Source organism: Nostoc sp. TCL26-01, assembly GCF_013393945.1.
Classification (GTDB): domain Bacteria; phylum Cyanobacteriota; class Cyanobacteriia; order Cyanobacteriales; family Nostocaceae; genus Trichormus.
The window spans coordinates 57,672-114,354 of sequence record NZ_CP040298.1; the positions used below are offsets into that span (position 1 = coordinate 57,672).

Here is a 56,683-nt window from a genome sequence, read left to right on the forward strand (position 1 = left end):
CATTAGGAGCATGAAAACTGGGGCTAGTTTTAGAGAGTCCAGCAATTAAGGCTTTGAATTGTTCTTGAGTTAAGGATTTAGGGGGTCGGATTCTAGAGCCTGGTGTTGTTGCAATACTGTACTGCTGGATTAAATAATCTTTGCCATTATGCAGTAAACCCATAGGAATACTTTGAAAGAATTTATCAAGGGTAAAAAGTAGTGTACCAGAAGATGGAAGATATTCCTTGATAGGTGCAATAAGTTGCTGATAGAGAGTATTTTATTCAGGCTATTAGCGAAATTTAGGCGAGAGTAAATAGATTCACTAACTGATAGCTGCTCAAATAACTCTTTATTTGTTGATAATTGACTAAAAATACTTCTAATCTGATTCTCATATTGATGATTATTTGACCATTGTTGAAAATCTAAAATTAAATTCAAGTTCTGAAGTAGAGATTGTAGTTTGACATTAGTAGAAGTATGATAATGACTGTTAATCTGTTGATATATATCAATTGCTTCTAATGCTTTTTGTTGGATTAGATGAAATATTTTTTTTTGAAAAACTGGTTCTTCTATTTGAGAATATTTACTTTTTAAGAGTTTATAGAAGGTGAATTTAGTATTACCTAAGCTTAATAAAATTGAACTGTTATCAAAAGTGAATGTTTGTTGAGATAGCCGTAGAGTCGTCTGCAATACTTGTTCTGATTCCGAAAGTTTTCCTAGCCTACGTAAAACATTCCCTAAATTCTGCAATCCTAACAGATGCAAAGATGAAGGTGTTTGTTTTTCAATAATGGCTAGTAGTTGTACTTCTTCAGTAGCTTGTCTTGGGTATGTATCACAGATGCCAGGGTTTAATTTTAAAGCTTCTACCAAAATATTGCAGGCACGAGGAAATAAACCTAAAGATTGTAATGCAACACTTTGATTGATGAGACTGCCTGTAATTCCTTCATCATCTCTTAATTGACGATAAATTTTCGTTGCTTGTTCCCAACTTTGCAATGCCTCAGATACTTGACCTTGATTTAATTGTTCTTGTCCTGTTTGGATTAATATTTCCGCTTGTTGTAGTGGGTTAATAATAGCTTGCGCTAGTAAGACTAATGGTTGAGTGATAACTATCAAAAAACTAGTAATACCTATCAGCAGATATGTCCGTAGATATCGATTTCTAATCATTAACTTGTGGTGTTTGTGTCAGACTTGCAAGAACTAGCAGATTGAGTTGTATCAGGGTTAACTACATTAGCGTGGGCGGTGAGTGTGACTGAGCCATCAAGATTTTTGATCCATCCTTGAGCTTCTACAATTTCTGTAGTATTATCTGATATCGTTAATTGTGAAATTTTCTTGTTAGAGTTTCTTGTCCATATTGATTGAGGATCTGGTAAATCTTCTGGATTGGTTGCTAAACCACCAGTGCCAGTGATAAAGAATTCACTATTTCCACTCGCTCTTCCCAGACAGATTGAGGTAATTTTAGGTGTTTGTAGGACTACTTCTGGTTTAGCTGGAACTTCATTTAAATAAGTATCTGCATTTATTTCAACTGTCCCATCAATTCCTCTTTCTGAACTAGCTATAATTTGGCTGTCAGGTGATAGAAAAAGTCCCTTAGTGTTGATTTGAATATTGCCGCCACGTCCTTCAAAGGCGTTGGCAGTAATAGCACTATTTCCTTGAGCAATTAAATTATTTGTCTTGATATTGATATTGCCGCCATTGCCGTTATTCTCAGCAGTTGTGGTAATGATGCTGTTATTACGTAACAATATGTTTTGTGTATTTATAAGAATATTGCCGCCATTACCAGAGACGGTTGATGCTGTAATACGACTTCGATTATTTAGAATAATAGATTCTGCATTAATTTTCAGGGATTCTGCATCACCTAAACCATCATTTCTGACACTAATAATACTACCATTTGTAATACTTATTCTCTTAGTATGAACTATTAATTCTCCAGATTTTCCAGCCGCAGTTGGAGATATGTTAAATACTTGTCGAACAGGAGAAGTTGTAACGACTCCAGATGAGGATAAATTACTCGCAATAGACGAATTAGTTCCTTGTATCTCGCCACTTATTTGTATGGAATCAGAAGCACTAACAGAAAGATTTCCAGCGTTGCCTCTTCCTAAAGTGGAAGTATTGACAGAACCTCCATCCATAATTATTAGCTTCGAGGTACTAATTTTCAAACTACCTGCATTTCCATTAGAGAAAGTCGTATTGGATAAAGAGCTAGGAGACAATAATGGTGAAACTCCATGAACTTTGATAAAATCAGTTGCATTTATGTTTACGTTTCCTCCTTGTCCTACACCAAAAATTGCAACACCTAAAGTTGCTCCATTTTTAATAGTTAATTTACCAGTTGATAGTGAAAAATTACCTCCATTTCCAGAGCTAAAAGCTGTGCTGGAAATAGTGCTGATATTTCGAGGATTAATAGACGAAAAACCAGAAACCTCTACAGATTCAGAAGCTTTTATTGTTAAATCGCCTCCCTGTCCCTCACCAAGGGTAAATGTCCCTATTGATGCTCCTTCCTGAACACTTAAATGCCTAGTTTCTAAAATTAAATTACCACTGTTACCTTTAACTCCTGGATAGACGGTAGAAGCAATACCACTGCGAACTCGACCGTTTGCTGAAGTGCCGTTTAATCCTATAAAGTCTGTAGCGCTTACCTCTATTTTTCCTCCTGGCTCCACTCCCAAAGCACTAGCTTCAATTTGAGAACCATCTCGTACAGTTATTTGCCTTCCTCTAATTTGAATGTCTCCACTTTCTTCTCCACTAACATCTACTGTTGCTTGTTGAGATAATTGGATATTCCCAAGATTTTGTTTGACCGCATCATAATTCAAAGCAAAACCTTTAGCTGTAGGGACAAGCCTGACTAGAGTTTCTCCCATAACACTACCTAATTCTACACGTCCTCCATTAGTTTTGAGCGTTGCTCCTTGCAAGGTTATGTCGCCGCCTATTAATGCTAAGGTCTGATTTGGTTGCACCCGTAAAGCATTTGTTGTATCAATCAGTTCAGTTGTTTCCCTTGTTCCCTGCCCATCGCCGAAAGCTTGAATTGCACTAGGATTTTTTCCGTATTGCAAGCCCAGTGGTGAATTTATACTTAATACAGATGAAGGTTCAGGATTTTCAGCACTAAACTGTAGGTTATCCACAAACTTGAATGCACTAGCAGTACTTGCTAAAAAAGAACCACCAATATCTAGTCGAGCTTTAGAACCAAAAATAATACCATTAGGATTAATTATAAATAGATTAGCTGCTCCCTTAGCTTGAATTAATCCATTTATATCAGAAACATTGTTACCAGTAACTCTGCTAATAATGTTTTGAATATTTAAATTATTATTAAACAAAGCTATTGTATCAGTTAAAACTGAAAAATCTTTAAAGCTATGGAATAAATTATTTCCTGCTTGTGTTCCTCCATTAATAATATCAGTGTTTTTTTGAGTTGTAACAATAGAATTATTAGGGAGAGTAGAGTCAGGAATGATTTGTGCAACAACTGGAGTTGAAAATAATAGACAGTATAGACTAATGCCTTGAGTAATCCACAACCTATTTTTATACTGTTTTATTTTAAATTTCATTTTTATCAAAGAATTTTTATGAATATTTTATCCTCAAATAGTTCTTTCAATTACTTCTTTTAATCGTTTTAATGACTCTTTAGACTCTGATTTAATCCGACGATTTACTACTAGCCAATTAAGCAGCATTGATAAAAAATTGACAGTAAAGTAAGTAAATTCGCGCTCGAAAGTTGTTTCTTCATTTGAGTAAGGTATAAGTGTGTAGGTAATTGTTCCGCTACTCTTTGTTCCTACTCGACCATCAATTACCCATTTGTGGGGAGCCTTTCGCTCTTGTACTGTCCATGTGACACGTCCACGATATCCAGCTACTACAAAATCTTCTTCTACTTGCTCACCTACTTCTAACGAGTGGTCTGTTGCGCCACTAATACTAAGTGACGAGGGATGCCATTTTGTCCAATATTTTGGTGTAGTTACATAATCAAAAACTTGTTCAATTGGTTTGTGAATACGGATGGTATTACAGATGCGAGCCATAAGTTGTTGTAATAGTATTTAACAAAATTGGAGTAGTTTTTCTTTAGAAAAAAGGATGCCAAAAAAGGCATTTTTGAAAAATATTTGTATTTTATTGTCAGCGATTAGCCTTTAACAAAACTAACCATACTAGTAGCCAGTACAATCATTCAAAGTGAGCATTGCATTTGGAATACTAAATGAGTAATTAGGATCTCATATCAATAAGAATTTTACATTTAAATTGAGAAACACAAATGTTTTTCTTCTTTCTATATACTCTTTCACTATTACTTGGCAAAGAATATTGATAAACAATGGTAAAGATTATATCATTTTAAAAGCAATATCTAAAATTTGACATATTACGAAAAATTAATCAAGTGAAGATCATAATTTTAAGCCTGATTTTAAGAAAAAACGATGATTAATCAACATTTCCAGTACGTATCCAAAATATTGAAAATATTTCATCTACCAAAAGTTATACATATAAATAAGAAATATAAAGCTAAACAATAGATAAAAGTGAATGTATATAGTGAATTTTCTAGCACTCAATTTCATGTATTCATAATTATTTTTTTAGAGGATGTTTAAAAAGTTTTTAGTTGAGTAAAAAAGCTCTCAGGGCATAAGCTGTACATACGTATATACAGCAAGCTAGTGGAGTAGAGTTTGTTAATAAACAGAATTTTGTACGTAATTTTTGGACTACAGGTTTGTTCATCAAATGTAGGAGATGCTTAAACTCAGGGAAGCCTAAACAAGAGAGGTTGTATGGTGTCATACCGATTTTAATTTTGCCGAAGCTGTTGTAATCTACAGTCTCCTTGAAGACAATTGATGGGATGAGCAGGGCAAAAATCAAAGCAATGATAATAAAAGAACTGGCAATCAACTTAAACATTTAGGCGGAGTTTAATGTTGATTCCGATTGATTCTTTATTATCGGGCGAGTTACTCTGCCGAGAAATATATCCAAAGATAGATGTGATATATATGATCAGCAAGTCAGGCATTCTGCGATCGCATGAGTGCGATAATTCAATCACAGCAAGCATCAATACGCAATTCGCGCCAGATATCAGAAGGTTGCCAACCGGAGTTAGCAGCAGATTGCGTCATACCATAGTCTTGCAGTGGAGCATAGCTTGGAAGATATTCTGTGGCTTGGCTTTCTACATTTACAAATTGTTGTGGATTAACGATTGGTTCTGAAGCAATAATTTCCTCAATTTGTTCATGTTCTGGTTTAGGAACTGTGGCTTTTTTGAGAGTGAGAAGTTCAGGTTTTTTGGTAGGTTTCATGTTTGATTAAGCTTTTTAGGCTGCAAAATATAAAAAGCAATGAAAAACCCCAGCCTATCAAACAGGTTGGGGGAAGATTAAAAAACCATCTACCATCATGACACAAGTGAATACTGATTCAACCACCTTTGGACAGGAGGTGGCGCAATGAACAAACTCAACTCTCGCAAAAAGCCGAAACCAGCACTGGAGGCAGCAAAAGATAGCCAACAGGAGCATAATCCACTATCAATCACCATTGATGTGGCGGCTGTCGAAGTACCAGAGATGACCGAGGAGGAACAGCGCGATCGCCTGCACTTGGAGCGAAAAGTAGAGAGAGCGTTTTATGAGGCGGGGAAAGCGCTTATGGAATTGCGCGATCGCAAGTTGTACCGTTCGACGCACAAAACCTTTGAGGAGTATTGCCGCGATCGCTTTGGATATAGTCGTGATGCAGCGTACTTGAAAATTTCGGCGACTACTGTATATGAAAATCTGCAAAAATATTTGCCGACCAATGGTCGGCAAATTCCCATGCCGAGTAATGAACGTCAATTACGTCCTTTAGCTAAAGCCGAGTTAGAACCGAATGAGCAAGCCAGTGTTTGGGAGCAGGCAGTAGACAAAGTTGGTGGGAAAGTTCCTTCCGGTCGGGTAGTTAAGGACATTGTAGATAAAATCCGTGAGCGAACTAAAGTACCAAATCCCTACCATCTGGGAGAAATATGTATCATTCAGCCAAAGGACAATCCAGACTTAAGGGGTAAAAGCAGCTACTGGGGTGTAATTACTCACGTAGGGGAATACAGTTGTACCGTGCAGTGCTGGGATGGTGACTACACAGCAAAAGTAGAACACTTGAAGTCACTGGAACTGCTGGAGGAAGATTGTCAGTTCATGCAGCAGTTGTGTTTGAGATTGCGGCGCTTGCATGAAGTGTCCAGCCGTGATGAAGCAGTAGATTGGCTGTTGCAGGGATTGGGGAAGCAGACTAAACCGTATTTGTCAGCGTTGCAGGCGAAGCTGTTGGCGGCGATGGAGAGGGAGTACAAAATTGACCCGAAGGCGAAGAAATAGCGTAATATTTTCTACAGCGCGATCGCTCATGCTTTGCCAAAATTAGTGCAGCAACTGCTGGGTGAGCCAGATGGGTGCAACAGTGGCGATCGCTTAGTCTGGCTCACTCAACTTTTACCTTTGCTTTTGTAAGTAGATTCAGTTACTGTTGTCATTCTCATCGCTAAATTTAGAACAATACTTAGTTTTCAACCAATGCTTTGCGGGTGGCAGTGGCAATCGACAACAGTGATGTACCACTGAAGATCAAACTAATCCCAACATATAATCCAATGAGCCAAAACGAGTTATTCGGCCAACTATACAAAATAAAAATCCCTAAAATCAGGGTAATCATACCATCTACTAATACCAGCCAGGACAAATGACTACCAGTCCGAGCCTTAAAGCTGGCAATAATTTCCAAAATTCCTTCTAATATAAAAATACTGGCTAACACTAGTGTCAGAGTAACTGCTCCCGCTAAAAGATTACTTAGAAGAATTAAACCGGCAATGATATAAACAATCCCTACCAAAAGACCCAGCCAGAATCCACGAATCGGTTTGGATTGAAACGATTTCACCAGTCGGACAATACCTGCAACTAGAAAGATCCACCCAAAGACCGAAACAGAAACAATTGTGGCGACGATGGGTATGAGTATGGCGATAATTCCCAAAACAATCAGCACAATGCTCAGGGCAATAATCCAGCTTGTGCTTTTGCGAATGGTTGCCTGAGTTTCCGAGGAGGTATCGAGCATCATAAGCTTTCTTTCTCAAGGTTTAGCTGCGCCAATAATTTATGATGTTTGCAATCCCTTTGACTAAAAGCCTGTACCCAAAGACAGAACCAATTCCCGCGATCACTGCCGACAATCGCGCAACCTTGATGACATTTGCTTTTATAGGCAAATTACGCGGAGTAAAACTTTGTAAAACTTTATTGAAGCCAATTAGGGAAATCGATCCAATTTTGACGATAGCTAAAGAATTACTAGAATCGATAGAACTAGAGAATCACCGTATTAGGTTGTTAGGGATTTCACTGTCAAATCTGGATAATATCAAAGAATGCCAGGGGATTCAACTACCACTATTCCAAAGTATCGAGACTAGATTTTAGCAAAGTATGACCAAACTCATCTTAATTACAGGCGTAAGCAAAGGTTTAGGCTACGCGATGACTGAGCGTTTTATTCAACAGGGGCATACAGTGATTGGTTGCGCTCGTTCATCAAATACTATTGAGAAAATACGCCAGAAATTTAGTGCGCCCAACGATTTCACGGCTGTGGACGTAGCAAATGAACAGCAAGTAGAAACCTGGGCAGAACACGTACTGAACAAATATGAACCGCCAGATATAGTGATTAACAACGCAGCAATTATTAATTACCCAGCACCTTTGTGGGAAATACCATCCGCAGAATTTTCTCAGTTAATAGATGTCAATATCAAAGGAGTAGTTAATATCATTCGCCATTTCGTGCCAGCAATGGTGAAAAAAAGGCGTGGTATTATTGTCAACTTCGGTTCTGGCTGGGGACGCTCTACATCTGCTCATGTTGCACCATACTGTGCTTCTAAGTGGGCAATTGAGGGGCTAACTCGTTCTTTAGCACAGGAACTGCCTGCTGGCATGGCAGCTATTCCTCTGAATCCAGGAATTATTCATACTGATATGCTGTCTATTAGCTTTGGGGAAGAAGCAGTAAATTACACACCTGTGTCTGAGTGGGTATTGAATGCTGTGCCATTTATACTAGGATTGAAACCCACAGACAACGGTATTCCCTTAACTGTCCCGAATTAAAAGTTATTTTGAGCAAGAACAACACGCAGATACATATTTAGTGGATGTGCATATTTCAGGGTTCATAACACCAGCAAATGTCCCAAATCAAGATTGACCAAGTGCTTTGTATCAACCGCAGCACCCTAATAGTCTTTTACACACCTGGATAGTGCTGGCAGTTCCGCATCATCAGTCGTTCAGGTGGCATATTCGGAGAGCAAAAGGTTTACTATAGTGCGGCGGCGGGATTGCAGACGGGGCTGGAGTGGCTCAGGGATGAGGGGTGATGAGTGCGACGATACTCCGCTCTAGCTTTGTGCGATCGCTCTGGGAGTAAAATTAATCCTAGCAGCGATGACGACTGGACTAATAAAAAACTGGAATACTAGTTCTCATGTCACACAACGTTTTTACAATCTTTAACCACGGCACGGACTTTCATCGTGATGCCAATCCCGATGAATTAATTAATCAATTGAGTATGGTAATGGAGGGAAAGGAAGCGAGAATTATTCAGACGGGTGAGCGCACAGAAGAAAATCCCATGCCCTTTGCCCTGGAGTGTGACAACCCGACCTACCTCATCTGCGAAGGCCCTGGCTCTGTTGAAGTCTCAGCAGAGGACTCTTCAAGTGGAGTACACCATGCTTATCCGGGTAAATTCAATCCTATTTTCGGTATAGAAAAAGGTAAGGGAAAGTCTCAAAACCCTGGACTTACACTCAAAGGAACTAAACAATATTGGTTTTTTGGAGAAAAAGAAGCCGACGAATTTCAATTATCTTTCATGGGTAATACTGCCGAAGTTTGGAGACAAATGGGTAGAGCTTTGGGCGATGGGTGGGACGATAACGTCTATAAAGCTGTGTGGATGCTGACTCACCTTAAATTCGAGATGAGCCAACCCATTGATACAGTTAACATCATTGGTTGGAGCCGGGGGGCTGTTACCTGTTTAAAGATTGCCAACAAGCTTTTTGAAGTATTTGAAGATACTCTCAACGTTAATATATTTGCCGTTGACCCAGTACCAGGTGGCTACACTAAAAGAACCTTGGATATGCTAGCCATTCCTCCCAACGTCCGCAACTATTTAGCAGTTCTCGCCTTAGATGCAGACGGTGGTAACTTTCAACCGACTGACCGCACTGATATGAAACTTCTTGCGCCTAAAAGCCAACATGGTAAAGGTGGCAATCCAGATAGCCTTAATCCCGGACATATCAAACCACACGTCCATTTTTTACCCATACCCGGCAATCATTCCGATGTGGTTAATGCTAACCTCAGCCATCCACTGGTAAAAAACAGTGCGATTTTATGTCGGCATCTTGCATGGCAGTTTTTAAGCGCACATGGAACTCCCATAAAACAGGAATGGAAGCTATCTAATGATGAAATTAGCTCACTTTACAATCAAATGCTGCCCAAACTAAGTGAAATTGCCAAAGCAGCTTCAACAGGTGGATGGTTAAGCCCTATTGAGGGGTTTAAGACCGAAAGAGCAGTCCGTAAGCATCGCGGTGAATATGTTCATGAACCCGATAAATACATTAACGAACATCACCGTCTTTGTGTTCTTAAACAAGACTATCCCCCTATTCCAAACGCTGATGTTCAGTTTACTAAAAGCGACTGGACTCCATGGGAAGAAAACAAAACACTCAGCCTGCCACAAGAGCAAACCCATTTACAACTGATGGGAATAACTGTTTGATACTCAGTGTACATCCGATTTGAAACACCGACATGAGCTTTGCTAATAAAACTATTGTTATCACAGGTGCATCGGCAGGAATTGGTCAAACTTTGGCAATCACGTTAGCCCAGAAGGGCGCGAATTTAGTCTTGGCGGCACGTAATCAAGAAGCATTAGAGCAGACACTGATTGCTTGCACAAACTATCCAGCCAAAGTGATTGCAGTACCTACAGATGTAACTCAAGTAGAAGCTTGCCAGCAGTTGATAGAAACAGCGATCTCCACGTTTGGGCGGATTGATGTCTTAATTAACAATGCTGGCATTGGAATGCTGACACGGTTTGATGAAGTAACAGATATTTCCATTTTTGAGCAAGTAATGCAGGTGAACTATCTAGGAGCAGTGTACTGTACCCATTATGCCTTACCCTACCTGAAAGGCAGTCGAGGACTTTTAGTGGCGATTTCGTCAATTTGTGGAAAAACAGGTGTGCCAACTCGTACAGGTTACGTTGCTAGTAAACACGCTATGCAAGGCTTCTTTGATACCTTGCGGATTGAATTAGCTTCAACAGGAGTAGATGTATTGGTCGTCTCACCAGGGTTTGTGGCAACGGACATTCGGCAACGAGCATTGGGAGCCGATGGAAAAGCGTTAGGCAAAAGTCCGCGTGATGAGACTCAAGGCAATATGTCAGTGGACGAGTGTGTACGTCAAATTATCTGGGCAATGGAGCGGCGTAAACGAGAACACATTATGACATGGAAAGGAAAGATCATCCCTTGGGCAAAGCTAATTGTGCCAGGACTGGTTGATCGTATTACAGATGCAACTGTTCGCAAGACGACCTCCAGCCAGAAGTAATATTTTGAACTTTTCCTAAAAGTTTTTTGATAACTAGCTAAAAATCGTATTTAAGGTAAGGTTGGTTTTGATTTGCAAGCTGCGTTCTCCCGATTCCAGTTTGGTTGGGATTGCCCAAATCCTTTGCCAGACATGGTAGTTGATATCTTGAATAAAGGGATTTTAGCAGGGTTTGGGAGCGCAATTACGAAAAGGTCTACGTTGGTGGTAGGCGATGGTCGCTTTGCGAATCGGCGAAGCCATCGCATCTGGTGAGGATAGCCAATAAAATAAAAATTACTGTCAGGATAAAACAAGTGGCTATTGTATTTGTTTCAGTGAATATTCCACCAGAAAGAGTCAGAACTATTAGGCAGATTAATGACAAAGACTCTATAGCTTTGCAGGAAATTGAGATATCAAGAGTTCCTTCTGTGGGAGAGTTTATTAGATACAAAGGACATGATTACAAAGTAACAAAGGTAGTTCATAACCTAGATATTAATAGCCGCAACTCTTCAAATATAATCAAACCAGAAGCTTTTATTGATGTTTTATTATGTTAACAACAAGCATTATTCATCCCCTTCACTTTCAAATTATTCGTAGAGAAGGTACGACTTGGTATTTTAAAAATGGATGTGTTTTTTATAACCGCACTGGTGAACCCATTCCTGAAAGCGATTGAGAAAGGTTATTTGGCATAACTAAAAATAAAATAGTAATTGAATTGTTCCGCATCAATGGCGGTAATGCTGGTTATTATCTTGCCAATCTTCGAGATAAAAAATATTACTACTGTGGTGATAACTGGGAAGATGTCAAAACTAAATTAGAGGAATTAGGGATTGGCAAAGATGAGCCAAATAATCATTCTTAAGTACAAAATGACGGTGAATGCAAACCGTTGAATCATGGGCGAGCGCTTTGGCTTTTATCACCTGTCCAAAAATTGGTAGAGTTAGTAAATGCCCCATCTGCTGAGTTTGTATCGTAGGCAATGCCCATCTATAGAAAACGCTATGCGGACAATTGGGACGAAATAGCATTGGCTATCAAAGAAGCAGCCCTTTGGAGATGTCGGCACTGCGGACAAAAGTGTTTGCGTCCTGACGAAAAGCCCAAGGGATTGTCCCGGTCTGAATGGACAGTAATGACGCTCTCAGTACACCATGCTAATTTTACACCTGAAGATAACCGACCAGAAAACCTAATCCCGCTTTGCACCCCATGCCATATTTCACTGCATAGTCGGGCGCGAGGGCGGTCAAATACCTCACCTGGACAGCTAGAATTACCTCTTTACTAATGAATAACGACGTTGTGATTTTTCTTATCAGTGCTGGTCTGCTTGTTATGTATCTAGTATTCTCGGCATTGACTGAGATGGGAACAAAGCTGCCTTGGAAGAAGTAGGGGGTGGAGCGTTAGGAGTGCGATCGCAACTTGAGCCAGAATGCACAAACACTATCAAAATGAAGAGTTTATTTAATTTATTTTTTAAACAAACGCTGGTGGACGCTCAAGAGCTTTGCAGTGGTAAGCCTGAGCAAGTTGCCCAAGCTGGGCAATATGACTTGGTTGGAGCAAGTAAACAGAAGAATCTTGAAGAATCTGCTTTAATTCTGCCGCCCACTGACCATAATGAGAACGGCCAATAGTACCTCCAGATGACTGTATGTAGTTGACTAAAACTTGGGGGTGAAGCTTAAATGTACTATTTCCATATTCCTTGGTGCATTGAAGAAGAAATTCATAGTCAGCAAATATTTGGTACTTAGGATTCCATTTAGGAGTAGAGTTATGAACATGAGTGAATCCATTGCTATCAAAAATTTCTTGCTGAGAAATAAGATTATCAAGTGTACAGAAGGAGTTGCTAGGAGAAGTAAAAATTTTACTGGAACGTATAGTTTTATGTTGAAGAACAACATCACGACGACGCTTTTGTATAGCCATACTGTATTTAACAAAACCATGTTGTTGAAAAAAATGCTTAGTAGCACAAATAAATTCTCTCTCAAAGCTATTGTCATCATCTAAATAAGTAATCAAACTACCAGTGGCTAGATTTAATCCAGCATTCCGGGCATAGCATAAGCCAAAACCAGTAGATGAATGCTCTATTTCTACATAAGCTATGGGAAATGGAGCTTGAAGCGTAGCAATCATCTCTCTGGTTTGTTGGTTGCACCCATCGTTAATGACTACCCACTCAAAATTATGGTCGGTTTGGTTGAGTAAGCTATTAAATGCAACTGTGTAAAGTTGTTGAGGTCTATTATATGTAGCGGTAATAACTGAGATTGTCATATTTCAGGTTCTATAATTATTTGTTGTTCTCTTTGTGCAAGAAAATTCCCAATTTTCAACCAATTGGCCTTATCTTGCTGGGTTAAGCCCCTAGCTAGATATATCTGAGTATCACCGTAACCTAATTTTATCAGAGGCAAAGTATCCTGATTTCTTGTCAATGTCAATAATGAATCTGCCAAATTTAAAATAAGTTTATACTCGCCTACTTCTACTCCTAGTCTATCTTTGTCAATCCGTTGTAAATTCTGAGTATTAGTATCTCTATCACTAATAACTAAGCGGTCAAATAAATTTTTAATAACAGGTGCAATAACTCTGGCTATTTGTGTTTGTTGTTCTAATAACTCCTGGTAATTCCATTTGGGTAGCTCGATATTTAATTCCATTTTAATAAATCTTTCGGCAAGAATAGCCATTTCTATTGGGCCAACTCCACCAGGAACAGGAGTAATATTTTGAGGAATAGAATAAGCACTCTTATCTATATCACCTAAAGGAGCATTTACAGTAGGAGTAAACCCAGCATCAACAACTAGTCTGTGCTGAGGCAATATGTATTGTGTCATTGCCCCAGGTTCACCCGTTACAGTTACTACAATATCTGCTTGAGCAGTTAAGGATTTATCGTCATTAATTTCTAAAATAAAAGATTCTATCCCTCGTTGTGCGAGATATTGAATAACTCCATTACCGACGAAACCACCTCCTCCTATGACTGCTACTTTTGATTGAGAATCAGCATAAGACTCTACTAATCTAGCAATTCCTTCAGATGTAGCTGCTGCTAGAAACAGCATATTTGGTTGTTGCCTTACACAATCAATATCTTTAATAGGAGAGAGTAGTCTAATGGATTCTTGAAATTGGAAGGGGATTGGATATTGAACAATAGCTGTAGTTATTTTATCGTTGTCATTGATTGAGTAAATTATATTTTTAAAATCTTCAACAGGACTATTTTCAGGCAATATTATATAATTAGAGCTAACGCCAATAGCGTTAAATATCTTTACTTTTTGTTCAGCAGAAACTCTGGCTGCTTCATAACGAGCTTTTCTAGCTAGAGGAAGATTTTCTGAAGCTTCAAATCGGATGATTGTTATCTCTTTGCCTTGCAGTTGAGATTTATACTGCTGACATTCATTTTTGATATGTTCTTTAATTAAGTTCCCGTCTATTAATCCCATTATTAAAGAAATTAATTTATTTTCATACTAAAAAATATTTCAAAAAGAATATTTATTAATATATCCAAGTTCAATATCATTATTATATACATAGTTTTTCAAGTAATTACCATCAAATTCATAACCAGAAAAAACTAGATTTTTATCTGGATACTGGTGTTGAAACCACAAAATTGCTTCTTCTTCTGTGTGAAATGTTTGTAGCGCTACATCTTGTGAAGAAATACTCCAAGCATTACTATCTTTTGAACTACACACATATTTAACCATTTACTTACCTCATGAAATATGAAAGGAAACTTGTTTACCATTTTATTATCTTTGTATTTAGCCCCTCCAAATAGTTCACCGTCAGCCTGACACAGATGCAGCTAACGATCGCAGCAGTCGCTCCCGATAGAACTCATGCTGTAACCCCGACAGAACCCCCAGCACCCCCAACTCCGACCAGACTCCTAAATCCTCAGAGTGCAGAGACACTTGATAGTAGCCGCAAGAGAGGCGATAACACACCACGGGATAACCAGACGAGTGGCACTTTTCGATTAGCGACAATACCTGAGTTGGATAAGTGGTTTTCCCTCCTTGAACAAGAGTTAGCTGTGGGCGAGAAATACCAATTTCTCCACCCCAAAGCTCTGGTAGGTATTTTTGTACTACTTCCTCACTAATCTGATGACGATGGCAGAAATCCCCAGTCTTCTCAAAACAGCACAGCGTTGTATCCTCCGGGTTATCTTTTTGCTTGCCTACCCATAACTGAATCAGAGTAAGCCGAGAGTCTAGGATTTCGCGGAATTTTTGCTTGTATTGTTCTTGTGCGATGGCGTTCCGCCCAGCGTAGCTGATCGCATCTTTAGCTGAAGACTTCCACCAAGAGAGCAATTCAGGAGTGGGTGCGAACAGAGGAAGATGCTTGCCTTTCCAGTTTGGAGGCGGGTAGAGTGAAATAGAGACAGCTTCCCCCTTAACTTCACCTGCGTAGTACGAAGTATAAACTGTCATATTATACCCCCACCAAATCATAATCAGTAACCCAAGCAAGGCGGCTGTTCAGCTTGGGGTTGCTGGAGGATTGAGGCAGGATACAAATCGGTGCATCCTCTGGAACGATCAAATATGGGGACTTCCACTCGATTTGATAGAACCAAGCGCCGTTGATCAACTGTAGCCCCAGGACGGTACGAATCTTCGGGCCATCTCCAGCGAACTGGAATTTGACCAATTCGCCCACCATGAACACAGGTTTTTCCACGGAAACAGCTTGCAGTCGTCCAGAGGTGATGATTTCCATTCCTCGCACTGAGACAATATCGTGATCAAGAGCGATAGAGTATTCCCAACCATCAGACCACTCGACCCCGCAGCAATAGCCGAATACTTTTCTACCAGGCAGATAAACTCTCTCCAGCAGACTGATGACCATCGGCGGGATTTGTTGACCCCAGGGTGGTGAGATGTACCAGCAGGATTCTAGCGTGGTGATTGAGTTAGTCATAAGAAAGCTCCAGTTGTTTTTGTATATGTGCGAATAACTGAGTTGCAAAACTGGGTGGAACAGAGTAGCCGATGATTGAGCCAGCCGTACCAGTTTGTGGTGGGAACTCATACCAAGATGGAAAACCTTGTAAAATGGCTGCTGCTTGGATAGACAAAGATTTGACAGCACCATCGGGCAACCAGATATCAGCGAATTTGTTGCGGTTGCAGCCTTTGTGGTCGGTGAAATGCGATCGCAGTATGGTGTTAGCTGGCTCCTTCCCTGCCTTGCACTTAGGTAACTTGCGTCTCCCAACCCGTTCAATCAGAAGTGGTGTTGGTTTATTAGCTGCTAAAAATTGCTCTACGGCTTGTTGTTGCTTGGGCAGTAGTTGGGAATCTCTCATGCTGGGGATGAGGTGAGCGATCGCAGAGTGCCATCCAACTTGACCCCTGGTAGGTGGCAGTGTGAGTGCTACATCCTGACAGGCCACAAGGACTAGACGTTTCCGCGCCTGGGGCAATGCGTAATCAGCCATGTTCACCACACTGTAGTTAAGCTTATAACCCAGTAATTCCAGCGCGTTCAGGATAATGGCGAAACTTTGACTATCTTGATATCGTGGGACATTTTCGAGAGTGAAGACCTGTGGACGCAACTTTCGTAGAGCTGCTGCTACTGCTTGGGCCGCGCTGAGGTCATCATCTGTTTCAAAAGCAATCCCGGCTTTGGCAGTATGGGCAACAGAAAAGTTGGCACACACCGGAGAGGCATGGAGATAGTCAGGGTTTTGGGGAAATCCGATGAAACCAGTCCGTGCTAATTCTTGTACTGTTTGCTGAATGACTTTGCAACCATACTCATGAAAATTGTGGTGGTGAGTGTGAGCGATGGCCTGACTGAGCTTTGGTTTGGTGGGGTCATGCTCTACAGCAATAACCGGACGAATACCCGCTTGAACCATGCCCCCTTCAATCCCGCCGCCCCCAGCGAATAATACTACAGCTGTTGGTGCGTTGGGTGGTAGTACGGGTTTGGTGAAAGGTGGTTTTGGCTCACGTTCACCAATGACACGGGGATACAATGCTGTTGAGCCGTCCTGTAGTTTTTTAGTTTCGGTGTACTGATAGAGGCATCCTTGGTTACGAAGGGATAAACGTTTAAAGTTGTCCTCTAAGAATTTTTTGGGTGTCACAAATGACATTGCAATCACTGATTTATCAAAATAGCGAAAGTTGTACTGGAGAATCAATCACTTTCTTGTCACAAGTTCTGGTGTACTTCTCCTTTGTTTTTGGAAGTTTGCTTGGTTTTATTTCCGGTGAAATCTCAAAAGAAATAGTTAATTGTATTGACTGGTCAATTGTTGGTAATTCGTCCTCATCCTGATGGTGATTTAGGTCAACATCATCTGGTACACTCCATCCTTTATAAGTTTTTCTAGCTCCACGCAGAAGATTAATCAAACAACCAGGAATTAACCCCCGCACTCTAGCAAATTCAGAAATATTAAAACCTTTAATAATCTGACCATCGGGAGAAAGCAGAATAAAAGATTTGCCTCTTTTAACAGGAGTAGAAATAAGATTCTGATTAGCATTACAAGCTTTCCACCCCTTGTATGTAATCAAAACACCAGTAGTTAAAGCATGAAACGATTTCCTATCTAATCCATTTGTTCTAGCAAAATCTCCTAATTGAGAAGTTTTATGGTAATTACCATTTGGGTCTAAGAAATGATATATATATATTTTTTTCTTTCTGCCGCCTTGAGCTTTTGTCCACCCTTTGTGAGCAATGGCTTTGCCGCTTAATACGAGGTAAAGACATTCTTCATTCAAACCATATTTTTGAGCAAAGTCCCGAACTCCCCTACCCCTGAAAATTTCGCCAGTAGGAGATTTAAAATCATATTTCTTACTTTTTGAATTACTTGCTCCTGCTTGATTTTTACCTGTGGCAGGGAAAGAACGAATGCTTCTTAGATTTACATTCATAAAGTTACTTTTTAATAACCAAACTATTTTGTTATGAATGTGGAATATTTTCTGACAAAGAAAATCTCTGAAGTAAAACGTCTTGAATTAATAACAATATTTTACAACTCACTTGCAATTAAATCAATTATATAAGTATGCTTTTTGGAGTTCAATCTATTTAAAAATATAGATAACATGGGTAGCAAAACTCTAATAATTGAATACAAGATTTAACTGTCAGAAAATACGGAGAATAAAAGAGAACTAATTTTATAAAACAGCCTCTAAAACTCCAGTAATTGTATATATGCGTCTAATGCCGCTATTGCCGGATGAGGATGTGCTTGTGACTTTAACCCGTGGCAGATAGTGGCACTTACTCCCAGCTCATCAAAAGCAAACTGAATGCTGGAGTGACGAACAGCGCAATAGTGCATCACAGTTAGTAGCAGGAAATTTAGCTGTGAAAAAACCAGACCTTCACCACTGTCCAAACGCCACGCTATGTTTTCGGAACTAATCAAGCGCCAAGCTTCAGAAGAATTACGCTTTTCGACTGTGGGTAGGATTTTGACCTTGAAGTTGTAATCGCGGTTTGTGGTCAAGCACTGGTCAGGGGCGAGAGTAGCCCATTTGTGGAGAAGTTGTTGGTAGGTTGCGTTCATACAGATGTGTTGGTTTGAGCCACAATAGATAAATAGGAGGAGACATGACAAACGCAGGACAGCCAGAAGATATTGGGCTAAGGTTTGAGAATATTGACACTCGCCTAGAAGAAATAGGCGATGAATTGGATTTACTATGTACTGTGCAAAATGCGAATAGACGAGAAACGAGAGGTAATTCCCAAACAATTGCCCGACTAGAGCGTACTATTAGGGAACTGGCTGAAATTGCTCGTCTGCATCAGCAAGGGCTACGTGAGGCTCAAAGAGATGCCGAGCGAGATCGTGAATTGTTCCAAATGGAAATTCGGCGGATTTGGGAGTATCTTCGAGATCGCAATGGAGGAAGTAGCACACCGAACTAAGCCAATTCACCTCGCTAAGTTCAAAAACCGAGAAGTAGAGAAATCACAGAGCATGGTTGCAGTGCCGAGTTTGCCGTAAAGCCGATTTTTCTCAACAATCAACTCGATAGTTTGGTCACTAGGGTCTTTTGTATACACAGAATCGCGGTAAAGCATAATTAACTGGTCGCAAACCTCGAAAATTTCCCCAGAGTTGCGGAGTAAATGGCGATTGGGGCGTTTATCAGCAGTAGTTTGGTTCCCCCGGTTGATTTGACATCCCAAGAAAACGGGGATTTTGTGTTCTTTAGCTACAGCGCGAATCTGGCGAGTAATCTTGCCGACTTCATGGGCCATGTTTCCACTAGACTCCAAAGGAATTTGCTGTAGATAATCAACAAACACAGCACCCAGAGAACCACCCGCTTCAGCAATAGAGCGACGAACAGCAGAAGCAATCATAGTGGGAGTTGGGGAAGAATGCTCAAAAATCTGCCAAGGCATTTCGGCTAGTTGACTAACGCCTTGTGCAACTTGCTGCCAGTAGGATTGTGTTTGGGCTTGGATATGAGCAGAATCAACACCTGTAATCCTCGCCAACATTCGGGCATTGACTTGACCTCGATCCATTTCGGGAGTGACATAAAGAACACCCTTACCGAGCTTAGTCATGATTTCGTAAGCAGTGGAAATCATGAAATGGGTTTTGCCCATGTGAGACTCAGCCGCCACAACCACCAGACTACTGGGGTAAAGACCGCCCGTGATTGCTTCCAAGTCATACCAACCAAATTTTTCGCCTTGCATTTGTCCTGCCTCCAGTTTTTGGTAGAGTTCGATGGCCATGTCAGCAGCCTTGTGAACCTTGCATTGTTCATCAGAGGAATTCTGGGTGACGCTGAAAACTTTTTGTTCAGCTTGTGAGAAGATTTGTCCTAAGTCGGTTTGGGTTTCGTAACCCAACTGCACAAGTTCATTGCCGATTTTGATGAGCTGTCTTCGGCGGTATTTTTGCATGACCAAATCAGCCAGAACATCGATGTTGACGGCAGAAACAGTGCGGTCAAATAGAGTTGCTAATTTGTTTCGTCCGCCAATGCGCTCTAGAAGACTATGATCCTTGAGCCAGTTGGTCAAGCAAAGTAAATCGGTAGGTTGACCAGTAGCGGCAAGCTGAGTAAATGCTTGGTAGATAGTTGTGTGGGCGCTGAGGTAGAATGCTTCCGGGACAAGGATATGGCTGATTCGGTCGAAGGCTTGTGGGTCAAGCATGATGCCGCCGAGTATGGATTCCTCAGCCTCAATGCTCTGTGGCGGTAAACAATCCACTTCTTTGGGAACCGAAAATGAAATGACGTTATCGTGGTTAAAGTTCATAATTACGCTCCAAGTGCTTGTTTTAGTTGAGCTTCAACTTCTAACAAGGCAGATGCGGATAGTGTTGAAGAAGTACGGGTTTTTTGAGAATTCGCTCTTTGAAAAAGTTTTTCTTTGATGCTGAGAGTTTCGCTGGTGTGCTGAGGTAAAGCAGAATTGCTTTGGCTGGATAGCTCTTGTTGGTGACGTTGTTCGTCTTGGGCTATGGCCTGCGCTAAAGAAATGTTTGCTTTGGCAGTTGGATTTGGAGTAGTTGGTGGGGTGTGGCGTTGTTGTTGATTTAGAGCTTGTTGATAACGCTGCATCAAGTTAGTCCAGCCACCTTTGGTTTTCTCCCAAGTATTCATCACGGAGACTGCATGGGTGATTTTTTCGTCTTTTGTGCATGAGGCACTGCTGGCTAATTCCACAGCCACCAAATCCACAACTATCGGGTTGAAATTCTGGTAGAGAGGGTGTAACTTCCGTTCTCTTGAACGCCAAGGTAACACCCATCGACTCCACTTAATTTTTTCCCGGACAACCACTGGTACACAATCCGAGGCGAAAGTAGTCGGGTCAGTAATCCAAGCCTCAATGAGTTCTTTTACATTCTGGGCTGATTTATAAGGGTCTTTATTCGATAGTTCGTTTTTAGCGAACGACCCCGCCGCAATAGAAAGTCTACTTGAGAGATTTTCGGTTTGAGACGAAGATTCTGGTTTTGTGAACAACGTAGAGAGAGATTTGGGGTTGGGTTGGTCTAGGATTTGAGGCAAAGATTCTGGTTTTGTGAACAACGAGGTGAGAGATTTAGGGGTGGGTTGATCTTGGTTTTGTGGTGAAGTTAATTCAGATTTTTCTTCACACACACATTCTTGGGTGGGGGGTGCGCCGGGTTTAGGGGGCGCTTTTTGTATGTGTTTTTCTTCTAATTGTTTTTCTTCTAATTGTTTTTCTATATGAGGGGGTGGATGCTCCAACGTTGGATAACCCACCGTTGGAGAATCCATTTAGTGGGTAAGCCATCGTTGGACAACCCACCTATGGGTGAACCACCGACAGACGAGCCACCTTTGGACGACCCACTTATGGATGAATGATTTTCTCGAAACAACTTTGTGTCGTCTTTGTTGGTAAAAATGTAATATTGCCAGTCAAACTTACCATTGTTTGGGTTATGCTCTTGGACTCTGACTAAATAGTCATTTTGTTCAGCATTTTTGATAGCATTACGGATTTTGTCTCGTTTGTAACCCAAATGTTTTTCGATTACTGTAAAGCTAATATCAAAGTTTTCGTCGTGAGAAGCTACCCAACAAATTAACCTAAATGTTGAATCAGTAAGGTTGTTATCACGAATTAAACTGTTAGGAATTGCTGTGAACTGTTTGGATGGTTTACCATTACGAAATCCCATATACTCCTCCTTAAAATTTCATAATCTCGGATACATCTAAGTCGCTCAATAAAAGTAAGTTTTGGCTTTTTTTTATGGCAAATAAAACACCTCAAACTGAATATGATTCTCCGTGGAAACAGATGTTGCAACTGTATTTTCAAGACTTCATGCAATTCTTCTTTCCCCAAGCTCATGCTGAAATTGATTGGAATCGGGGCGTTGAGTTTCTAGACCAGGAGTTGCAACAGGTAGTCCGTGATGCCGAGTTAGGAAAACGACTGGTTGACAAATTGGTAAAAATTTATCGCATTGGGGGGTGAAGAATCTTGGTTGTTGATCCATGTTGAAGTTCAAAGCCAAGAAGAAGACGATTTCCCCAAACGGATGTTTGTATACAACTATCGAATTTTTGACCGTTATGATCGCTCTGTTGCTTCCTTGGCAGTGCTTGGGGATGACAACATTGACTGGCGACCAAATCAGTTTGGTTACGAGTTGTTTGGCTGTACGGTTGATTTTCAGTTTCCTGTAATCAAGCTGTTAGACTATCAGCAAAGGTTGCCGGAGTTAGAAGCCAGTCGCAATCCATTTGCTACGGTTGTATTAGCTCATTTGGCAGCAGTGCAAACCCGTAGCAACAGGTCACAACGCAAGCAGCAGAAACTGGTTTTGGTGCGTCGGCTATATGAGCAGGGGTTTGAGCGTGAGGCTGTTATTAACCTGTTGGCTTTTATTGATTGGATGCTGACGTTACCATTGAATTTAGAAATAGAGTTTAAAAGAGAAGTTCAACAATTAGAGGCAGGACAACGTATGCAGTACGTGACATCATTTGAGCGAATTGCCCGTATGGAATCTTTGTTAGAAGGGATTGAAGTTGGTTTGAAACTGAAATTTGGTACTGAAGGTTTAAGCCTATTACCAGAAATTTCAAGGATTGAAGATGTCGAGCAATTAAGGGCGGTTCTTAAAGGACTAGAAACAGCAAGTAACTTAAATGAATTGCGTTCCTTGTATCAGCAAACAACTGAAAATCCTCCAGAAAATTAGCATTGTTTGATATTTGATTTTCAAGGTTCAGTAGACTTTAAGTGCCGAAATTAGCGTTACGCACTTAAAGAAATATGAACGTATTAATCATCATCTTCACGATCTAAAGAACAATCACAAGCAACATAAAGTGCTTCAATTGGAATTAAGTTTTCTCGTTCTGGAAATATTTGGACATACAAACTTCTAGTTAAATGTCCTTCATCATTACAAATGCTACACTTGATAGGTTCAGCGTAGAAATTATCCAGGGCATAACCGCAAGCTGGACAACCATTTGCTTTGGTAAATTCGTCTTTAATTGCTTCATGTTGGCAAAATGGACACAACATCTTTAAGATTTCCTCCTGACTAATGACTGATGACTGATGAATCTTAAGCCGTTACTACAGCCTTTTTGAACGCCCCTGCTTGTCTGAGTTTCGCCGCAGGTTCGGGGTGTGCGAAAAACTCTTCAACTGCTTTCGTTAGCCCAGCCGCTACTACAGGGTCATGACAAGCGTAGACATATATTTTTTGCTGAGTACCTTGAACTATCCGCGTTTCTTGGCGCTCGCCCAGTTGCGGGTAAAAAGTCCGCACCCAAGTCCCTAAATGCCCCCGGTAATGTGAGCCACTGGTGGGTACATTGCGACCTAGTTCACTCTCTGCGAAGTTCACCACACCAAGCCAGCGTTCTTCTGAAGGGGTCAGCAGCATTGCAATTCTCAATGCGCCTAATGCTGAGAAAACCCTGGCTTGGGATGTTTTAGATGGTAAACAGAGTGTCTGACGAGCATCGCGTAAGTCTTTGCCAGTAAGGGTTTTGGTTTCTAAGTCTCGAAATTCAGCCCCGTTAACTCGAAAGAGTTCTCTGACAGATGACTCAGTAACTACGAAGTATTCAGCGATTTGTGCAGTAGTCGCCCAACCAGCACCACCCCACACTGCAAAAATAATCGCTTTAGCTTTCGCTAGAATTTCTAAGGCTCTGTCATCAGAGAAATTGGTGATGGCTGACGTTCTCAGTGTTTTCGACTCTAACAGTACAGACTGATTTAGGGGTAAAGTCATAATTGCTCCTGTAAAAAGCCAGACAGTCTACAGACTCACAACAGAACACGAATTAAATCTTGTTCCTTAACTAACGCAAAGCGATTGGGTGTATTCAAAGTTTGGGACAAGGTGGGTGACATCATTTCTACGGCGTAACACCAAGAATTATTCACAAGCTGAATCCCCACAATGAGCCGTTGCTTTGTTCCGTGAGGAAGACAACGCAGCATAACGCGATCGCCAAGTACGAATGTAGGTTTTTTGAGATAGGTGGACTGTACACGTCCAGTACCCACAATCTGGTGTTTAGTGACGTGGATGATAGAGCATTCGCAATTCACCACATAAACCCACTCGTTATTCTGCAAATGAACCCCACAGCAGTAACCAAATGCGTGATGGGTAGTAACGTAAACCTTCTCGGACAAATGAACTTCAAGTAAGGGCATTTGTTGTTTCCAAGGAGGGGAGATATACCAGTTTCTTTCGAGAGCAGAGATTACACAATTCATAAGATTGCCCCAACTAAATGTTTAAGACGTTTTTAATGTTTGTACTTGCTGCATCCATGACTTAATTGCCGTTAACTCATCAGCACCAGTAGCAACTACATCAACTACCTGCTGTTGATACAAATCTTCAACATGAGCGGGATTATCAAATTTCTCTGCTGCCCATCCTAAACACATGGTTTTTACCAAAGAATCAATCTTACTAATGGGTAATTGACTGGGGCTACTAACTTCTTGAAACTGCAAATACTCCTTGACCAAATCCAGAGGATAATTCAACAAAGTACGAATATATTTCACGCGCAAATCTTGAGGATGTGCTACAGATTTGGGTTGTGTTTGTTGTTCTGACATGAGTGGAACAGACGGAAATGAACCACTTAAACGGGATTGAAGTTCAGAAATGATTGAGAACCAATCAGCATTCGGGTTCCATTCGCTACGAACTCTAACTTTAGTCGTTGCATCATAAAGCCGACAAAAGACTGTATTTTCATCACCGCTAGTAGCAGCAATAACTAGAGGCTTGGAAAAGTCGTAAACTTGTGAAGCCGCTAGTAAAAACGTCTTAGCAAAATTGGTTTCTATGCCAGTTCTAATGATATACACTTCATCAGCAGAGACAACGATATCTAACTTAGTCGTGTCTTTAGTTTTGTATTCTTTAGCAGTCACTCGTACTTCTGATAAGTAACCAGTTAATCCTCTTTGCTGTACGGGGATAGTTTTATCTTGTTCGATATTGTAGTGATACCAGAGATAGGTTTCACCACTTGATTCCCCATTCTTTACGTATAGATAAATAGGTTCAGGAGGATTACAAAGACCTAGCTTGATTTCAGTCATCATATTTTACCTTATTGTGCGAAAAACAGTTTTTTGTAGTAAGATGTTAAATTCACAAATACTAGCGATCTCCCGAATTAATCACAGGCAATTCGGGCGAGTTTCTTCTAATCGCAAGCATTAGCTGTATTAGCAAACTGTTGATTAGTTTCTAGCTCATCTTTGAGATAAGACAGTGCAGTTTCAGCGTCACTAAGGGTTAAATCTGGGTAGTATTCCAGCTTGATAAAATCAGGATGTTTCTCAATTTGTGATAATAGGTATTGAGTGACATTAACTAAGTCGATTAAGTTGATTTCAGGCATAAAACTTTTCCCTGTGCTGATTAGGTTTGGTCGATAATTTGGAGCAGAAAACCGCAGCCCGTATTCTGAACTTTCACGAGGTTTTTATCTAACAAAGACTGAATAACCCCTCTAGAAAAACCAATACTATGCAATGGTGCAGAACCGCCTCGGCAGCGTAAGGAATACAACAAATTTGCAGCAGTTAAATCAGAGGCATCTTTCTTTTGTTTAGCCATCGTTTGACTCTCCCCTGATTGCTGCTAATTGTTCTTGAAGTGCTTTAATTTGCTGTTGATGCTCTTCAAGTTCCGCTTGCAACTGTGCCTGAAGTTCTTCCACAGAAAGCGTTTGAAGTTGGTCGTCGAAGTAAGACCGGACTTCTTCTGAGTTCTTGTCAGTCATCACCGTATAACGCCAGCCTGTACCATACTCGTGTGCCAGTAAAGTATCAGCAGGATAGTATTGGATACCGATGATTAGCCCTTGTTGTGTGCGTTGTCCTAACGTGAATCTGGGGTATTCCCAGCCTTTGAGTATGCTGATGGTTGATTGCATAATAATGGTGAAGGAAAAGGTGGAACTAATTGATGCTTTCTGTAAAACAAGAAAGTAAATGTTTATACTTGAAGCCAATAAACAGTCAAATTGAGGTGGGCTATAAAAACCCACCTATTCCTTTACACGACGACTAGTTCTCGACTGTCTGACGTTGGCTGATACTCCCGCAGCAGTTCCCATTCCTCAGCCGTCAACAAGTGAAAGGGTTTGTCTAGCAGTTCCTCACAAGACACATCCTCAGACAGCAATTCAGGGACTATTTGCTGGGATTCTAAAGAAGCTCGTACATAGCAGCAAACGCCATTCTTGTAGACAAATTCCACTAGTCTTTTATTGTTGTGGTAAATCCCATCGTCTAGCAGTTCCAACCCGTGTTTTTCACATTCCTGGGCAATCTGTGCCATGATTTCGTTACCAGTCGTGTAGGGTTCTACAAATGGCTCTTGTACTGGCAGAGTTCCTTGCTGGTACTGTTGTTTGACGTAGCTGTGGCATCGGGCAGCTGTAGTATCGCGGAAAATCTCAGCATTGTTTACCAGCACACGCCAGTATAAATCCTGGTAGTTGCCGTGGTCGTAGCTGATGCTGGCTACCAGTTCGCCATCAACGAACGCCTCTTGATCGTAAAAGGAGATTTCGGAAATTTTGGGGACTTCTGGTACTTCAGCAGGCGTAAGTGGGTTGAGTGTACCGTTTTGGAACAATTCGCAATTATCTACATGATGAGGTGATTGATTCATCCTAGATGCGAACTCTCTACTTTCAGGTATGGAATTTAATTGCGAATTGTTTAAGTGCCATTGGACGTAGCGTTGGCATCTTGGAAGAGTCGTGTGGCGGAAAATCTCAATACCACTCACCATGACTACCCAAGGTTGGGTAACGAACTCGTCGTGGTCGTAGGTGATGTAGGCGATGAGTCGTTTGCCTGCATACACCTCAAAGTGGTGGCGGTTGATTTCTACTGTTGTCAGTTCTTCGGGAGCTACAGCTTCGGCTTGGTCAGCAATGAAATTCTCTAGTTCGGCTTGGGCAGTCGCTTGTTCATCAAGGGTAGCCGGGGCGATTCTGTGGATACGCTGGGCTTTGTAGTCAGCGATCGCGCTAATCCAGCTATCCTTGCATCGTCTGTCTCGTACTGTGGTTGTGCAGCCGATTTCGCTGTAGATTTGCTGGAGTCGGGCTATGGATTTCAGTTGTAGGTGTTGATGGGAGTATTGAGGGTGAGTCATAATGGAGATTCCTTATTATTAGGGACAGAGAAAGCACTTCAGATTGGTAGTCGGGGGTGCTTTGTCTATACTTATTATGCGTGAACTTTTTCACACTGTCAACTTTTTCACATGAAGAAAAGCACGGTAAAATAATGCTATGAATTAGCGCATGGGAGAAATTTTCGTGTCTAGGATTGCAAAACTCAGAGAAGAAAAACAATTGACTCAACGGCAAATTGCTGAAGCGTTAGGGCTTGATGTCTCTACTGTTCGCAATTGGGAAAAAAGCCGAGATGGAGTCAAAATGTTCGTTCGTGTAGCCAAACTCTGTGAGTTACTCGATTGTCAACCAAAAGACCTCTACGAATCTGTGGAGGCTGAAGAGGATGCTGAACCTTAAAGGGGTACAGCCGGGATACGTGCAAAATGGGACACGTTGTAAAGTTTTGTAAAAAATAACTCTACAACCCTTACCAGACCTACCTTCGCAATTTTTTAAACCAAAACTAAAAGCCCATCATCATCCAACAAATTTGGCACAGTCTCCATATCAATCAAGTAGTCGCCGAAACGCTTGATATGACTTGTCATATAAGGACTTAACGCCGCTACATCTTCACGAGTAATTAAATAACCAGACTTCAGCAAATTCCGCAAAACGTCAGTCAAATCCACAACATTGTGAAAGATAACAGCATTAGCAACCAAATCATTATATTTAACAATCTTCTCCTGCTCGATTGGGTCATTATTAGCAATAACCCCAAAACCACCGAAGAAAAACCACTTTGAGAAACCGTTATAAGCCTCAACAATATTTGTTGCCGCAGTAATCTGTTGTCGCAACTTCATATCTGAAATATATTGCAACAGAAATACCGTCCTGATTACCCGTCCTAACTCCTGAAAAGCTTGGTATAACCTGTTTTTACGACTATAATTTCCCAGCTTTCGTAACAACACCGCACTGGAAATCTTGCCAGTTTGAATCGAAAGTACAACCTGTAAAATATCTTGCCAATGGGTTTGAATTTTCTCCCAATCAATCGCATCTTTGAACAAAGAATCAATATGCTTGTAAACCGCATCATTATCAGGGCGAAAGAAATTTAAATCCTTCCAATTGCGAATCCGGGGCATTAACTTAATCCCCAACATATGTGACAGAGCAAATACAGGCGTTGATTGTCCCTGAGTATCTGCGTGAATCGTATGAGGCTGAATATCAGAAAGATTTTTCAACAAACCCTCAATAATGTAAACGGCCTCCCAAGTTCCGCAGGAAATAAAATGGCTAAACAAAGCCACATAGGTATCGGAAACATGATGGTAAGCAATTCCTCCGTAGCCACCATAACGGATATGATACTCAGACAGCAGATTCTCCTCATAGAGTTCGTACTTAGTCCCATCCGCCGCCGCCGTTGTACCATCACCCCAAATGCTCGGAAGCTTTAAAACATTGTAGCGATTAATAATATCTACAAGGGCGGCATTCAATTTATCCACACTCACATGACGGCGATTAACAAAGGATATTTCCTTACTTGTAACAATACCCCGCATATGTCTTGCCGCTTGAGTCGGCCCCAAATTACAACCATAGGTGAAACTAGTCAACAAATAACGTTCCGTCGCCCGTGACAATTTCGGGTCGCTGCCACTCATCGGCCCAAAATGGCGTGTAAAATTAGTCCAATAATCAACATTCCGCAGGATATCAATTAAATTACGTTCCGGGAACCGTTCTTCCACAGCTTCTAGTAAAGCCTTAGCTGACGGACTCAAGTCATGACGTACAGACTTCTTTAATACAGGTTCACCCAAATCATTAATCACAAGTTGACGATTATCTGGATAACCAGCATCTACTTTAAAAGCCGTATCAGTTAACAAAGTCTTGAGTTGTTCAACAAAATCAACTGCATTATTAGCAAAACCTAAATCTCCACAATACTGGTCAATCAATGGTAAACATTCTGACCAAGGTAACAACTGTTCTCGGTGATCAGCGTAATTCTCACTTCCCTTTACGCAAATATCCCCCGACCTCAATTCAGCCATTAAGTAAGAGAAAACACAAAGGTATTGAGCCGAGATACGTGTAATTTTCGGCAAGATGGTCTGGAAACAGTTGCTGTGTCTATGTTTCAGCGATTTTGACTCTTCTGTTTATAAGACTTGCCGCACATCGGACAAAATTTATACTTCAAAGACACAACTAACTCACCACAGTGAGCGCAACTCGTCTGCAACTGCATACCGCACAGATAACAAAACTTAGCCCTAACTTGACTCCAGAGAGGATCGGGATTCGCCCCAGGAGTCCAGCAATGCGGGCAAAACTTAACTGCACTGACAGGCTTAACGGATTCACCCCTTTCAACAGCTTCCAGATATTCCTGGGGAATGCCTAAGCCACCAGCAAGACCACGCAGCGTTTTATGATTGAGTCTGGTGGTTAATCCTCGTTCAATCTTCCCAATAGACCGAGAATGAATTCCCGCAGCAATAGCCAACTCAAACTGAGTCATCCCAACAGATGTTCTAATGCGCTTGATATAGTCAGCCAGGGATTCTTGGGGTCGAGGCAGTTTTAAAGTATCCATAAGAGGATGTCTTGCTTCATGCCTAAAAGATATATGATTGAGTCAGAAAAAACCTTGAGAGAATCACACAAATTGAAGTGAAACAGACAGTAACATTAGCCACTGTCGTAGTTGAATTTTTAGAACGTCCTGGGTTGGCATTCAGTACCAAGGAGACATATTCTCTGACCTTGGGATTGTTACTGCAAGAGTATGGAAGTTGGCCAATTGAAATTATCAGTCGTCAAACATTAGTCGAGTATTTAAATACCCTGACACATTTAAAATATACAACTCACAACAAGCATCAAGCGATACTACAAAGCCTATTTAACTTTGCCATAGAACAAGGATACATAAAATCCAACCCCATTCGGGGAATCAAACAGCGTCCACCTTCACGAGAAAAAGGTGAACATCGCACAGATGAAATTATACGGTTCTTAACTCCATCACAGTTAGAAATACTGTATAACGCTGTAGCCGATGACCCCCGCCTTAACGCGATTGTGCATTTATTACATCACACAGGATGTAGAATTGGTGAGCTTTTGGCACTAAATCTAGAATCGGTAGACCTCCTTAATTGGAAATTTCAAGTATTGGGAAAAGGAAATAAACAAAGGTGGTGTTTCTACAACGAAGCTACGGCGATAGCACTAAATAAATATATAAATTACGACCGACATAAACAATCACTCGCCTTATTTACAGCACAGCATCCAGTGACGATGAAAATCAGTAGAATGAGCTACCGAACACTGCATGATTACTGGCGAGAAATTACCAATAAACACTCACTCCTTCAAGGTGTTCGTATTCATGATTTACGACATACATTTGCCACAGAGCGCGTAGGCATAATTAGTATTGAACAACTGCGTGCATTGATGGGTCATGAAAGTATCCAAACAACTTTACGCTATCAAAAAGTTACATCACAAAAAGCAGAAGAAGCTGCACGTCTTGCCTTCAATCTGTTGACTAAAGTTGATAAATTAGACTGATATTCCTGGAACTATTCTCTTCAAAAATTAAAGCAAGCGAGATAGTAAGCAACCATATTTTGATGACAATTATCGCTGTTTACCACAAAGAATATAAAATACTATGGGGTTGAACAGTGAGGGATCAACCGTTATCTAGTTATTTTGGGCATTTTGTATGTTGCAAATATCACTTGAATGACCTTAATTGACCGGACTGCATATCCTAAATTCAAACAATTTCCCAGCCCGAAAGAGCTTGCAGAGCTTTATACCCCACAAAGCGCAGAAATCAAGTTTGCAAAGTCCAAAACTAAGAGCCACGAAGGATTTCTTAGTTTTATGGTCATGCTAAAATCCTTCCAACGACTTGGTTATTTTCCCCACCCCGAATTAGTACCGATTGCGGTTACCCGTCATATACGGTCGTGTTTAAAGTTACAAGATTGGGTAAAAGCAGTCCCATCTGAACGCCAACGCTACACTTATCTTCAGGCGATTCGGGATTACCTGAAAGTCAAACAGTATGATAAAACAGGTCAAAGATTAATAGCCGCATTAGTTGCAGAAGCTGCTGAGGTAAAAGACCATCCTGCTGATTTAATCAATGTAGCCATTGAAGAATTAGTTAAAGAACGATACGAGTTACCAGCATTTAGCACCCTTGACCGATTAATTCGCCACATTCGTTCAATGGTCAATAATCGCTTGTTTGCACTTTGTTCTGAGGGGCTTTCCATCAATGAGCAGATTTATTTAGACCAATTACTGGTGGTTACAGATAATGAGGTAGATGAAAATGCTACTCTTAATTTACTAAAATCGCCACCGAAAAGTGCCAAACTTAGTGGGATAAAACTCCTACAAAGTAAGTTTGATATTCTTATGACCTTTGGTGATGCCAAGCGACTGCTGCAAAGTATTGCCAGAACTAAAGTTAGACATTTTGCGTCCCAGGCTAGGGCTTTGGATATCTCAGAATTTCAAGATATCAATTTACCCAAACGTCGGACATTGCTGTTATGTCTATTGTACGAGGCACAGGTGAAAACCCGTGATTATCTTGTCGATATGTTCATTAAACGTATCCTCAAGATTCAAAATAATGCTAAACAGCGATTGCAGGAATTACGCGATAAACATTTAACTGAAACATCAGAGTTATTGGCTACCTTGGGGCAAGTATTAAAAGCATCGACAAAAGCCAAAGAAACTCAGGATAATGCTGTTTTTGGAGAACAGGTGCAATCAATTTTGGATGAACATGGTGGTACAGAATTGTTGCTGCAAAAGTTGGATGAGATTGCGGCGTATAACACCAACAACCATTTACCGTTGATGTGGCGGTTTTATTCTGCCAATCGGAAAGCACTTTTTAGTTTGGTACGTTCTTTAGATATTCTCTCTACTTCTGCTGATGAATCAGTAATTAAAGCATTAAAGTTCGTGTTAGACCATGAACACAAACGTGCTAAGTATTTACCTAATGAGATTGATTTAGATTTTATTAGTAGTAACTGGCGTGCGCTAGTTGTAGAAGAAATTGATGGCACTGAGGTTTTGGTTCGTCAGCAGTTAGAAATTTGCATCTTTTCAAACCTGGCGACTGAATTTAAAACAGGAGATGCTTGTGTTGTAGGTTCAGAAAGTTATGCCGATTTCCGCGAACAATTATTGAGTCATGCTGAATGTGAACCATTGATAGAGTCATACTGTCGCTTACTTGAATTTCCTGCTAACCCGGATGATTTTGTTAAACACCTACAGGATAAATTAACGATTGTCGCTGACGCTGTAGATAAGATTTGTGCGGTTGATAAACAATTCACTATCAATAAAGATGGAGAACCTGTACTTAAAAGAATTCCATCCCTAGCTCAAACGCATGAAGTGGAAGAATTAGAATCAAAAATTCGGGCTTTAATGCCGGAACGTAGTATCTTAGAAATCCTTTGTAATGTTGAGCATTGGTTGAACTGGACAAGGCATTTTGGTCTGTTTTCAGGAAGCGAACCCAAAATATCTGAGCCTGCTGAACGTTATATTTTTACTACGTTTAGCTATGGCTGTAATCTTGGCCCAAATCAGATGGCTCGTCATTCCCAAGGTGCAGTGACTTCTCACATGATTTCTTATACAAACCGTCGCCATATTAGTGCTGCCAAAATTGAAGCGGCAATTCGGGATATTATCAATACGTACAACCGTTTTAGTTTACCGTCTTGTTGGGGTACAGGGAAGAAGGCTGCTGCTGACGGAAGCAAGTTTGAGATATACGAGAATAATTTACACAGCGAGTATCACATCCGCTACGGTGGTTATGGTGGTATTGCTTATCACCATGTCTCTGATAAGTACATTGCTTTGTTTACTCATTTCATTACTTGTGGTGTGTGGGAAGCGGTGTATATTTTGGATGGGTTATTGAAAAATCTCTCCGATATTCAACCAGATACTTTGCACGCAGATACCCAAGGGCAATCTGGGCCTGTGTTTGCCATTTCTTACCTGTTGGGTATCAAGTTGATGCCGCGCATTCGCAACTGGAAGGATCATGCTTTTGTGCGCCCAAGTGAAGATGTCAGCTACAAGTATCTCGACCCTTTGTTTAAGGGTGTGGTCAATTGGAATCTGATTCAGACTCACTGGTATGACATGATGCGGGTGGTGCTGTCGATTAAGGCAGGAAAGGTGATGCCTTCTACTTTGTTGCGGAAGTTGGGCAGTTACAGTCGCAAGAACCGACTTTATCAAGCATTCCTGGAGTTGGGGAAGGTTGTACGGACGATGTTTCTGCTAGAGTACATTTCTAATATGAGGATGCGCTCTGAAATTAATGCCATCACGAATATTGTCGAGATGTACCACGCTTTCTTGGATTGGGTCTTTTTTGGTAAGGAAGGGGCGATTACAGAGAATGACCCAATTGAGCAGGAAAAGCGGTTGAAATACCTCGATTTGGTCGCTTCTGCTGTGATTTTGCAAAATACAGTTGATATGTCTTTGGCGATTCAGACTCTAGCTGCACAGGGAGAGGTGATTCATCAGCGTCATGTTGCGGCGTTGAGTCCCTACGTGAATAGGCATATCAAGCGATACGGTGATTATGTGGTGAATTTACGTAATATTCCTCAACCTTTGGAAGTGGCGATTTCTTTACCCTCTGAAATCTTTGAAACCTAGATATATCAAACGTTTCCAGACCATCTTGCCGAAAATTACACGTATCTCGGCTCAATACCTTAGAAATTCTAGCGAAAGCTAAAGCGATTATTTTTGCAGTGTGGGGTGGTGCTGGTTGGGCGACTACTGCACAAATCGCTGAATACTTCGTAGTTACTGAGTCATCTGTCAGAGAACTCTTTCGAGTTAACGGGGCTGAATTTCGAGACTTAGAAACCAAAACCCTTACTGGCAAAGACTTACGCGATGCTCGTCAGACACTCTGTTTACCATCTAAAACATCCCAAGCCAGGGTTTTCTCAGCATTAGGCGCATTGAGAATTGCAATGCTGCTGACCCCTTCAGAAGAACGCTGGCTTGGTGTGGTGAACTTCGCAGAGAGTGAACTAGGTCGCAATGTACCCACCAGTGGCTCACATTACCGGGGGCATTTAGGGACTTGGGTGCGGACTTTTTACCCGCAACTGGGCGAGCGCCAAGAAACGCGGATAGTTCAAGGTACTCAGCAAAAAATATATGTCTACGCTTGTCATGACCCTGTAGTAGCGGCTGGGCTAACGAAAGCAGTTGAAGAGTTTTTCGCACACCCCGAACCTGCGGCGAAACTCAGACAAGCAGGGGCGTTCAAAAAGGCTGTAGTAACGGCTTAAGATTCATCAGTCATCAGTCATTAGTCAGGAGGAAATCTTAAAGATGTTGTGTCCATTTTGCCAACATGAAGCAATTAAAGACGAATTTACCAAAGCAAATGGTTGTCCAGCTTGCGGTTATGCCCTGGATAATTTCTACGCTGAACCTATCAAGTGTAGCATTTGTAATGATGAAGGACATTTAACTAGAAGTTTGTATGTCCAAATATTTCCAGAACGAGAAAACTTAATTCCAATTGAAGCACTTTATGTTGCTTGTGATTGTTCTTTAGATCGTGAAGATGATGATTAATACGTTCATATTTCTTTAAGTGCGTAACGCTAATTTCGGCACTTAAAGTCTACTGAACCTTGAAAATCAAATATCAAACAATGCTAATTTTCTGGAGGATTTTCAGTTGTTTGCTGATACAAGGAACGCAATTCATTTAAGTTACTTGCTGTTTCTAGTCCTTTAAGAACCGCCCTTAATTGCTCGACATCTTCAATCCTTGAAATTTCTGGTAATAGGCTTAAACCTTCAGTACCAAATTTCAGTTTCAAACCAACTTCAATCCCTTCTAACAAAGATTCCATACGGGCAATTCGCTCAAATGATGTCACGTACTGCATACGTTGTCCTGCCTCTAATTGTTGAACTTCTCTTTTAAACTCTATTTCTAAATTCAATGGTAACGTCAGCATCCAATCAATAAAAGCCAACAGGTTAATAACAGCCTCACGCTCAAACCCCTGCTCATATAGCCGACGCACCAAAACCAGTTTCTGCTGCTTGCGTTGTGACCTGTTGCTACGGGTTTGCACTGCTGCCAAATGAGCTAATACAACCGTAGCAAATGGATTGCGACTGGCTTCTAACTCCGGCAACCTTTGCTGATAGTCTAACAGCTTGATTACAGGAAACTGAAAATCAACCGTACAGCCAAACAACTCGTAACCAAACTGATTTGGTCGCCAGTCAATGTTGTCATCCCCAAGCACTGCCAAGGAAGCAACAGAGCGATCATAACGGTCAAAAATTCGATAGTTGTATACAAACATCCGTTTGGGGAAATCGTCTTCTTCTTGGCTTTGAACTTCAACATGGATCAACAACCAAGATTCTTCACCCCCAATGCGATAAATTTTTACCAATTTGTCAACCAGTCGTTTTCCTAACTCGGCATCACGGACTACCTGTTGCAACTCCTGGTCTAGAAACTCAACGCCCCGATTCCAATCAATTTCAGCATGAGCTTGGGGAAAGAAGAATTGCATGAAGTCTTGAAAATACAGTTGCAACATCTGTTTCCACGGAGAATCATATTCAGTTTGAGGTGTTTTATTTGCCATAAAAAAAGCCAAAACTTACTTTTATTGAGCGACTTAGATGTATCCGAGATTATGAAATTTTAAGGAGGAGTATATGGGATTTCGTAATGGTAAACCATCCAAACAGTTCACAGCAATTCCTAACAGTTTAATTCGTGATAACAACCTTACTGATTCAACATTTAGGTTAATTTGTTGGGTAGCTTCTCACGACGAAAACTTTGATATTAGCTTTACAGTAATCGAAAAACATTTGGGTTACAAACGAGACAAAATCCGTAATGCTATCAAAAATGCTGAACAAAATGACTATTTAGTCAGAGTCCAAGAGCATAACCCAAACAATGGTAAGTTTGACTGGCAATATTACATTTTTACCAACAAAGACGACACAAAGTTGTTTCGAGAAAATCATTCATCCATAAGTGGGTCGTCCAAAGGTGGCTCGTCTGTCGGTGGTTCACCCATAGGTGGGTTGTCCAACGATGGCTTACCCACCGGTGGATTCTCCAACGGTGGGTTATCCAACGTTGGAGCATCCACCCCTCATATAGAAAAACAATTAGAAGAAAAACAATTAGAAGAAAAACACATACAAAAAGCGCCCCCTAAACCCGGCGCACCCCCCACCCAAGAATGTGTGTGTGAAGAAAAATCTGAATTAACTTCACCACAAAACCAAGATCAACCCACCCCTAAATCTCTCACCTCGTTGTTCACAAAACCAGAATCTTTGCCTCAAATCCTAGACCAACCCAACCCCAAATCTCTCTCTACGTTGTTCACAAAACCAGAATCTTCGTCTCAAACCGAAAATCTCTCAAGTAGACTTTCTATTGCGGCGGGGTCGTTCGCTAAAAACGAACTATCGAATAAAGACCCTTATAAATCAGCCCAGAATGTAAAAGAACTCATTGAGGCTTGGATTACTGACCCGACTACTTTCGCCTCGGATTGTGTACCAGTGGTTGTCCGGGAAAAAATTAAGTGGAGTCGATGGGTGTTACCTTGGCGTTCAAGAGAACGGAAGTTACACCCTCTCTACCAGAATTTCAACCCGATAGTTGTGGATTTGGTGGCTGTGGAATTAGCCAGCAGTGCCTCATGCACAAAAGACGAAAAAATCACCCATGCAGTCTCCGTGATGAATACTTGGGAGAAAACCAAAGGTGGCTGGACTAACTTGATGCAGCGTTATCAACAAGCTCTAAATCAACAACAACGCCACACCCCACCAACTACTCCAAATCCAACTGCCAAAGCAAACATTTCTTTAGCGCAGGCCATAGCCCAAGACGAACAACGTCACCAACAAGAGCTATCCAGCCAAAGCAATTCTGCTTTACCTCAGCACACCAGCGAAACTCTCAGCATCAAAGAAAAACTTTTTCAAAGAGCGAATTCTCAAAAAACCCGTACTTCTTCAACACTATCCGCATCTGCCTTGTTAGAAGTTGAAGCTCAACTAAAACAAGCACTTGGAGCGTAATTATGAACTTTAACCACGATAACGTCATTTCATTTTCGGTTCCCAAAGAAGTGGATTGTTTACCGCCACAGAGCATTGAGGCTGAGGAATCCATACTCGGCGGCATCATGCTTGACCCACAAGCCTTCGACCGAATCAGCCATATCCTTGTCCCGGAAGCATTCTACCTCAGCGCCCACACAACTATCTACCAAGCATTTACTCAGCTTGCCGCTACTGGTCAACCTACCGATTTACTTTGCTTGACCAACTGGCTCAAGGATCATAGTCTTCTAGAGCGCATTGGCGGACGAAACAAATTAGCAACTCTATTTGACCGCACTGTTTCTGCCGTCAACATCGATGTTCTGGCTGATTTGGTCATGCAAAAATACCGCCGAAGACAGCTCATCAAAATCGGCAATGAACTTGTGCAGTTGGGTTACGAAACCCAAACCGACTTAGGACAAATCTTCTCACAAGCTGAACAAAAAGTTTTCAGCGTCACCCAGAATTCCTCTGATGAACAATGCAAGGTTCACAAGGCTGCTGACATGGCCATCGAACTCTACCAAAAACTGGAGGCAGGACAAATGCAAGGCGAAAAATTTGGTTGGTATGACTTGGAAGCAATCACGGGCGGTCTTTACCCCAGTAGTCTGGTGGTTGTGGCGGCTGAGTCTCACATGGGCAAAACCCATTTCATGATTTCCACTGCTTACGAAATCATGACTAAGCTCGGTAAGGGTGTTCTTTATGTCACTCCCGAAATGGATCGAGGTCAAGTCAATGCCCGAATGTTGGCGAGGATTACAGGTGTTGATTCTGCTCATATCCAAGCCCAAACACAATCCTACTGGCAGCAAGTTGCACAAGGCGTTAGTCAACTAGCCGAAATGCCTTGGCAGATTTTTGAGCATTCTTCCCCAACTCCCACTATGATTGCTTCTGCTGTTCGTCGCTCTATTAGTGAGTCTGGCGGCTTGATTGGTGCTGTATTTGTTGATTATCTACAGCAAATTCCTTTGGAGTCTAGTGGAAACATGGCTCATGAAGTCGGCAAGATTACTCGCCAGATTCGCGCTGTAGCTAAAGAACACAAAATCCCCGTTTTCTTGGGTTGTCAAATCAACCGGGGGAACCAAACAACTGCTGATAAACGCCCCAATCGCCATTTACTCCGCAACTCTGGGGAAATTTTCGAGGTTTGCGACCAGTTAATTATGCTTTACCGCGATTCTGTGTATACAAAAGACCCTAGTGACCAAACTATCGAGTTGATTGTTGAGAAAAATCGGCTTTACGGCAAACTCGGCACTGCGACTATGCTGTGTGATTTCTCTACTTCTCGATTTTTGAACTTTGCACGGTGAATTTCAAAGTTTCTGTCACATCTTCTCGCCTCATGTTCACATAAATACGAGAATGCTTATCATGTCTCTGGCGATACCCGAAAAATTCTTAGAGGATGAGATAATCGCCTTCATCAAACGCACTAAATCTGAAAAATCACCTTCCTGCAAACCTACACTAAAAGCTAACGCACCCATCGCCGTAGTTCTCTTCGCCGGGGGCGGCGGTATTGAAGCGGGCATGGTACAAGCCGGTATTCGTCCAGTCGTCGCGGTGGAACATGACCCGACTAAACCAAAACTCAGTCAGGCGATCGCTCAAACCCACCACCGCAACTTCAGCAAGTACGCCTGTAAAACTATCCAACTTACCGTACAACAAGTAGCCCAAGGATTTATCGGGTTTCCACAAAACCCTGACTATCTTCATGCCTCGCCGGTTTGTTCTAACTTCAGCCAAGCCCACACTGCCAAAGCGGGTATTGCACTGGAATCTCCTGATGACCTAACCGCAGCCCAAGCAGTAGCAGCAGCTCTACGAAAGTTGCGTCCACGGGTATTCACATTAGAAAATGTCTCACGTTATCAACATAGTCAAAGTTTCACCATTATCCTCAACACCCTAGAATCTCTTGGTTACAGGGTTAATTACAGCGTGGTGAATATGGCTGACTTTGGACTACCCCAAGCGCGGAAACGTTTGATCTTAGTAGCTTGTCAGGATGTAGTGCTGACACTACCACCCACATCTAAACATATCGGTTGGTATAGGGCAATCGCTCATCTCATCCCCACAATGAACGACTCGCAACTATTACCCAAACAGCAACAAGCCGTAGAACAATTTTTAACAACCAATGAACCAACACCACTATTGATTGAACGGGTTGGGGGACGCAAGTTACCCAAGTGCAAGCCTGGGTTGCACCCCGCTAACACCATACTGCGCTCGCATTTCACCGATCACAAAGGCTGCAACCGCAACAAATTCGCTGACATCTGGTTGCCTGATGGTACTGTCAAATCTTTGACTATCCAAGCAGCAGCCATTTTACAAGGGTTTCTATCTTGGTATGAGTTCCCACCACAAACCGGTACGGCTGGCTCAATCATCGGCTACTCTGTTCCACCCAGTTTTGCAACTCAGTTATTCGCACATATACAAAAACAACTGGAGCTTTCTTATGACTAACTCAATCACAACGCTAGAAACCTGCTGGTACATCTCACCACCCTGGGGCAAAGAAATCCCGCCGATGGTCATCAGTCTGCTGGAAAGGGTTTATCTGCCTACCAAAAGAGTATTCGGCTATTGTTGCGGGGTTGAATGGTCGGATGGTTGGGAATACTCCATCGCTCTTGATCACGATATTGTCTCAGTGCGAGGAGTCGAAATCATCACCTCTGGGCGACTGCAAGCTGTTTCCGTGGAAAAACCTGTGTTCATGGTGGGTGAGTTAGTCAAGTTTCAGTTTGCTGGGGATAGCCCAAAGATTCGTACTGTCCTGGGGCTACAGCTGATCAATGGTGCTTGGTTTTACAGCATTGAGTGGAAATCCCCAGATTTAATTCTTCCAGGGGATGCACCGATTTGTATCCTGCCTCAATCCTCCGGCAACCCTAAGCTCAACAGTCGGCTTGCTTGGGTTACTGATTATGATTTGGTGGGAGTGTAGTAGTATGATTTATACTTCTTACTACGCAAGTGAAGTTAAGGGTGAGGCTGTTTCTATTTCACTCTACCCGCCTCCAAACTGGAAAGGCAAGCATCTTCCTCTGTTCGCACCCACTCCTGAGTTGCTCAAGTGGTGGAAGTCCTCAGCTAAAGATGCGATCGCCCAGGAAGAATATACACAACGGTTCCGCGAAATTTTGGACTCTCGGCAGCAGTTGATCCAGCTTTGGGTTAGCAAGCAGAAGGGCAACCCGGAGAATGTAACACTGTGCTGTTTCGAGAAAACCGGGGATTTCTGCCACCGTCATCAAGTTGGGGAGGAAGTAGTACAAAGGTATTTGCCTGAGTTGTGGGGTGGGGAAATTGGCACTTCCCGAACACAGTTAACTCTTGTCCAAGGTGGGAAAACCACTTATCCATCTCAGGTCTTGTCACTAATCGAAAAGTGCCACTCGTCTGGTTATCCTGTTGTGTGCGATCGCTTAAAGTGCGGCTACTATCAAGTGTTTCTGCGCGGCGAGGATTTAGGAGTCTGGTCGGAGTTGGGGGTGCTGGGGGTTCTGTCGGGACTGCGGCATGAGTTCTATGGGGGGCGACTGCTGCGATCATTAGCTGCATCTGTGTCAGGCTGACGGTGAACTATTTGGAGGGGCTAAATACAAAGATAATAAAATGGTAAACAAGTTTCCTTTCATATTTCATGAGGTAAGTAAATGCTTAAATATGTGTGTAGTTCAAAAGATAGTAATGCTTGGAGTATTTCTTCACAAGATGTAGCACTACAAACATTTCACACAGAAGAAGAAGCAATTTTGTGGTTTCAACACCAGTATCCAGATAAAAATCTAGTTTTTTCTGGTTATGAATTTGATGGTAATTACTTGAAAAACTATGTATATAATAATGATATTGAACTTGGATATATTAATAAATATTCTTTTTGAAATATTTTTTAGTATGAAAATAAATTAATTTCTTTAATAATGGGATTAATAGACGGGAACTTAATTAAAGAACATATCAAAAATGAATGTCAGCAGTATAAATCTCAACTGCAAGGCAAAGAGATAACAATCATCCGATTTGAAGCTTCAGAAAATCTTCCTCTAGCTAGAAAAGCTCGTTATGAAGCAGCCAGAGTTTCTGCTGAACAAAAAGTAAAGATATTTAACGCTATTGGCGTTAGCTCTAATTATATAATATTGCCTGAAAATAGTCCTGTTGAAGATTTTAAAAATATAATTTACTCAATCAATGACAACGATAAAATAACTACAGCTATTGTTCAATATCCAATCCCCTTCCAATTTCAAGAATCCATTAGACTACTCTCTCCTATTAAAGATATTGATTGTGTAAGGCAACAACCAAATATGCTGTTTCTAGCAGCAGCTACATCTGAAGGAATTGCTAGATTAGTAGAGTCTTATGCTGATTCTCAATCAAAAGTAGCAGTCATAGGAGGAGGTGGTTTCGTCGGTAATGGAGTTATTCAATATCTCGCACAACGAGGGATAGAATCTTTTATTTTAGAAATTAATGACGATAAATCCTTAACTGCTCAAGCAGATATTGTAGTAACTGTAACGGGTGAACCTGGGGCAATGACACAATACATATTGCCTCAGCACAGACTAGTTGTTGATGCTGGGTTTACTCCTACTGTAAATGCTCCTTTAGGTGATATAGATAAGAGTGCTTATTCTATTCCTCAAAATATTACTCCTGTTCCTGGTGGAGTTGGCCCAATAGAAATGGCTATTCTTGCCGAAAGATTTATTAAAATGGAATTAAATATCGAGCTACCCAAATGGAATTACCAGGAGTTATTAGAACAACAAACACAAATAGCCAGAGTTATTGCACCTGTTATTAAAAATTTATTTGACCGCTTAGTTATTAGTGATAGAGATACTAATACTCAGAATTTACAACGGATTGACAAAGATAGACTAGGAGTAGAAGTAGGCGAGTATAAACTTATTTTAAATTTGGCAGATTCATTATTGACATTGACAAGAAATCAGGATACTTTGCCTCTGATAAAATTAGGTTACGGTGATACTCAGATATATCTAGCTAGGGGCTTAACCCAGCAAGATAAGGCCAATTGGTTGAAAATTGGGAATTTTCTTGCACAAAGAGAACAACAAATAATTATAGAACCTGAAATATGACAATCTCAGTTATTACCGCTACATATAATAGACCTCAACAACTTTACACAGTTGCATTTAATAGCTTACTCAACCAAACCGACCATAATTTTGAGTGGGTAGTCATTAACGATGGGTGCAACCAACAAACCAGAGAGATGATTGCTACGCTTCAAGCTCCATTTCCCATAGCTTATGTAGAAATAGAGCATTCATCTACTGGTTTTGGCTTATGCTATGCCCGGAATGCTGGATTAAATCTAGCCACTGGTAGTTTGATTACTTATTTAGATGATGACAATAGCTTTGAGAGAGAATTTATTTGTGCTACTAAGCATTTTTTTCAACAACATGGTTTTGTTAAATACAGTATGGCTATACAAAAGCGTCGTCGTGATGTTGTTCTTCAACATAAAACTATACGTTCCAGTAAAATTTTTACTTCTCCTAGCAACTCCTTCTGTACACTTGATAATCTTATTTCTCAGCAAGAAATTTTTGATAGCAATGGATTCACTCATGTTCATAACTCTACTCCTAAATGGAATCCTAAGTACCAAATATTTGCTGACTATGAATTTCTTCTTCAATGCACCAAGGAATATGGAAATAGTACATTTAAGCTTCACCCCCAAGTTTTAGTCAACTACATACAGTCATCTGGAGGTACTATTGGCCGTTCTCATTATGGTCAGTGGGCGGCAGAATTAAAGCAGATTCTTCAAGATTCTTCTGTTTACTTGCTCCAACCAAGTCATATTGCCCAGCTTGGGCAACTTGCTCAGGCTTACCACTGCAAAGCTCTTGAGCGTCCACCAGCGTTTGTTTAAAAAATAAATTAAATAAACTCTTCATTTTGATAGTGTTTGTGCATTCTGGCTCAAGTTGCGATCGCACTCCTAACGCTCCACCCCCTACTTCTTCCAAGGTAACTTTGTACCCATTTCGGTTAAAGCCGAGAACACTAGATACATAATAAGCAGACCAGTACTGATAATAAAAATTACAACGTCGTTATCCATAATAAAGTGGCAATTCTAGCTGGCCAGGTGATGTATTTGAGCGTCCCCTAGCTCTACCGTGAACTGCAATGTGGCAGGGAGTGCAAAGCGGGATTAGGTTCTCAATTCGGTTGTCTTCAGGTGTAGAATTAGCATGGTGTACTGAGAGCGTCAATACTGTCCATTCAGAACGAGACAGTTCCTTTGGTTTCTGGCCAAGACGTAAACATTTTTGCCCACAGTGCCGACATTGCCACTGAGATGCTTCTTTGATAGCCAGCGATATTTCGTCCCAATTGTCCGCGTAGCGTTTTCTGTAGATAGGCATTGTCTACAATGCAAACAAAGCTGTTGGGGGATTTACTAACTCTACCAATTTTTGGGAGCAGCGATAAAAGCCTAAGAGCGATCGCCCATGATTCAACGGTTTGCATTCATCGTCATTTTGTACTTAAGACTGATAATTTGGCTCATCTTTGCCAATCCCTAATTCCTGTAATTTAGTTTTGACATCTTCCCAGTTATCACCACAGTAGTAATATTTTTTATCTCGAAGATTGACAAGGTAATAACCAGCGTTACCGCCATTGATGCGGAACAATTCAATTACTATTTTATTTTTAGTTATGCCAAACAACCTTTCTCTGTCACTTTCAGGAATGGGTTCACCAGTGCGGTTATAAAAAACACCTCCATTTTTAAAATACCAAGTCGTACCTTCTCTACGAATAATTTGGAAATGCAGAGGATGAATAATGCTTGTGGTTAACATAAGCTATACTCCAATCAGAAGAGATGGTGAGGAAAGCCCCCAGGTGTAAGCTAGGGGCATAAGTTAATTAGATGCTATTCTTCATCTTCAGAGTCTGACTCTTCATCATTCTCTTCCAATGCTTCTAAGACATCTTCAGTATAGGCAACGTCTCTGTTTCCTTCAGAGTCTGATTTAATCCAGACATCTGCTGCCAAGTATTCAAACTCGACTTCAGGATTATATTCTCCTTGTCCGTTGCCATCTTTAGATTGAGTCATTATTTCACCTCCTGATGAAGATTTAGTTTTTTTATTTATCCTCATAATTAAGATTTTATCATGATATATATAGGTAATTAATTAACAATAATTAAATCATGAATCGCATAACAGCACATCAATAAAAGCTTCTGGGTTGATTATATTGAAAGAGTTACGGCTATTAATGTCTATGTTATGAACTACCTTCGTTAATTTGCAATCATGTCCTTTATACCTAATAAATTCTCCCACGCAAGGAACTCTTGATATCTCAATTTCCTGCAAAGCTATAGCGTCTTTATCATTAATATGCCTAAAAGTTTTGACTCTTTCTGGTGGAATATTTACAGAAACAAATACAATAGCCACTTGTTTTATGCTGACAGTAATTTTTATTTTATTGGCTATGTTTACCAGATGCGATGGCAATGTCTGTTCGCAAAGCGACCATTGCACTTGTCAAAGATTCATGTTCATGATTTTTGATTTTGTGACTTAAACCTACCTGCAATAAACTCTCGCTTAAATAAATGTTTTGTCTTGCGTTTGGTAACTCGCTCTCGCCACATACGAAAACTGGATTCTTTCATTTGCTGCCGCATTAAGAGAATTACCTGTTTCTCTTGTAGCCCAAACTGAGTTTCAATAACATCAAAAGGTGTTCTATCTTCCCATGCCATTTCAATGATGCGATCAATAGTTTGGAGATCAAGGTTTGGTAACTTCATGACGGGAGCCTGTAATTTAACTTGAATTTCCTTGCTTGCCATTGTTTAGCTTAAGCCTCAAAAATATATTTTCCTCTCATCAATTTATAAACATTTTTTCAAAACAATGACAATTGACCTGGAGAAACATTGCCTCGCCTGAAACGATGATAATAAAGATGACAAGCACTTTATATAGACAACAACAACCAATTCTACAACGTGGAAAGAACAACAACAACAGCCCTAATTTTTACGTTAGGGTAGAAACAAATTAATTTCCACAACGTAGAAAATGACCAAGGTAGAATGGGCGATATCCCCTCACACAGAGTTACGATTTAGCTGTGTCTTCGACCCTAAAACCTGCTTACCCATAGAGCCAATCCAAAGATTTTTGAACTACTGTAGAAAGCGACAATTAGCACCGAATACAGTAAGTACATACACTTATCGACTGGTAGACTTTTGGCGCTGGCTAGAATCCAAATCTCTCAACTGGTATGACGTTGGGTTAAATGAATTAGCAGACTTTGTGAATTGGTACTTGCTAGGTGGTGAAGTTGAAGAATCTGGTGAAAATGTTAGAGAAATTGTTGCCAAAAGGAGTCCTCGCACTGTCAATCAAGCAGTCACCGCCATCCAAGAATTTTATACCTATCACACAATTGAAGGCAGGATTGAAGAAAAACATTTCACTCTACTAGCGCATGGTTGGGGAAAACGAGTCGGCTTTCTTAGAGGAATCGCTAAAAGCAATCCTGATAGACGCAAACGCATCAAAATAAAAGAACCGAAACTCTTCAGTGGTTGTCTACTAGATGAAGAAGTCGCAACCTTAGCCAACGCCTGTACAACTTATCGAGACAGGTTAATTATCATGCTGCTGCGCTCAACAGGAGTGCGGCGGGGAGAACTGTTAGGATTACATTTGGAAGATGTCAAGGACTTAGATTTCAGCGGACGCATTCGGATTGTACGCAGAGAAGACAATCCTAATCGCGCAATGGCTAAAGGAAGAGAACGAGAAATCCCCATTATTTACCATCGTTCAGCTATTCAAGAGACCTTTCATGCCTACTTACTAGAAGAATATCCGCCTCAAGCCGAAACTTTGGGAGGCGGGATGTTATTCGTCAATTTATCAAGTAAATGGGTAGGGCAAGCGATGTCCTTAGTTCGCCTAAATAAATTATTTGACCAACTCCACAAACGAACAGGAATTAAAGCACATCCCCACTTATTTCGCCATACCTTCGCTACTAGAATGCTGCAAGATAATTACCTTGACCAATATGTACAACAGCTTTTAGGACATCGTTCAATTGCCACAACGAAAGACATTTACAGTCATGTTCTCGATGAAATGACCCTAGACCAATACTTAAGAGAAGAAGAAAATTAATGGCAGAAGCATTTGCACCACAAGCATTACAGGAGCGAATCGCACTCTCTGAGTTAGGGAAACAGTGGATTAATGATCCTTTGATGAATCAAGATGTTTGGTCACTGTTAGAATTGGGTTATAGCCAAGAAGAATGCCGAATTAATGGACATTATCATCTTTACTTTCACAAGTTTTCACTGCCTTGGTTAAAACGGCTGACCCAACTAACCATTAAAGCCAGCATTCGAGAGCGATATTCCCTCGGTCGGATTATTCATCGAGTTGGCTGTTTAAACCATTTAGATCGTTTTTTGTGTAATTATGGATATACACAACCCCAATCTTTGACAGAAGCACTCCTCCATCAATTTATTAGCGAAATTAATAGCGGTAATCGTCAGAATGCGATTGCTTACGCCCTCAATCTTTGGAAAGAAGAACAGTGGCTCTCAATTGCCTTTACCCCGATTAAACTCAAAAAAAAATCTCCTAAAATTGAAACAATTCCAGAGGAAGTACTTTACCAAATCTACGAGAAATTCGATTTATTCCCCCCGACACTTGAAAGACTTTTTCGCTTGCAATTGGTGTTAGGCTGCCGCATTGGAGAAATTCTCACTATGCCACGCCATAGCCTGAAACAGGAAGGTGACAAATGGTTCTTACTACGTTGGGTTGAAAAACGCAAACACTGGCGGTTTGTTCAGATTCATCCTCTAGTAGCTGAATTAGTTCAAGAACAGCAGAGATTTCTCGATGCTCAATTTGGGAGAGATTCTGAATTCGATAAACTATTTTGTACCGTTTATACTCATCATCAAAGTATTCCTTGGGCTGATAGAGAACTAGGCACAACACTGTTCTATAAACCCCAATCAATTACCAGATTGAGAATTAGTAACTGGCTAATTAATTTTCGAGAAGTAGCAGACTTAAAAGACAAACATGGCAACAGATTTAAACTAACTAGCCACATGTTTCGCCGCACCAAAGCCAGCATTATGGCTCATTGTGAAGTAGAGGATGAATATATCGCCGCCGTACTAGGTCACGGTTCCTTAGATATGCTACCTCATTATCGTCAGCGTTCGCTTATCAGGTTAGAAAAAGAAGCTAATCTCAAAGGTTATGTGGATATGTATGGTCGAGTTACTTCTTTTAAACCGAGAAAAACTAGGTATGAAAAATTAGCTAATCTCCTCAAAGTTAGTACACCTCTGGGAGAATGTCATCGTCCAACCATGTTAGGAGATTGTCAACATCGCTATGCCTGTTTAAGTTGTCCTCATCATCGGATAACGCCCGAAGATAAATCTCAGTTAGAAGCTGACGTGAACTGCTTACAGCAAGACCTAATTCAAGCTCAAAAAAACGGACAAGAAAGACGAGTGACTGAGATTGCTAACTTATTAGCTTTAATCAAAAATCGTTTTGATGGCTTATCAGAATTGCAAAATCTTCAAGAGCAGAAAAATCATGGGTAAACGCAAGCATCAACCGATTTCAATTCACCAGACTCTTGACGGTACTTTACAAGTTAATTGGAAGACAGATTATGTTGGTGAGTTTATCTGTCCTCAGTGCAATCAGGGACAATTAAACAGATTTTCTTACTCAAAAGGGTCTGTTTGTAAACTGAGATTGGGATGTGATTTTTGTCATCAAGTAACGTACTTAACTGGTCAACTTCAACACTTACCTATTTCCATTCATCAAACTCTTCAAGAAACTCTGTCAGTCAATTGGGCAGAAAAGTATTCTGGAGAATTTATCTGCCCTCAGTGTAATCAGGGACAAATCAGCAAATTTCATTATGCTGATGGGCAAAGTCATCAACTCAAACTAGGATGTAATTCTTGCTCCCTTAAAACCCTGCTTTGTTGTCAAGTTCCACCTCAGTTTCACGGTTATCGCCAGCATTTAGTTTGCCCTAATCCCCTGTGCCATCAAATTGGCCCTGATGGACAGAAAGGGTGGATTTACGAGACCTTTCAAACAACTAGCAGCCAGAGTAATTGCCGCTGTTACTTCTGCCACATAAATTTTCACCCTAACGCCACAAGTTATGGCAGTTGGGCTGGGTATCAACAAGAAGAAACTTTATTGAATTTCTGTTTTGATGATGATGTTTGGGATTTTCGCCATTTTATCAAAAACTCACCCGTGAGAATCCTTAACTTTAAATCAATTAAACCTGAGTGGTTTCGCGTCCTAGTCAAGCAATATCTATATTCTTTACTCAAATCAGGTAGGTTTTCTGCTAGTGCAAAACCGATGAATTCTCTGGTGGCTTTGCGTCAGTTTAGTCAAATTTTGAAGCCAAATAATATCCACCACCTCCCTGAGATTAGCCGGGAACTAATCTTAGCCTTTCTCGACCTCAACCAAAGTAACTGTAGTCGAACCATTCGAGAAAAGCTATATAACCTCAAAGATTTTTTTGATTTTTTCGGATTAGAATCTCAAAGCTTAGTTCGTCATCGAGATATTCCTAAACAGACCATTCAGGATGTGGATTGGTTGGATGAAATTACCCGTCAAAGGATTAAACAGCATCTTGACAAAATCCCTGCTCCTGTTGCTAGTCACTACTTGCTGCAAGAATATACGGCTGCTCGTCCAGCAGATATCTGTCAGATGGCTTTTGATTGTTTAGTTGAAGAAAATGCTCAATGGTATATCAAGTTTTATCAGCATAAGGTAGAACGATGGCACAGACTACCTGCCCCTCGTGAGATTAGACAAGTCATTGAACAACAACAGCAATGGATTAGGAAAACCTTTGGCTCAGATTACCCCTATTTGTTTTGTCATTTTAGAAGTATTAAACAGAGTTCTTACCCCTCGTTTTCTAGTCTTAAACCATTGCCCAATCCCCCTCAAGTAACAGCAAGTGGAAATCCAATGGTTCGTCTTATTCGTCTGTTGATAGAGCAAGAAGACATTCGTGATAGCAATGGTATTAAACCCTACTTTACAGGTAAGATTACCCGCGCTAGTCGCCTGCAAGAAGTCAGGGCTAAACATGGAATGGAAGCAGCTCAACTCTATGCTGACCACCTCAGTAATGAAACTACATTTCAGCACTATGCACCTCCCACTAGGGAGCAAGTAGCGGCAGTAGATTTACCTTTTCAGGAACTACTGCTGAATTCACAAAACCGCTTCCTCCCCTGGCAAACCTTACCTGAAAGCCTCCTCAAAAACCCTTCATCTCACGAACTCGACCTGGAAATTACACCTCGTCTGGTGGTCTATGGCCACTGCACCCTTGACCCCAAAACAAACTGTATCTACAACCTCTACCCCAAATGTTACGGCTGTAGTAGTTTCCGCCCCAGTACGAGCAAATTATCCCTTTATGAACGGCAATATGCTGGAGAACACAAACGCATGGAGTCAGCTAAACAAGCTGGGGCAGCCCTGGCCTATGAAGAATCCAAGGCTACCCTAGAAGCAATGGATAAATGGCTATCAGATTTGAGGAAAGTTGCTAATGGCGAAGCAACCTAATCGAGAAAAACAGACTGCTGTCCTTCGGTCAGCCCAACAAAAGCGAAAAGAGCAGAAACGTGAACAAGTGTTTCGCGCTATTGAAGAGATTAAAAAAAGCGGTAAACCCTTGACCTTCCCTAACATTGCTCAAGTCGCTGGCTGTTCCATTTCCTACCTCTACAAATGGACGGAATTAACTGAATACATTCATGATTTACAGTCGCAAAAAACACAGCAACTAAATTCATTAGAGTCGAAAAAACCAGGACCTCATAGCCTCAAAACTCTAAGTAGGTAGGCACGAAAAAACCGAACTATGTGAAGATAAGTAAATAAGGAGAATAAATCTGCCGAGGTAACTAATATATATGGGCGCTCGTTTAAGAGTATTCCTGAGTCTTGAGCAAGATAGAACTTTGTTCAACCTGAGAACAGCAGATGTACCACAGAAAGTCAAAGACCGAGCAGAAGTAATTAGGTTAAATGCACACGGTTGGTATGTGGAAAAAATAGCGGCTCATGTAAATTGGACTTCACAGACAGTTAGAGAAGTTTTGCATAAATGGGAAAAACATGGTCTACAAGGGCTATGGGAACAACCAGGCAGAGGAGGGAAAGCAACATGGCAGGAAGAGGACATAGTATTTTTGGAAGAATGCCTGAAAAAAGAACCACGAACATACAACAGTCATCAGTTGGCACAAAAATTAGAAACTGAACGCGCGATTAAACTGAGTCCCGACAGAATTAGACGGGTACTCAAAAAAAGGGGATCGATTGGAAGCGAGCCAGAAAAAGCCATAAAAGAAAACAAGACCCCACCGTTCAAGAGTACAAACAAGCTGACCTAGAAATGCTCGAATTATTTGCGGCGACGGGAGAAATAGACCTCAAGTATTTGGATGAATCAGGGTTTTGCTTGTGGAGTGAACCAGGCTACACCTATTACTTTCGCGGTGAACAAAAACGTTTGGAACAAACTCTTCGTCGTGGTCGCCGACTCAGCATCATCGGATTTCTTCAACCTTTGATCAGTTTTGTTTATGGTTTAGTCATTGGGGGCGTTAACCGGAAGTCTTATATCCAGATGATGGAGCTTGAAGCAGCTGATGCTCAGAAAACCGGACGTATTCGCGTAATTGTCCAAGATAACGGGCCAATACACCGATGTCATGAGGTACAAGAACTCTGGCCTAAATGGGAGAGTATGGGTTTGTACATCTTCTTTTTACCCAAATATTGCTCCGAAATGTAGCTTGCTTCCCGAAGGGTATCCCATTGAATTGGAATGGCACCATCTTAAAAAAGATGAACTAAGAGGGCAAACATTTGATGATGAATTAGACCTTGCTTATGCCGTAATTCATGGTGTTGAAGCTAGGGGTAAAAAAGGAAATTACAGTACGCAACGTGTTAAATTTAACTCTAATTCCACTGCTTAATGTTTCGTTACATACTTGGGAATTTTCCCACCCACCTACTTAAGCGAAGTATTCAAGCAACGGATTCGAGAACTGTCAGCTGAAAATAGAGAATTAAAGCGACAGAATCAGAACTTGAGAGGTCATGTTGCAGAAATCTTCGAGTTGAAGTCCGAATGTGAACGTCTGCGAACACAAATTAAGCAGTTGACCACACCTGAGTCATCTCCAAAAGTTGTTTCTTTGAACTCGGTTCCTAAGAAGTCTGATAATGGCGAACTCAAGAATATATCTCAAGAAATTACTCATTTAATTACCGAAATGGGCATCAAAATCGGTGTTAGATTAAAACAGGAAATAGCCAAACACGATGTCACTAGGGTGAAGTTGGCAATATCCGCCTTTGAGCAATACCGAAGCCATAATAGCATTGAGAATCCTGGTGCTTGCTTGCTGGCAATGATTCGTGATGAAGCTGAACCTAATATTCCTCTCAAAGCGATGACTCCTCTTGAGGATGAGTTTGAACGTTGGTATTGTCAGGCTATTGAAAGTGGTTTCTGTCAGGATGTTCCAAAAAAATATTTACCCATACAGCAAGGAGAAATTCAGGTTAGAGTAAACAATGATAAATTTTCATCAGGTTATGAACTACTATCTTGGCAAATAGCTAAAGCGAAAATGGAATTAGATAAAGATTCATCAATATCTTGACTCCGGGTCAACTCTTTTATACCCTCGCTTTTCCCTTCGCTCTTGCAGTTTGTAGTAAGTTATTAACGCGGCTTGGTAATCAGGGCAATCTAAATCTTTTGACTTGCCAAACCCCCGATAGATGGCACTGCCCCAAGTTTTGGTGATCGTCCACTCTCCAAATAAGTTTTGGCAAAGGGTTAAGGTGTAGAATCGCGTATCTCTTTGCCACTTTGATTGAAGCCATTTGTCAAGTTGGTAGGCAATTTTTACAGTCATCTCAACCACGTTTTTGCTTCGCCGGGAGCAAGAATGTATCAACACAATGATTTTAATAATTAGGCACTGAAAAGTGCGGTACTGAATCAAAAAAACTAGTTACATTTTGTAAATTTTTCTGCTTTGTAAAAAGGGAGTTATCAGAGGTTACGTTGTAGAATAATTTTACAAAAGTCAGTCACAGCAAGGCTTCTACGACGTGGATTCTACATAAGGCACTACACAAACAAGCAAGATTTTCTAATCTGTTGTCAGACGGATCGCAGTTCCAGTGATGTACCTGAAGTGTGTAAGCTTTGCGTTGAGATTTCGTCCAGTCAGAAGGTTTCTCTCCAGGTCGCAAACACACACGAGCGCATTTAGTACAACGCCACTCTGAAGTATTTTTCACAGCTGTAGCTATTTCTTTCCAATTGTTTGGATACACACCCTGGCTCATACGAAAAGTCTTTGATTGTCAATAATTGATAAAAGCTAATTATATAATATGTTTGCGAATCCTAGATAAAATTTAGGTGAGTTATAGCATTAAGAAACATGAACTTACTATCACCTGAAGTCGAGTATATTTTTGAGGCTGTCTCTGATGGCAGTCAAAGACAATGGACTGTTGAAGAAAAAGAGGTAATTCTGAATTCTCCTCAATTACAAAATCAACTTGAAAAATGGTTGAATAATTCCCTTAGCGATACCTGTTGGCATTCTGAAAACTACAAGATGATTCGAGCGTTAACTAAATCTCCAACCTCAAATCTTCCCAACAATTTGTTTAAAGATGAGGAGATTTCTATTCCTTTTTAACACTTATTTTAGAAGTCTCATAGTTTAGTATGAGACTTCTAACGCTTTGCGTGACTTTTATGAAAACTACAAATACTGGAGAAAAACGATGGACATTCAATCTACACTTACATTGGTTATTGAAGTTATTGTTATGAGCTTTGTTACCCTGATGATTTTCGACTTTGTAGATGGGCTTTACGCAGTGCCATTACCAACCGTTACATTTGCACAGCCAAAGGTAATTTCCAAATCCACAATATCAGCAGTAACACCTCAGTTTAAACCAATTTCAAACTCTGAACAATTAGAACCAGAACCTCAGCAAATTGCCCCACAATTTGAACAACTGCCTGACCCTTGGGAGTTAGAATTAGCATTCCAAAATAGTACCGTCGAAACTCAATCAGTTGTACCCTTCTCTACATTAAGACTGTTACCACCAGTTCAAAAAGTACAACCAAAACGTACCAGAACTACCAAAAAGACTACTTCCACTAAAACAACGAAATCTACCGAGGGTGAATCGCTTCGCAAACTCGGCAGACCACGCAAGAATGCTGCTTAAAATCAAAAACTAATACCCATTTAATTTAGTTGAACGGTGGGGCGTAGCCCATCGCTCAAATTCAAAACTGCTCTGGACAACATCTGGAGCAGTTCTGGCTACGCCAAGTTTTAGAGAAAATTTATACATTAGACATATGGTGAGCCTCATCGCTACACAAGGTTCTCTTTTTGACGTGCAAACTGTTTTAGATTACGGGCAATCGGTAGTCAACGTTGCTCAAGAACTCGCCAAATTCTTAATTGAGCAACGACCACTGACCACAAAAACGATTCAATCCCAGATGAATCGCCACTTCCACGGCACAGCAGCAGAGGGCGCTTGGCAGTGGAAGGACGCATACGAAGCTGTTGAGATTGCGTCAATTCTATATCTGCGGCAAAAGGGGCTATCTTCTCATCCCCTGGAAGAACTGCAACTGATTGAAAGCCTCTGCCCCACGCACACACGCCGCAGCGAAGAACAGTTGCAGCTTCAGCAGTTCTCTACACCTCTGGCTTTGGCGTATTTAGTTTCTGTTGCCGGACAAATCACACCTGATGATTTGGTACTAGAACCATCAGCTGGGACTGGCATTCTGGCTCAATTTGCTAAACTCCACGGCGCGAGTCTCATGCTCAACGAAATCTCAAGCGACAGAACCAAAATCCTGCGGCGACTCTTCGGTGGTGTTCCGTTGTTCTCTGTCAACGCCGAGCAAATAAATGACTATCTCGTTGGTAAAACTCAGCCATCTGTTGTGCTGATGAATCCACCTTTCTCGGCATCACCCAAAGTTAACAGTCGCAATCCAGATGCTACACCACGGCATATCAACTCGGCATTGCAAAGGTTGTGTGAGCGCGGCAGGCTGGTGGCAATTTCTGCTAATTGGTTCTCACCAGCTAACCCTACTTGGCGAGAGATTTTTGTTAAGTGGCAAGAGAAAGCAAGGGTGGTGCTTTCGGTTGGAGTCAGTGGTAAGGTTTACTCAAAGCACGGGACAACGATGGAAACCCGTATTACGGTAATTGATAAAATCCCGGCTGCTGAAAGAGCTGACATCCCTTGTATCCCTGAAACCCTAGATTTGACTGAAATACTGGCACTGATTGAGCAATTGCCGCAGCGTTCGCAATGGCAGCGTTCAACTATCAAAGCTGTGGCGGCGGTGGCGAAGGTAGTTAACTTGCCACAACGTATTGCACTCTCACAACCAAAATCATCCGAAGAAATTCCAGATGTAGTTGTTCTGGAATATGAGGTGATCGAGTGGTCTGCCAACGAAGGACTCAAAGATACGCTGTATGAAATCTATCGCCCACAAAGGCTGAGAGTCAAGGATGCCAAACCTCATCCATCGCTGCTTTGTGAAAGCGCAGCCCTGGCTCTCGTCTCGCCCCCTGCACCCACCTACAAATCCTATCTCCCTCAGCACATCGTCACGCAAGGATTGCTATCTGAAGCACAATTAGAAAGCGTGATCTACGCAGGTCAAGCGCACTCTGAGTTTCTGTCAGGTTCTTACTTGGTGGATGATTCTTGGGACAATATTACAGTAGCAGCAAATAGCGAAGAAAATGCCGTTAGATTTCGCCGTGGATGGTTTCTGGGTGATGGGACAGGTGCAGGTAAGGGTAGACAATGTGCTGGCATTATATTGGACAATTGGTGTCAAGGGCGGACAAAAGCCATCTGGGTATCTAAAAGTTCTGCTTTAATTGAGGATGCCCGACGAGATTGGTGTGCTTTAGGCGGTAATGAAAAGGACATCATCGACCTAAGCAATATCAAACTTGCTGATACCATCCCTTTTACCCAAGGCATCTTGTTCTGCACTTATTCCACGCTGCGTTCACAAAAGAACGGTAAAAGCCGGCTCAAGCAGATTGTTGAATGGGCTGGCAAGGAGTATGAGGGTGCGATCGCATTTGACGAGTGCCACGCGATGGGTAACGCTATGGCGCAGGAAGGTAAACTTGGTATGATCGCAGCTTCCCAGCAGGGCATTGTCGGGCTTCGGCTACAAAACGCACTTCCTCTTGCACGGGTTATCTACGTCTCTGCCACCGGAGCAACCATTGTCTCAAACTTGTCTTATGCCAATCGCTTGGGACTTTGGCAGACTGGTGATTTCCCGTTTACGAACCGTGAGGATTTTGTAGAGTCTATCGAAGTCGGTGGCATTGCGGCGATGGAAGTTGTTGCCAGGGATTTGAAGGCTTTGGGTCTGTATCTGGCACGATCGCTTTCATTCGATGGCGTTGAGTATGAGATGTTAGAAATCGAACTCACTCCTACTCAAGAAAGGATTTATGATAGTTACGCGGACGCTTTTCAGGTTATTCATAATAATTTAGAGAAAGCGCTAGAAGTTTGTAACATCACGGGTGCGAAAACATACAATCGCATGGCTAAAATGTCTGCATTGTCTCAGTTTGAATCCCACAAGCAAAGGTTCTTTAACCATTTGCTCACGGGGATGAAATGTCCCGTGCTGATCAAAGCAATTGAGCAGGATATCGCCCAGGGTCATGCTGTGATTGTACAAATAGTTTCTACCAACGAGGAATTATTGAAACGTCGGCTAAATGAGGTTTTACCAGAGGAATGGAAGGACTTAAACCTTGATCTAACTCCTCGTGAGTATGTCATGGACTACCTGTTAAGTGCGTTTCCTGTCCACTTACACGAAATTCATTCTCTTGAAGATGGAGATGAACGCTCTGAACCAGCCTTTGATGCCGATGGTTCTCCGATTGTATCGGCTGAAGCTGTGTCCTTGAGAGATGCCCTGGTTGACAGATTGGCAAGCCTTGACCCAATTCCCGGTGCATTAGAGCAACTGCTTTGGCACTTCGGTCACAAGCAAATTGCTGAAGTTACAGGACGGAGTAAGCGCGTTCTCAAGGATGATTCTGGACGCTTGTTTGTTGATTCACGGGGCGCTGGCGCTAACATTGCGGAAACTAACGCAT

The 56,683-nt window shown here is 41.3% G+C and carries 64 protein-coding genes and 3 pseudogenes (2 of these 67 only partly in view); 32 read left to right on the plus strand and 35 right to left on the minus strand.

Features of this window, described 5'->3' with window-relative positions:
- From FD725_RS32810 to FD725_RS29480, 6 genes are all read right to left on the minus strand, one after another.
- Positions 1-241, minus strand: partial view of a CHAT domain-containing protein gene (locus tag FD725_RS32810; RefSeq protein ID WP_306296914.1) — the 5' portion only. Its footprint begins 563 nt before the window's first position; the window shows 241 of its 804 coding nt (coding positions 1-241); the start codon lies at positions 239-241; the stop codon falls past the left edge of the window.
- The gene (locus FD725_RS32815; protein WP_256872011.1) at positions 130-1,173 is read right to left on the minus strand and encodes a tetratricopeptide repeat protein; all 1,044 of its coding nucleotides are present in this window, start codon (positions 1,171-1,173) and stop codon (positions 130-132) included. Before FD725_RS32815 ends, FD725_RS32810 begins: the two co-directional genes overlap by 112 nt.
- Entirely contained in the window at positions 1,173-3,626 is a 2,454-nt protein-coding gene (locus FD725_RS29465; protein WP_256872019.1) for a filamentous hemagglutinin N-terminal domain-containing protein, read from the minus strand. The genes FD725_RS32815 and FD725_RS29465 overlap by 1 nt, the downstream gene beginning before the upstream one ends.
- 33 nt (positions 3,627-3,659) lie before the next feature.
- Positions 3,660-4,109, minus strand: coding sequence for an SRPBCC family protein (locus FD725_RS29470; protein WP_179051772.1), 450 nt, complete (start codon positions 4,107-4,109; stop codon positions 3,660-3,662).
- 586 nt (positions 4,110-4,695) lie between these two features.
- Complete coding sequence (locus FD725_RS29475; RefSeq protein WP_179051773.1) at positions 4,696-4,998, minus strand: hypothetical protein; 303 nt, start codon at positions 4,996-4,998, stop codon at positions 4,696-4,698.
- Between the two features lie 137 nt (positions 4,999-5,135).
- Positions 5,136-5,399: a hypothetical protein gene (locus tag FD725_RS29480; protein ID WP_179051774.1), complete on the minus strand. Its 264-nt coding sequence runs from the start codon at positions 5,397-5,399 to the stop codon at positions 5,136-5,138.
- Positions 5,400-5,546: 147 nt separating this feature from the next.
- Here FD725_RS29480 and FD725_RS29485 point away from each other — a divergent pair, with 147 nt between their 5' ends.
- Complete coding sequence (locus FD725_RS29485) at positions 5,547-6,458, plus strand: hypothetical protein (protein WP_179051775.1); 912 nt, start codon at positions 5,547-5,549, stop codon at positions 6,456-6,458.
- A gap of 181 nt (positions 6,459-6,639) precedes the next feature.
- On the opposite strand, the gene FD725_RS29490 is transcribed toward FD725_RS29485, so the two are convergent.
- Complete coding sequence (locus FD725_RS29490) at positions 6,640-7,206, minus strand: HdeD family acid-resistance protein (RefSeq protein ID WP_256872012.1); 567 nt, start codon at positions 7,204-7,206, stop codon at positions 6,640-6,642.
- Between the two features lie 125 nt (positions 7,207-7,331).
- Here FD725_RS29490 and FD725_RS29495 point away from each other — a divergent pair, with 125 nt between their 5' ends.
- The 7 genes and pseudogenes from FD725_RS29495 (at position 7,332) to FD725_RS29525 (ending at position 12,090) form a co-directional block, all read left to right on the plus strand.
- Positions 7,332-7,565, plus strand: coding sequence for a hypothetical protein (locus FD725_RS29495; RefSeq protein WP_256872020.1), 234 nt, complete (start codon positions 7,332-7,334; stop codon positions 7,563-7,565).
- 6 nt (positions 7,566-7,571) lie between these two features.
- Complete coding sequence (locus FD725_RS29500; protein ID WP_179051777.1) at positions 7,572-8,255, plus strand: SDR family oxidoreductase; 684 nt, start codon at positions 7,572-7,574, stop codon at positions 8,253-8,255.
- A 376-nt stretch (positions 8,256-8,631) separates the two neighbouring features.
- Positions 8,632-9,954 carry a hypothetical protein gene (locus FD725_RS29505; RefSeq protein ID WP_179051778.1) on the plus strand — a complete coding sequence of 441 codons (1,323 nt, stop codon included), beginning with the start codon at positions 8,632-8,634 and terminating at the stop codon, positions 9,952-9,954.
- Positions 9,955-9,986: 32 nt separating this feature from the next.
- Positions 9,987-10,802, plus strand: a complete 816-nt coding sequence (locus FD725_RS29510; RefSeq protein ID WP_179051779.1) for an SDR family oxidoreductase — start codon at positions 9,987-9,989, stop codon at positions 10,800-10,802.
- Between the two features lie 296 nt (positions 10,803-11,098).
- A complete protein-coding gene (locus tag FD725_RS29515) occupies positions 11,099-11,347 on the plus strand; it encodes a hypothetical protein (RefSeq protein WP_179051780.1) in 249 nt (82 codons plus the stop codon).
- Positions 11,341-11,661: pseudogene (locus FD725_RS33215) on the plus strand (hypothetical protein). Before FD725_RS29515 ends, FD725_RS33215 begins: the two are co-directional and overlap by 7 nt.
- Before the next feature lie 120 nt (positions 11,662-11,781).
- Positions 11,782-12,090 carry an HNH endonuclease gene (locus FD725_RS29525; RefSeq protein WP_179051781.1) on the plus strand — a complete coding sequence of 103 codons (309 nt, stop codon included), beginning with the start codon at positions 11,782-11,784 and terminating at the stop codon, positions 12,088-12,090.
- 191 nt (positions 12,091-12,281) lie between these two features.
- Here the strand turns inward: FD725_RS29525 and FD725_RS29530 are convergent, their stop codons facing one another.
- The 8 genes from FD725_RS29530 to FD725_RS29565 all read right to left on the minus strand — a co-directional run bounded on the left by FD725_RS29530 (position 12,282) and on the right by FD725_RS29565 (position 18,408).
- Positions 12,282-13,094: a glycosyltransferase family A protein gene (locus tag FD725_RS29530; protein WP_179051782.1), complete on the minus strand. Its 813-nt coding sequence runs from the start codon at positions 13,092-13,094 to the stop codon at positions 12,282-12,284.
- Complete coding sequence (locus tag FD725_RS29535; protein ID WP_179051783.1) at positions 13,091-14,284, minus strand: bifunctional 5,10-methylenetetrahydrofolate dehydrogenase/5,10-methenyltetrahydrofolate cyclohydrolase; 1,194 nt, start codon at positions 14,282-14,284, stop codon at positions 13,091-13,093. Before FD725_RS29535 ends, FD725_RS29530 begins: the two co-directional genes overlap by 4 nt.
- 39 nt (positions 14,285-14,323) lie before the next feature.
- A complete protein-coding gene (locus tag FD725_RS29540) occupies positions 14,324-14,554 on the minus strand; it encodes a hypothetical protein (RefSeq protein ID WP_179051784.1) in 231 nt (76 codons plus the stop codon).
- Between the two features lie 81 nt (positions 14,555-14,635).
- Entirely contained in the window at positions 14,636-15,289 is a 654-nt protein-coding gene (locus FD725_RS29545; protein WP_256872013.1) for a hypothetical protein, read from the minus strand.
- Position 15,290: 1 nt separating this feature from the next.
- Positions 15,291-15,782 (minus strand): DUF1392 family protein, encoded by a 492-nt coding sequence (locus FD725_RS29550; RefSeq protein ID WP_179051785.1) that lies wholly within the window; start codon positions 15,780-15,782, stop codon positions 15,291-15,293.
- Positions 15,775-16,968, minus strand: coding sequence for a DNA cytosine methyltransferase (locus FD725_RS29555; RefSeq protein ID WP_179051786.1), 1,194 nt, complete (start codon positions 16,966-16,968; stop codon positions 15,775-15,777). Before FD725_RS29555 ends, FD725_RS29550 begins: the two co-directional genes overlap by 8 nt.
- Before the next feature lie 16 nt (positions 16,969-16,984).
- Positions 16,985-17,761: a hypothetical protein gene (locus FD725_RS29560; protein WP_179051787.1), complete on the minus strand. Its 777-nt coding sequence runs from the start codon at positions 17,759-17,761 to the stop codon at positions 16,985-16,987.
- 266 nt (positions 17,762-18,027) lie between these two features.
- On the minus strand, positions 18,028-18,408 hold the full coding sequence (locus FD725_RS29565) for a hypothetical protein (protein WP_179051788.1): 381 nt from the start codon (positions 18,406-18,408) through the stop codon (positions 18,028-18,030).
- Positions 18,409-18,452: 44 nt separating this feature from the next.
- On the opposite strand from FD725_RS29565, the gene FD725_RS29570 reads away from it, so the two are divergent.
- Positions 18,453-18,773 (plus strand): hypothetical protein, encoded by a 321-nt coding sequence (locus tag FD725_RS29570; protein WP_179051789.1) that lies wholly within the window; start codon positions 18,453-18,455, stop codon positions 18,771-18,773.
- Positions 18,774-18,779: 6 nt separating this feature from the next.
- On the opposite strand, the gene FD725_RS29575 is transcribed toward FD725_RS29570, so the two are convergent.
- From FD725_RS29575 to FD725_RS29585, 3 genes are read right to left on the minus strand one after another with little or no spacing between them, the layout of a single operon-like run.
- Positions 18,780-20,129: a DnaB-like helicase C-terminal domain-containing protein gene (locus FD725_RS29575; protein WP_179051790.1), complete on the minus strand. Its 1,350-nt coding sequence runs from the start codon at positions 20,127-20,129 to the stop codon at positions 18,780-18,782.
- Positions 20,130-20,131: 2 nt separating this feature from the next.
- Positions 20,132-21,121 carry a hypothetical protein gene (locus FD725_RS29580; RefSeq protein WP_179051791.1) on the minus strand — a complete coding sequence of 330 codons (990 nt, stop codon included), beginning with the start codon at positions 21,119-21,121 and terminating at the stop codon, positions 20,132-20,134.
- Entirely contained in the window at positions 21,067-21,528 is a 462-nt protein-coding gene (locus tag FD725_RS29585) for a helix-turn-helix domain-containing protein (protein ID WP_179051792.1), read from the minus strand. The genes FD725_RS29580 and FD725_RS29585 overlap by 55 nt, the downstream gene beginning before the upstream one ends.
- A gap of 74 nt (positions 21,529-21,602) precedes the next feature.
- Here FD725_RS29585 and FD725_RS29590 point away from each other — a divergent pair.
- Positions 21,603-22,560, plus strand: a pseudogene (locus tag FD725_RS29590) (cytosolic protein).
- An 83-nt stretch (positions 22,561-22,643) separates the two neighbouring features.
- On the opposite strand, the gene FD725_RS29595 reads toward FD725_RS29590, so the two are convergent.
- From FD725_RS29595 to FD725_RS29630, 8 genes are all read right to left on the minus strand, one after another.
- Complete coding sequence (locus tag FD725_RS29595) at positions 22,644-22,892, minus strand: hypothetical protein (RefSeq protein WP_179051793.1); 249 nt, start codon at positions 22,890-22,892, stop codon at positions 22,644-22,646.
- Between the two features lie 43 nt (positions 22,893-22,935).
- Positions 22,936-23,613 carry a hypothetical protein gene (locus FD725_RS29600; protein ID WP_256872014.1) on the minus strand — a complete coding sequence of 226 codons (678 nt, stop codon included), beginning with the start codon at positions 23,611-23,613 and terminating at the stop codon, positions 22,936-22,938.
- A gap of 35 nt (positions 23,614-23,648) precedes the next feature.
- The gene (locus FD725_RS29605; RefSeq protein WP_179051794.1) at positions 23,649-24,107 is read right to left on the minus strand and encodes a DUF1392 family protein; all 459 of its coding nucleotides are present in this window, start codon (positions 24,105-24,107) and stop codon (positions 23,649-23,651) included.
- A gap of 21 nt (positions 24,108-24,128) precedes the next feature.
- On the minus strand, positions 24,129-24,956 hold the full coding sequence (locus tag FD725_RS29610; RefSeq protein ID WP_179051795.1) for a hypothetical protein: 828 nt from the start codon (positions 24,954-24,956) through the stop codon (positions 24,129-24,131).
- Positions 24,957-25,060: 104 nt separating this feature from the next.
- Positions 25,061-25,258: a hypothetical protein gene (locus tag FD725_RS29615; protein WP_179051796.1), complete on the minus strand. Its 198-nt coding sequence runs from the start codon at positions 25,256-25,258 to the stop codon at positions 25,061-25,063.
- A 20-nt stretch (positions 25,259-25,278) separates the two neighbouring features.
- Complete coding sequence (locus FD725_RS29620; protein WP_179051797.1) at positions 25,279-25,476, minus strand: hypothetical protein; 198 nt, start codon at positions 25,474-25,476, stop codon at positions 25,279-25,281.
- On the minus strand, positions 25,469-25,795 hold the full coding sequence (locus tag FD725_RS29625) for a hypothetical protein (RefSeq protein WP_179051798.1): 327 nt from the start codon (positions 25,793-25,795) through the stop codon (positions 25,469-25,471). The genes FD725_RS29620 and FD725_RS29625 overlap by 8 nt, the downstream gene beginning before the upstream one ends.
- Before the next feature lie 122 nt (positions 25,796-25,917).
- The gene (locus tag FD725_RS29630; protein ID WP_179051799.1) at positions 25,918-27,030 is read right to left on the minus strand and encodes a hypothetical protein; all 1,113 of its coding nucleotides are present in this window, start codon (positions 27,028-27,030) and stop codon (positions 25,918-25,920) included.
- A 166-nt stretch (positions 27,031-27,196) separates the two neighbouring features.
- Here FD725_RS29630 and FD725_RS29635 point away from each other — a divergent pair, with 166 nt between their 5' ends.
- Positions 27,197-27,412 (plus strand): helix-turn-helix domain-containing protein, encoded by a 216-nt coding sequence (locus tag FD725_RS29635; RefSeq protein WP_256872015.1) that lies wholly within the window; start codon positions 27,197-27,199, stop codon positions 27,410-27,412.
- 95 nt (positions 27,413-27,507) lie between these two features.
- On the opposite strand, the pseudogene FD725_RS29640 reads toward FD725_RS29635, so the two are convergent.
- Positions 27,508-29,097: pseudogene (locus FD725_RS29640) on the minus strand (Tn3 family transposase); the annotation flags it as partial.
- A 65-nt stretch (positions 29,098-29,162) separates the two neighbouring features.
- On the minus strand, positions 29,163-29,621 hold the full coding sequence (locus FD725_RS29645) for a zinc ribbon domain-containing protein (RefSeq protein ID WP_179049402.1): 459 nt from the start codon (positions 29,619-29,621) through the stop codon (positions 29,163-29,165).
- 77 nt (positions 29,622-29,698) lie between these two features.
- Between FD725_RS29645 and FD725_RS29650 the strand changes: the two genes are divergently transcribed.
- From FD725_RS29650 to FD725_RS29665, 4 genes are all read left to right on the plus strand, one after another.
- Positions 29,699-30,607, plus strand: a complete 909-nt coding sequence (locus FD725_RS29650) for a tyrosine-type recombinase/integrase (protein ID WP_179050676.1) — start codon at positions 29,699-29,701, stop codon at positions 30,605-30,607.
- A 177-nt stretch (positions 30,608-30,784) separates the two neighbouring features.
- On the plus strand, positions 30,785-33,769 hold the full coding sequence (locus FD725_RS29655) for a Tn3 family transposase (protein WP_179051801.1): 2,985 nt from the start codon (positions 30,785-30,787) through the stop codon (positions 33,767-33,769).
- Positions 33,770-33,867: 98 nt separating this feature from the next.
- Entirely contained in the window at positions 33,868-34,419 is a 552-nt protein-coding gene (locus tag FD725_RS29660; RefSeq protein ID WP_179051753.1) for a hypothetical protein, read from the plus strand.
- A 43-nt stretch (positions 34,420-34,462) separates the two neighbouring features.
- Positions 34,463-34,711 carry a hypothetical protein gene (locus FD725_RS29665; RefSeq protein ID WP_179051793.1) on the plus strand — a complete coding sequence of 83 codons (249 nt, stop codon included), beginning with the start codon at positions 34,463-34,465 and terminating at the stop codon, positions 34,709-34,711.
- Between the two features lie 83 nt (positions 34,712-34,794).
- Here the strand turns inward: FD725_RS29665 and FD725_RS29670 are convergent, their stop codons facing one another.
- Entirely contained in the window at positions 34,795-35,751 is a 957-nt protein-coding gene (locus FD725_RS29670) for a cytosolic protein (protein WP_179051802.1), read from the minus strand.
- A 73-nt stretch (positions 35,752-35,824) separates the two neighbouring features.
- Here FD725_RS29670 and FD725_RS29675 point away from each other — a divergent pair, with 73 nt between their 5' ends.
- The 8 genes from FD725_RS29675 to FD725_RS29710 all read left to right on the plus strand — a co-directional run bounded on the left by FD725_RS29675 (position 35,825) and on the right by FD725_RS29710 (position 43,211).
- A complete protein-coding gene (locus FD725_RS29675) occupies positions 35,825-37,219 on the plus strand; it encodes a helix-turn-helix domain-containing protein (protein ID WP_179051803.1) in 1,395 nt (464 codons plus the stop codon).
- Positions 37,220-37,221: 2 nt separating this feature from the next.
- Positions 37,222-38,571 (plus strand): DnaB-like helicase C-terminal domain-containing protein, encoded by a 1,350-nt coding sequence (locus tag FD725_RS29680; RefSeq protein WP_179051804.1) that lies wholly within the window; start codon positions 37,222-37,224, stop codon positions 38,569-38,571.
- Positions 38,572-38,632: 61 nt separating this feature from the next.
- A complete protein-coding gene (locus tag FD725_RS29685) occupies positions 38,633-39,742 on the plus strand; it encodes a DNA cytosine methyltransferase (RefSeq protein ID WP_256872016.1) in 1,110 nt (369 codons plus the stop codon).
- On the plus strand, positions 39,735-40,226 hold the full coding sequence (locus tag FD725_RS29690) for a DUF1392 family protein (RefSeq protein ID WP_179051805.1): 492 nt from the start codon (positions 39,735-39,737) through the stop codon (positions 40,224-40,226). Before FD725_RS29685 ends, FD725_RS29690 begins: the two co-directional genes overlap by 8 nt.
- Positions 40,227-40,230: 4 nt before the next feature.
- Complete coding sequence (locus tag FD725_RS29695) at positions 40,231-40,857, plus strand: DUF488 family protein (RefSeq protein WP_179051806.1); 627 nt, start codon at positions 40,231-40,233, stop codon at positions 40,855-40,857.
- An 81-nt stretch (positions 40,858-40,938) separates the two neighbouring features.
- Positions 40,939-41,169, plus strand: coding sequence for a hypothetical protein (locus FD725_RS29700; RefSeq protein WP_179051807.1), 231 nt, complete (start codon positions 40,939-40,941; stop codon positions 41,167-41,169).
- A 39-nt stretch (positions 41,170-41,208) separates the two neighbouring features.
- Positions 41,209-42,402: a bifunctional 5,10-methylenetetrahydrofolate dehydrogenase/5,10-methenyltetrahydrofolate cyclohydrolase gene (locus FD725_RS29705; protein WP_179051783.1), complete on the plus strand. Its 1,194-nt coding sequence runs from the start codon at positions 41,209-41,211 to the stop codon at positions 42,400-42,402.
- A complete protein-coding gene (locus FD725_RS29710; protein WP_179051782.1) occupies positions 42,399-43,211 on the plus strand; it encodes a glycosyltransferase family A protein in 813 nt (270 codons plus the stop codon). The genes FD725_RS29705 and FD725_RS29710 overlap by 4 nt, the downstream gene beginning before the upstream one ends.
- Before the next feature lie 356 nt (positions 43,212-43,567).
- Here FD725_RS29710 and FD725_RS29715 read toward each other — a convergent pair whose 3' ends face one another.
- From FD725_RS29715 to FD725_RS29735, 5 genes are all read right to left on the minus strand, one after another.
- Positions 43,568-43,816, minus strand: coding sequence for a hypothetical protein (locus tag FD725_RS29715; protein ID WP_179051808.1), 249 nt, complete (start codon positions 43,814-43,816; stop codon positions 43,568-43,570).
- Between the two features lie 17 nt (positions 43,817-43,833).
- Positions 43,834-44,154 carry a hypothetical protein gene (locus FD725_RS29720; RefSeq protein WP_179051809.1) on the minus strand — a complete coding sequence of 107 codons (321 nt, stop codon included), beginning with the start codon at positions 44,152-44,154 and terminating at the stop codon, positions 43,834-43,836.
- A gap of 74 nt (positions 44,155-44,228) precedes the next feature.
- The gene (locus FD725_RS29725) at positions 44,229-44,414 is read right to left on the minus strand and encodes a hypothetical protein (protein WP_179051810.1); all 186 of its coding nucleotides are present in this window, start codon (positions 44,412-44,414) and stop codon (positions 44,229-44,231) included.
- A gap of 96 nt (positions 44,415-44,510) precedes the next feature.
- The gene (locus tag FD725_RS29730) at positions 44,511-44,852 is read right to left on the minus strand and encodes a hypothetical protein (RefSeq protein WP_179051811.1); all 342 of its coding nucleotides are present in this window, start codon (positions 44,850-44,852) and stop codon (positions 44,511-44,513) included.
- A 17-nt stretch (positions 44,853-44,869) separates the two neighbouring features.
- Entirely contained in the window at positions 44,870-45,124 is a 255-nt protein-coding gene (locus FD725_RS29735) for a TIGR03643 family protein (RefSeq protein WP_179051893.1), read from the minus strand.
- Between the two features lie 274 nt (positions 45,125-45,398).
- Between FD725_RS29735 and FD725_RS29740 the strand changes: the two genes are divergently transcribed.
- The 6 genes from FD725_RS29740 (at position 45,399) to FD725_RS29765 (ending at position 52,120) form a co-directional block, all read left to right on the plus strand.
- On the plus strand, positions 45,399-46,508 hold the full coding sequence (locus tag FD725_RS29740) for a tyrosine-type recombinase/integrase (protein ID WP_179051812.1): 1,110 nt from the start codon (positions 45,399-45,401) through the stop codon (positions 46,506-46,508).
- Complete coding sequence (locus tag FD725_RS29745) at positions 46,508-47,974, plus strand: tyrosine-type recombinase/integrase (protein ID WP_179051813.1); 1,467 nt, start codon at positions 46,508-46,510, stop codon at positions 47,972-47,974. Before FD725_RS29740 ends, FD725_RS29745 begins: the two co-directional genes overlap by 1 nt.
- A complete protein-coding gene (locus FD725_RS29750; RefSeq protein WP_179051814.1) occupies positions 47,967-50,003 on the plus strand; it encodes an integrase in 2,037 nt (678 codons plus the stop codon). The genes FD725_RS29745 and FD725_RS29750 overlap by 8 nt, the downstream gene beginning before the upstream one ends.
- The gene (locus FD725_RS29755) at positions 49,987-50,283 is read left to right on the plus strand and encodes a DUF6262 family protein (protein ID WP_256872017.1); all 297 of its coding nucleotides are present in this window, start codon (positions 49,987-49,989) and stop codon (positions 50,281-50,283) included. Before FD725_RS29750 ends, FD725_RS29755 begins: the two co-directional genes overlap by 17 nt.
- Positions 50,284-50,353: 70 nt before the next feature.
- A protein-coding gene (locus FD725_RS29760) for an IS630 family transposase (protein ID WP_179051815.1) occupies positions 50,354-51,240 on the plus strand; the annotation gives its coding sequence in 2 pieces (ribosomal slippage) (positions 50,354-50,746 and positions 50,749-51,240; 885 coding nt in all).
- 202 nt (positions 51,241-51,442) lie between these two features.
- Complete coding sequence (locus FD725_RS29765; protein WP_179051816.1) at positions 51,443-52,120, plus strand: hypothetical protein; 678 nt, start codon at positions 51,443-51,445, stop codon at positions 52,118-52,120.
- A 436-nt stretch (positions 52,121-52,556) separates the two neighbouring features.
- On the opposite strand, the gene FD725_RS29770 is transcribed toward FD725_RS29765, so the two are convergent.
- Positions 52,557-52,817, minus strand: coding sequence for an HNH endonuclease (locus tag FD725_RS29770; protein WP_179051817.1), 261 nt, complete (start codon positions 52,815-52,817; stop codon positions 52,557-52,559).
- Between the two features lie 98 nt (positions 52,818-52,915).
- On the opposite strand from FD725_RS29770, the gene FD725_RS29775 reads away from it, so the two are divergent.
- The 3 genes from FD725_RS29775 to FD725_RS29785 all read left to right on the plus strand — a co-directional run.
- The gene (locus FD725_RS29775; RefSeq protein WP_179051818.1) at positions 52,916-53,179 is read left to right on the plus strand and encodes a hypothetical protein; all 264 of its coding nucleotides are present in this window, start codon (positions 52,916-52,918) and stop codon (positions 53,177-53,179) included.
- An 88-nt stretch (positions 53,180-53,267) separates the two neighbouring features.
- Complete coding sequence (locus FD725_RS29780; RefSeq protein ID WP_179051819.1) at positions 53,268-53,726, plus strand: hypothetical protein; 459 nt, start codon at positions 53,268-53,270, stop codon at positions 53,724-53,726.
- A 136-nt stretch (positions 53,727-53,862) separates the two neighbouring features.
- On the plus strand, positions 53,863-56,683 hold the 5' portion of the coding sequence (locus FD725_RS29785) for a strawberry notch-like NTP hydrolase domain-containing protein (protein ID WP_179051820.1). 1,433 nt of this gene lie beyond the right edge of the window; only the first 2,821 of its 4,254 coding nucleotides appear in the window; it begins with the start codon at positions 53,863-53,865; the stop codon falls past the right edge of the window.

Bases quoted from the DNA above. Each gene is read 5' to 3' on its own strand.
- FD725_RS32815 (WP_256872011.1), bottom strand. From the start codon at position 1,173: ATGATTAGAAATCGATATCTACGGACATATCTGCTGATAGGTATTACT.
- FD725_RS29465 (WP_256872019.1), bottom strand. From the start codon at position 3,626: ATGAAATTTAAAATAAAACAGTATAAAAATAGGTTGTGGATTACTCAA.
- FD725_RS29470 (WP_179051772.1), bottom strand. From the start codon at position 4,109: ATGGCTCGCATCTGTAATACCATCCGTATTCACAAACCAATTGAACAA.
- FD725_RS29475 (WP_179051773.1), bottom strand. From the start codon at position 4,998: ATGTTTAAGTTGATTGCCAGTTCTTTTATTATCATTGCTTTGATTTTT.
- FD725_RS29480 (WP_179051774.1), bottom strand. From the start codon at position 5,399: ATGAAACCTACCAAAAAACCTGAACTTCTCACTCTCAAAAAAGCCACA.
- FD725_RS29485 (WP_179051775.1), top strand. From the start codon at position 5,547: ATGAACAAACTCAACTCTCGCAAAAAGCCGAAACCAGCACTGGAGGCA.
- FD725_RS29490 (WP_256872012.1), bottom strand. From the start codon at position 7,206: ATGATGCTCGATACCTCCTCGGAAACTCAGGCAACCATTCGCAAAAGC.
- FD725_RS29495 (WP_256872020.1), top strand. From the start codon at position 7,332: ATGACATTTGCTTTTATAGGCAAATTACGCGGAGTAAAACTTTGTAAA.
- FD725_RS29500 (WP_179051777.1), top strand. From the start codon at position 7,572: ATGACCAAACTCATCTTAATTACAGGCGTAAGCAAAGGTTTAGGCTAC.
- FD725_RS29505 (WP_179051778.1), top strand. From the start codon at position 8,632: ATGTCACACAACGTTTTTACAATCTTTAACCACGGCACGGACTTTCAT.
- FD725_RS29510 (WP_179051779.1), top strand. From the start codon at position 9,987: ATGAGCTTTGCTAATAAAACTATTGTTATCACAGGTGCATCGGCAGGA.
- FD725_RS29525 (WP_179051781.1), top strand. From the start codon at position 11,782: ATGCCCATCTATAGAAAACGCTATGCGGACAATTGGGACGAAATAGCA.
- FD725_RS29530 (WP_179051782.1), bottom strand. From the start codon at position 13,094: ATGACAATCTCAGTTATTACCGCTACATATAATAGACCTCAACAACTT.
- FD725_RS29535 (WP_179051783.1), bottom strand. From the start codon at position 14,284: ATGGGATTAATAGACGGGAACTTAATTAAAGAACATATCAAAAATGAA.
- FD725_RS29540 (WP_179051784.1), bottom strand. From the start codon at position 14,554: ATGGTTAAATATGTGTGTAGTTCAAAAGATAGTAATGCTTGGAGTATT.
- FD725_RS29545 (WP_256872013.1), bottom strand. From the start codon at position 15,289: ATGACAGTTTATACTTCGTACTACGCAGGTGAAGTTAAGGGGGAAGCT.
- FD725_RS29550 (WP_179051785.1), bottom strand. From the start codon at position 15,782: ATGACTAACTCAATCACCACGCTAGAATCCTGCTGGTACATCTCACCA.
- FD725_RS29555 (WP_179051786.1), bottom strand. From the start codon at position 16,968: ATGTCATTTGTGACACCCAAAAAATTCTTAGAGGACAACTTTAAACGT.
- FD725_RS29560 (WP_179051787.1), bottom strand. From the start codon at position 17,761: ATGAATGTAAATCTAAGAAGCATTCGTTCTTTCCCTGCCACAGGTAAA.
- FD725_RS29565 (WP_179051788.1), bottom strand. From the start codon at position 18,408: ATGAACGCAACCTACCAACAACTTCTCCACAAATGGGCTACTCTCGCC.
- FD725_RS29570 (WP_179051789.1), top strand. From the start codon at position 18,453: ATGACAAACGCAGGACAGCCAGAAGATATTGGGCTAAGGTTTGAGAAT.
- FD725_RS29575 (WP_179051790.1), bottom strand. From the start codon at position 20,129: ATGAACTTTAACCACGATAACGTCATTTCATTTTCGGTTCCCAAAGAA.
- FD725_RS29580 (WP_179051791.1), bottom strand. From the start codon at position 21,121: ATGGATTCTCCAACGGTGGGTTATCCAACGTTGGAGCATCCACCCCCT.
- FD725_RS29585 (WP_179051792.1), bottom strand. From the start codon at position 21,528: ATGGGATTTCGTAATGGTAAACCATCCAAACAGTTCACAGCAATTCCT.
- FD725_RS29595 (WP_179051793.1), bottom strand. From the start codon at position 22,892: ATGTTGTGTCCATTTTGCCAACATGAAGCAATTAAAGACGAATTTACC.
- FD725_RS29600 (WP_256872014.1), bottom strand. From the start codon at position 23,613: ATGACTTTACCCCTAAATCAGTCTGTACTGTTAGAGTCGAAAACACTG.
- FD725_RS29605 (WP_179051794.1), bottom strand. From the start codon at position 24,107: ATGAATTGTGTAATCTCTGCTCTCGAAAGAAACTGGTATATCTCCCCT.
- FD725_RS29610 (WP_179051795.1), bottom strand. From the start codon at position 24,956: ATGATGACTGAAATCAAGCTAGGTCTTTGTAATCCTCCTGAACCTATT.
- FD725_RS29615 (WP_179051796.1), bottom strand. From the start codon at position 25,258: ATGCCTGAAATCAACTTAATCGACTTAGTTAATGTCACTCAATACCTA.
- FD725_RS29620 (WP_179051797.1), bottom strand. From the start codon at position 25,476: ATGGCTAAACAAAAGAAAGATGCCTCTGATTTAACTGCTGCAAATTTG.
- FD725_RS29625 (WP_179051798.1), bottom strand. From the start codon at position 25,795: ATGCAATCAACCATCAGCATACTCAAAGGCTGGGAATACCCCAGATTC.
- FD725_RS29630 (WP_179051799.1), bottom strand. From the start codon at position 27,030: ATGACTCACCCTCAATACTCCCATCAACACCTACAACTGAAATCCATA.
- FD725_RS29645 (WP_179049402.1), bottom strand. From the start codon at position 29,621: ATGGATACTTTAAAACTGCCTCGACCCCAAGAATCCCTGGCTGACTAT.
- FD725_RS29655 (WP_179051801.1), top strand. From the start codon at position 30,785: ATGACCTTAATTGACCGGACTGCATATCCTAAATTCAAACAATTTCCC.
- FD725_RS29665 (WP_179051793.1), top strand. From the start codon at position 34,463: ATGTTGTGTCCATTTTGCCAACATGAAGCAATTAAAGACGAATTTACC.
- FD725_RS29670 (WP_179051802.1), bottom strand. From the start codon at position 35,751: ATGGCAAATAAAACACCTCAAACTGAATATGATTCTCCGTGGAAACAG.
- FD725_RS29675 (WP_179051803.1), top strand. From the start codon at position 35,825: ATGGGATTTCGTAATGGTAAACCATCCAAACAGTTCACAGCAATTCCT.
- FD725_RS29680 (WP_179051804.1), top strand. From the start codon at position 37,222: ATGAACTTTAACCACGATAACGTCATTTCATTTTCGGTTCCCAAAGAA.
- FD725_RS29685 (WP_256872016.1), top strand. From the start codon at position 38,633: ATGTCTCTGGCGATACCCGAAAAATTCTTAGAGGATGAGATAATCGCC.
- FD725_RS29690 (WP_179051805.1), top strand. From the start codon at position 39,735: ATGACTAACTCAATCACAACGCTAGAAACCTGCTGGTACATCTCACCA.
- FD725_RS29695 (WP_179051806.1), top strand. From the start codon at position 40,231: ATGATTTATACTTCTTACTACGCAAGTGAAGTTAAGGGTGAGGCTGTT.
- FD725_RS29700 (WP_179051807.1), top strand. From the start codon at position 40,939: ATGCTTAAATATGTGTGTAGTTCAAAAGATAGTAATGCTTGGAGTATT.
- FD725_RS29705 (WP_179051783.1), top strand. From the start codon at position 41,209: ATGGGATTAATAGACGGGAACTTAATTAAAGAACATATCAAAAATGAA.
- FD725_RS29710 (WP_179051782.1), top strand. From the start codon at position 42,399: ATGACAATCTCAGTTATTACCGCTACATATAATAGACCTCAACAACTT.
- FD725_RS29715 (WP_179051808.1), bottom strand. From the start codon at position 43,816: ATGCAAACCGTTGAATCATGGGCGATCGCTCTTAGGCTTTTATCGCTG.
- FD725_RS29720 (WP_179051809.1), bottom strand. From the start codon at position 44,154: ATGTTAACCACAAGCATTATTCATCCTCTGCATTTCCAAATTATTCGT.
- FD725_RS29725 (WP_179051810.1), bottom strand. From the start codon at position 44,414: ATGACTCAATCTAAAGATGGCAACGGACAAGGAGAATATAATCCTGAA.
- FD725_RS29735 (WP_179051893.1), bottom strand. From the start codon at position 45,124: ATGAAGTTACCAAACCTTGATCTCCAAACTATTGATCGCATCATTGAA.
- FD725_RS29740 (WP_179051812.1), top strand. From the start codon at position 45,399: ATGACCAAGGTAGAATGGGCGATATCCCCTCACACAGAGTTACGATTT.
- FD725_RS29745 (WP_179051813.1), top strand. From the start codon at position 46,508: ATGGCAGAAGCATTTGCACCACAAGCATTACAGGAGCGAATCGCACTC.
- FD725_RS29750 (WP_179051814.1), top strand. From the start codon at position 47,967: ATGGGTAAACGCAAGCATCAACCGATTTCAATTCACCAGACTCTTGAC.
- FD725_RS29755 (WP_256872017.1), top strand. From the start codon at position 49,987: ATGGCGAAGCAACCTAATCGAGAAAAACAGACTGCTGTCCTTCGGTCA.
- FD725_RS29770 (WP_179051817.1), bottom strand. From the start codon at position 52,817: ATGAGCCAGGGTGTGTATCCAAACAATTGGAAAGAAATAGCTACAGCT.
- FD725_RS29775 (WP_179051818.1), top strand. From the start codon at position 52,916: ATGAACTTACTATCACCTGAAGTCGAGTATATTTTTGAGGCTGTCTCT.
- FD725_RS29780 (WP_179051819.1), top strand. From the start codon at position 53,268: ATGGACATTCAATCTACACTTACATTGGTTATTGAAGTTATTGTTATG.